Below are 54,414 nucleotides of genomic sequence, written 5' to 3'. Positions count from 1 at the left end.
CATCGACAGCGGCAGCCTGCAGGTCGCCCTGGAAACCGCCTACCAGATGGCCGTCAGCCGCTCCTGAGGCCGGTCGGCCATCGTTTAGCCCTGCCGGCCCGGCGCATCGCTGCTAAAATGGCGCCCTTTCGCATCCGCGCCTCCCGCCTTGGCCTGGGGCCCGCAGCCTGGAACCGTTCCCGATGTCCGAGCTTTACCAACACCGCGCGCGCAAGCGCTTCGGCCAGAACTTCCTGCACGATGCCGGGGTGATCCACCGCATCCTCCGTGCCATCCACGCCCGCGAAGGGCAGCGCCTGCTGGAGATCGGCCCCGGCCAGGGTGCCCTGACCGAAGGCCTGCTGGGCAGCGGCGCGCGCCTGGATGTAATCGAGCTGGACCAGGACCTGATACCCCTGTTGAAGCTGAAATTCGGCCTCGAGCCGCGTTTCAGCCTGCACCAGGGCGACGCGCTCAAGTTCGATTTCGCCTCGCTGGTGGAGAGCGACGAGAAGCTGCGAGTGGTCGGCAACCTGCCCTACAACATCTCCACGCCGCTGATCTTCCACCTGCTCGAGCACGCGCCGGTGATCGAGGACATGCACTTCATGCTGCAGAAGGAAGTGGTCGAGCGCCTGGCCGCCACCCCGGGCGGCGGCGACTGGGGCCGGCTGTCGATCATGGTCCAGTACCATTGCCGGGTGGAACACCTGTTCAACGTCGGCCCTGGTGCGTTCAACCCGCCGCCCAAGGTCGATTCGGCGATCGTCCGCCTCACCCCCTTCGCCGAGCCGCCGCATCCGGCACGCGATCCGAAACTGCTCGAGCGGGTGGTCCGCGAGGCCTTCAACCAGCGGCGCAAGACCCTGCGCAACACCCTCAAGCCCCTGTTGAGCGTCGAAGACATCGAAGCCGCCGCGGTCGATCCGACCCTGCGCCCGGAGCAGCTCGACCTGGCCGCGTTCGTCCGCCTGGCCAACCGGCTGGCCGAGCTGCAAGGCAATCGTTAGTCTGAAGGGACACCCGACAGGAATCAGGCAAGCCGTATGAGCGACACCCAGCATCAGGTCAACGTCCGGGTCGACACCCGCTATCTACCCGAGCAGTCCGCGCCGGAACAGAACCGTTTCGCCTTCGCCTACACGGTGACCATCGAGAACCGGGGCGAGGTACCGGCCCAGCTGCTGTCGCGCCACTGGATCATCACCGACGGCGACGGCCGCACCCAGGAAGTCCGCGGCGCCGGCGTGGTCGGCGAGCAACCGCTGATCGCCCCCGGCGCGCGTCACACCTACACCAGCGGCACGGTGCTGGCGACCCGGGTCGGCAGCATGCGCGGCAGCTACCAGATGCTCGGCAGCGACGGTGTCGCCTTCGACGCCGCGATCCCGGTGTTCCGCCTGGCCGTGCCGGGAGCGCTGCACTGATGACGGTCTATGCGGTCGGCGACCTGCAGGGTTGCCTGGAACCCCTGAAATGCCTGCTCGAACGTGTCGCCTTCGACCCGGCCAAGGACCGCCTGTGGCTGGTCGGCGACCTGGTCAATCGCGGGCCGCAGTCGCTGGAGACCCTGCGTTTCCTCTATGCCATGCGCGAGGCGGTGGTCAGCGTGCTGGGCAACCACGACCTGCACCTGCTGGCGGTGGCGCACAGGTCCGAGCGCCTGAAGAAGTCCGATACGCTGCGGGAAATCCTCGAGGCGCCCGATCGCGAAGCACTTCTCGACTGGCTGCGACGCCTGCCGTTGCTGCACTACGACGAACAACGCCAGGTCACCCTGGTGCACGCCGGCATCCCGCCGCAGTGGAGCCTGGAAAAAGCCCGCCTGCGCGCCGCCGAGGTCGAGGAGGCGCTGCGCGACGACCAGCGCCTGCCGCTGTTTCTCGAAGGCATGTACGGCAACGAACCGGCCAAATGGGACAAGAAGCTGCATGGCATCGAGCGCCTGCGGGTGATCACCAACTATTTCACGCGCATGCGCTTCTGCACCGAAGACGGCCGGCTCGACCTGAAGAGCAAGGAAGGCCTCGACACCGCGCCGCCCGGCTACGCCCCCTGGTTCAGCTTCGCCTCGCGCAAGACCCGCGGCGAGAAGATCATCTTCGGCCACTGGGCGGCCCTCGAAGGCCAGTGCGACGAGCCCGGGCTGTTCGCCCTGGATACCGGCTGCGTCTGGGGCGCGAAGATGACCCTGCTGAACGTAGACAGCGGCGAACGCCTGAGCTGCGACTGCGCCGGACAGCAGGCCTCGGCCAAGCCCGCCGGCCCACCGGCATGAACCCACGGCGTCCGCCGGACGCCCTGCACACAGGTATCCCGTCATGAGCGACACCTTCCAGCGCATCGCCCCCGAACAGGCTCGTCAACTCCGCGAAAACGGCGCCCAGGTGGTCGATATCCGCGACCCGCAGAGCTACGCCCTTGGCCATATCAGCGGCTCGCAGCACATCGACAACCACTCGGTGGTGGATTTCATCGCCGCCGCCGACCTCGATGCGCCGCTGGTGGTGGTCTGCTACCACGGCAACTCCAGCCAGAGCGCCGCCGCCTATTTCATCCAGCAGGGCTTCAGCGACGTCTACAGCCTCGACGGCGGCTTCGAGCTGTGGCGCAGCGTCTATCCCGCGGATACCAGCACCGGCGAGGCGGAGTAGGCCACCCCGCGGGCTGCCCCAAAAAAACTGTAACTTCTCTCGCCTTTCTTCCTTTACTCCGCCCAGAACGAACTATTCTTTTCCTCAGGCCATCCAAAACAGGGGAGAGCCGGCACACCGGCTTCCGGGCCATCGGCTGTGACCGTTAGGAGCGCTGGCGGAAAAGGGAAGCACCGTGCAGCGTCGGAGTCTGGGGGATTCTCGCCGGCCTGGCTGGCGGCCCTCCCGCACCCGCACGACCGATCCCGCGCCGGCTCATTGCATCGAGCGAGGAGACGTCATGAGCATTTTCAGTCACTTCCAGGAACGCTTCGAAGCGACCCGCCAAGAGGAGTATTCCCTCCAGGAATATCTCGATCTCTGCAAGCAAGACAAGACAGCCTACGCCTCCGCCGCCGAGCGCCTGCTGATGGCGATCGGCGAACCGGAGCTGCTGGACACCTCGGTGGACTCCAGGCTGTCGCGGATCTTCTCCAACAAGGTGATACGTCGCTACCCCGCGTTCGCCGACTTCCATGGCATGGAGGAATGCATCGACCAGATCGTCGCGTTCTTCCGCCATGCGGCCCAGGGCCTGGAAGAGAAGAAGCAGATCCTTTACCTGCTCGGCCCGGTCGGCGGCGGTAAATCCTCCCTGGCGGAAAAACTCAAGCAACTCATGGAGAAGGTGCCCTTCTACGCGATCAAGGGCTCGCCGGTCTTCGAATCGCCGCTGGGGCTGTTCAACCCGGACGAAGACGGCGCCATCCTCGAGGAGGACTACGGCATCCCAAGACGCTACCTGCGCTCAATCATGTCGCCCTGGGCGACCAAGCGTCTCAACGAGTTCGGCGGCGACATCAGCCAGTTCCGCGTGGTCAAGCTGTACCCCTCGATCCTCAACCAGATCGCCATCGCCAAGACCGAACCGGGCGACGAGAACAACCAGGACATCTCCGCACTGGTCGGCAAGGTGGATATCCGCAAGCTGGAGGAATTCCCGCAGAACGACGCCGACGCCTACAGCTATTCCGGCGCGCTCTGCCGGGCCAACCAGGGCCTGATGGAATTCGTCGAGATGTTCAAGGCCCCGATCAAGGTCCTGCACCCGCTGCTGACCGCCACCCAGGAAGGCAACTACAACAGCACCGAAGGCCTCGGCGCCCTGCCCTACAGCGGCATCATCCTGGCTCACTCCAACGAGTCGGAATGGCACAGCTTCCGCAACAACAAGAACAACGAGGCGTTCATCGACCGCATCTACATCGTCAAGGTGCCGTACTGCCTGCGCGTCGCCGATGAGATCAAGATCTACGACAAGCTGCTGATCAACAGCTCGCTGGCCCACGCCCACTGTGCGCCGGACACCCTGAAGATGCTCTCGCAGTTCTCCGTCCTGTCGCGACTGAAAGAGCCGGAAAACTCGAACATCTACTCCAAGATGCGGGTATATGACGGGGAAAACCTGAAAGATACCGATCCCAAGGCCAAGTCGATCCAGGAATACCGCGACTCGGCCGGGGTCGACGAAGGCATGGCCGGGCTTTCCACCCGCTTCGCCTTCAAGATCCTCTCCAAGGTATTCAACTTCGACCCGCACGAGGTAGCCGCCAACCCGGTGCACCTGCTCTACGTCCTCGAACAACAGATCGAGCAGGAACAGTTCCAGCCGGAAACCCGCGAGCGCTACCTGCGCTTCATCAAGGAATACCTGGCGCCGCGCTACGTCGAGTTCATCGGCAAGGAAATCCAGACGGCCTACCTGGAGTCCTACAGCGAATACGGTCAGAACATCTTCGACCGCTACGTGCTGTACGCCGACTTCTGGATCCAGGACCAGGAATACCGCGACCCGGAAACCGGCGAGATTCTCAACCGCGCCGCCCTCAACGAGGAACTGGAGAAGATCGAGAAACCGGCCGGCATCAGCAACCCGAAGGATTTCCGCAACGAGATCGTCAACTTCGTGCTGCGCGCCCGCGCCGGCAACAACGGCAAGAACCCGAGCTGGCTGTCCTACGAGAAGCTGCGCGTGGTGATCGAGAAGAAGATGTTCTCCAACACCGAAGACCTGCTGCCGGTCATCAGCTTCAACGCCAAGGCCAGCAAGGAGGACCAGCAGAAGCACAACGACTTCGTCAAACGCATGGTCGAGCGCGGCTACACCGAGAAGCAGGTCCGCCTGCTGTCGGAATGGTACCTGCGGGTTCGCAAGTCGCAGTAGTCTGCCATCGGTACGGTCGTTTCGGCCGTACCGGTCGCCGTCGCATTCGGACCTCGGCGCCTCCGCTCCGGCGGGGCGCCACAGGCCCTGAGGAGCATTCATGAGCTACGTCATCGACCGGCGTCTGAACGGCAAGAACAAGAGCACGGTGAACCGCCAGCGCTTCCTGAGGCGCTACCGTGAGCATATCAAGAAGGCCGTCGAGGAGGCCGTCAGCCGACGCTCCATCACCGACATGGAGCACGGCGAGCAGATCAGCATTCCCGGGCGCGATATCGACGAACCGGTGCTGCACCATGGCCGCGGCGGGCGGCAGACGGTGGTCCATCCGGGCAACAAGGAATTCACCGCCGGCGAACACATCGCCCGCCCCTCCGGCGGCGGCGGCGGTCGCGGCGGCGGCAAGGCCAGCAACAGCGGCGAGGGGATGGACGACTTCGTCTTTCAGATCACCCAGGAGGAATTCCTCGATTTCATGTTCGAGGACCTGGAACTGCCCAACCTGGTCAAGCGCCACATCACCGGCACCGATACCTTCAAGACCATCCGCGCCGGCATCAGCAACGACGGCAACCCGTCGCGCATCAATATCGTCCGCACCCTGCGCTCGGCCCATGCGCGGCGCATCGCGCTGTCCGGCGGCAGCCGGGCCAAGCTGCGCGCGGCGCTGAAGGAACTGGAGCGGATCAGGCGCGAAGAGCCGGACAACCTCGGCGATATCCAGGAACTCGAGCTGGAAATCGCCAAACTCCGCGCGCGCATCGACCGGGTGCCGTTCCTCGATACCTTCGATCTCAAGTACAACCTGCTGGTCAAGCAGCCCAACCCCACCTCCAAGGCAGTGATGTTCTGCCTGATGGACGTTTCCGGCTCGATGACCCAAGCGACCAAGGACATCGCCAAGCGCTTCTTCATCCTGCTCTACCTGTTCCTCAAGCGGAACTACGAGAAGATCGAGGTGGTGTTCATCCGCCACCACACCAGCGCCCGCGAGGTCGACGAGGAGGAGTTCTTCTACTCCCGCGAGACCGGCGGCACCATCGTCTCCAGCGCGCTGAAGATGATGCAGGAGATCATGGCCGAGCGTTATCCGACCCATGAGTGGAACATCTACGCCGCCCAGGCCTCGGACGGCGACAACTGGAACGACGACTCGCCGGTGTGCCGGGACATCCTGCTCAAGCAGATCATGCCGTTCGTCCAGTACTACACCTACGTCGAGATCACCCCGCGCGAACACCAGGCCCTGTGGTTCGAGTACGAGCGCGTGCGCGAGGCCTTCGAAGACAGCTTCGCCCAGCAGCAGATCGTGTCGGCGTCGGATATCTACCCGGTGTTCCGCGAGCTGTTCCAGAGGAGGCTCGTCGCATGAGCAAGCGCCAGCCCATCGCCACCGGCTCGGAATGGACCTTCGAGCTGATCCAGCAGTACGACCGGGAAATCAGCCGGATCGCCGAGCGTTACGCACTGGATACCTACCCGAACCAGATCGAGGTGATCACCGCCGAGCAGATGATGGACGCCTACGCCTCGGTGGGCATGCCGATCGGCTACAACCACTGGTCCTACGGCAAGCACTTCCTCAGCACGGAAAAGAACTACAAGCGCGGCCAGATGGGCCTGGCCTACGAGATCGTGATCAACTCCGACCCCTGCATCGCCTACCTGATGGAGGAAAACACCCAGTGCATGCAGGCGCTGGTGATCGCCCACGCCTGCTACGGGCACAACAGTTTCTTCAAGGGCAACTACCTGTTCCGCACCTGGACCGACGCCAGCTCGATCATCGATTACCTGGTGTTCGCCAAGCAGTACATCATGCAATGCGAGGAACGCTACGGGATCGACGCGGTGGAAGACCTGCTCGACTCCTGCCACGCCCTGATGAACTACGGCGTCGACCGCTACAAGCGTCCCTACCCGATCTCCGCCGAGGAAGAGCGGCAGCGACAGAAGGAGCGCGAGGAACTGATCCAGCGGCAGGTCAACGACCTCTGGCGGACCATCCCGCGCACCGGCGGCAAGGACAAGGAACAATCCACCGCGCGCTATCCGAGCGAACCGCAGGAGAACATCCTCTACTTCATCGAGAAGAACGCACCGCTGCTGGAGCCCTGGCAGCGCGAGGTGATCCGCATCGTGCGCAAGATCGCCCAGTACTTCTATCCACAGCGCCAGACCCAGGTGATGAACGAAGGCTGGGCCACCTTCTGGCACTACACCCTGCTCAACGACCTCTACGACGAAGGCCTGGTCAACGACGGCTTCATGATGGAGTTCCTGCAGTACCACACCAGCGTGGTCTTCCAGCCATCCTTCGACAGCCCCTACTACAGCGGCATCAACCCCTACGCCCTGGGCTTCGCCATGTACCGCGACATCCGCCGCATCTGCGAGGAGCCCACCGAGGAGGACCGCCGCTGGTTCCCGGACATCGCCGGCAGCGACTGGCTCGCCACGCTCAAGTTCGCCATGAAGAGCTTCAAGGACGAGAGCTTCATCCTGCAGTTCCTCTCGCCCAAGGTGATCCGCGACCTGAAGCTGTTCAGCATCCTCGACGACGACCAGAAGGATGACCTGCTGGTCGCCGCGATCCACGACGAGGCCGGCTACCGCACTATCCGCGAGACCCTGGCGGCGCAGTACAACCTCGGCAACCGCGAGCCGAACATCCAGATCTGGAACGTCGACCGCCGCGGCGATCGCTCGCTGACCCTGCGTCACCAGCAGTTCGACCGCCAGCCCCTGAGCGACTCCACCGCCGACGTGCTCAAGCACCTGCATCGCCTTTGGGGCTTCGACATCCACCTGGAGACCCTGCAGGGCGACCAGCTGATCCAGACCCACCACATGCCGCCCAAGGGTGTCAGCGAGGGCGAGGAAGGCTATCCGCGCCTGGACCTGATCATCCCGCCCATTTGATCGGTTGACGCCCGCCCCGGCCGCCGGACAGCATGCCGGCACGGTCGGGGCCGCCCCACACCAGAACAAGAAGCCGGCCGTCCAGGGAGCCGCCATGCGCCTGTTCGCCACCATCCTGCTCTGCCTTGCCCTCGGCGCCTGCGCCGACCATCCTCCCGGCGTCCGGCTGACGCATCCGGCCAGTGCCGAACTGCCCGGCCTGCAAGGCTTCCAGTTGATGCCGCCGGAGCGGGCGGTCGACGCCCTGCCCTACCGCAGCCGCTATCCGCTGATCAACGCAGAGCTGCGCCAGGGACTGGCGGCCCACGGCTACCACGAGAGCGCCACCCCGCAGTTCCGCGTCTACTACTGGCTGGCGCTGCGCGACGCAGCGCTGGAATTCCGCCCCGACCTTCCGCCTACGTCCAGCATGGGGCCCTACCTGGCGATCCACCGCCTGCGCGACGAAACCGGCACCCTGCGCGTACGCCTGGTCGACCTGGAAGAGCGCATTCTCTGGGAGGGCACCGCCAGCACCGGTCTCAGCCCGGCGAGGGCCAATCCGGAACAGCTCGAACGAGCGGTCGGCGCCCTGCTCCAGCAGCTTCCGCGCGCCCGCTAGAGCGCCCTGGGGTAGACTTCCGCCTAACACGCGGAGGTTTCCATGCAGATTTACAAGGTCGGCGGCGCGGTACGCGACCGTCTTCTCGGCCGCCCGGTCACCGATATCGACTGGGTGGTGGTCGGCGCCAGCAGCGAGGAAATGCTCGCCCGCGGCTATCGCCCGGTGGGCGCCGACTTCCCGGTCTTCCTCCACCCGCAGAGCGGCGAGGAGTACGCCTTGGCGCGCACCGAACGCAAGAGCGGACGCGGCTACGGCGGCTTCACCTTCCATGCCAGCCCCGACGTCACCCTGGAAGAAGACCTGACCCGCCGCGACCTGACCATCAACGCCATGGCCGAGGACGAACAGGGCCGGGTGATCGACCCCTACGGCGGCCAGGCCGACCTCGAGGCGCGCCTGCTGCGCCACGTGTCCCCGGCATTCGCCGAAGATCCCTTGCGCGTCCTGCGCGTCGCCCGCTTCGCCGCGCGCTACGCCGGCCTGGGCTTCCGTGTCGCCGCCGAGACCCTGGCGCTGATGCGCCAGCTGGCCGGGTCCGGGGAATTGCAGGCGCTGACCCCGGAGCGCAGCTGGAAGGAAATTTCCCGCGCCCTGATGGAACCCAACCCCGAGGTCTTCGTCCAGGTCCTGCACGATTGCGGCGCGCTGGCCGAACTGATGCCGGAAGTCGAGGCGCTGTTCGGCGTGCCGCAGCCGGCGGCGCACCACCCGGAAATCGATACCGGCGTCCATGTCCTGTCGGTCCTGCAGCAATGCGCCCGCCACCACCAGCCGCTGACCGTGCGCTGGGCCTGCCTGCTCCACGACCTGGGCAAGGGGCTCACCCGGGAAGCCGACTGGCCACGCCACATCGCCCACGAAACACGCGGCCTGCCGCTGATCGATGCGATCAACCGGCGCTTCAGGGTTCCGCGCGACTGCCAGGAGCTGGCGCGTCTGGTCGGCGAGTACCATACCCACGCCCATCGCGCCCTGGAGCTGCGGCCGACCACCCTGCTGGAGCTATTGCAGAGCTTCGACGTCTATCGTCGTCCGCAGCGCTTCGAGGAATTCGTCGCCGCCAGCGAGATGGACGCGCGCGGCCGCCACGGCCTGGAGCAGCGGGACTACCCGCAGGCCGCCTACCTGCTCGGCGCGGCGCAGGCCGCGCGGGCGGTCAGTGTGAAACCGCTGGTGGAAAAGGGCTTGAAGGGCGCGGAATTGGGCGAGGCGCTGAAGCGTGCGCGCCTCGCCGCGCTCAAGGCCTACAAGGAAGAGCGCGGAAAGGCCTGAAGCAGTGCCTCGGGGGTAAGAGCCCGGCCCCGCCATTCGAAGGGCGCCGGCCAGAGTTTCTGCGGGATCCGCGACTCGCGCCAGAGCTCTCCGAACGCCCGGCGCGCGAGCGGATGCTCCAGTTCCGGCGCCAGCTCGGCCAGCGGCCAGAGCACGAAGGCGTTCTTCAGCACTTCGGCGCGCGGCAGCACCAGGCCATCGAAGTCGCCGACCAGGTCGCCGTACAGCAGCACGTCGATATCCAGCGGCAGCCCCTTGCGCTCCGGCGCATAGCGGCCATTGTCGGCCTCGATGTGCTTGAGCCGCAGGCTCAGTTCGGCCAGCGGCAGATCGGTGCGGGCAGATACCACCAGGTTGAAGAACGGGCCGCTCCTGATCCCCACCGGCTCGCTCTCGAACACCGGCGAGCAACGCAGGTCATGGAGGAAGCCGGCCAGCGCGTCGAGGCCGGCATGCAGATGGCGCTCACGCTCGACATTGCTGCCGAGGCCGAGGTAGACCGGGATCAGCGACATCCGCGTTCGATCTCCACGCCAACCCCGCGGGCCGCCGGCACCGCGCCGGGCTTGGTGACGCGGATGCGCAGCCAGGGAATGCCGCGCTCGTCCATCAGCACCTCGGCGAGGCGCTCGGCAAAGGTTTCCACCAGTTGGAAATGCGACTCCCGGGCGAACTGCAGGACCCGCTCGGACAACGCCGCGTAGTCCAGCGCCAGGGCGATGTCGTCGCCGGCGGCCGCCGGACGGTTGTCCCAGCCCAGCGTCAGGTCCAGGCGCAGGCACTGACGGATGCCGCGCTCCCAGTCGTACACGCCGATGACGGTGTCGACCTCCAAGCCTTCGATAAAAACTCTGTCCACTTCGCTACCCGCTCCAAGGGATGCCACGACAAGCGTGCGCCGCCCCGTTAGAATCGAGGACATCCTCGTCCTCGGTGGAATCCATGGTCTGGCTACTGGCGATCCTCGCCTACCTGCTCGGTTCCCTCTCCTTCGCCGTCCTGCTCAGCCGCTGGTTCGGCACCCAGGACCCGCGCGCCAGCGGCTCCGGCAACCCCGGCGCGACCAACATGCTGCGCGTCGCCGGGAAGAAACTCGCCATCCTGACCTTGCTCGGCGACGTCGGCAAAGGCCTGTTGCCGGTGCTGGTCGCCCGCTGGCTGGGGCTCGGCGTGATGGAGGAGGCCTGGGTCGGCATCGCCGCCGTGATCGGCCACCTGTACCCGCTGTACTTCAACTTCCGCGGCGGCAAGGGCGTCGCCACCGCCGCCGGCATGCTCCTCGGCCTCTACCCGCCGGCCGTGCTGCTGGCCGCAGCCGCCTGGCTGCTGACCTTCAAGCTGTCGCGCACCAGTTCGCTCGCCTCGCTGGTCGCCACTCCGCTGACGCTCCCGCTGCTGGCCTGGCAACAACCCGGAGCGTTGCTGCCGATGACCGTGCTCACCGCGCTGATCGTCTGGCGGCACCGGGCCAACTTACGCGATCTGTTCGCCGGGCGCGAACGGCATTTCTAATCCATAAAAGGAAAAAACTTCACGCAGTCTGACCCAGGAGCTTCACCGACGCCTGCCTGGCTGCGACCTGGCGGCCACTCAGACCGCCGGCAGCGACTCCATCGGCCAGCGCGGCTGAACGCCGATCGCCGGGCCGTCGTGCTGGCCGGCGAGCAGGCGCTGGCAGCCGGCATAGGCGATCATCGCGCCATTGTCGGTGCAGAAGCGCGGGCGGGCGTAGAACACCTGCCCCTTCATCTCGCCGAGCATCTTCTCCAGGCCGCCGCGCAGCGCCTGGTTGGCACTGACCCCGCCGGCGATCACCAGGTTCTTCAGGCCGGTCTGTTTCAATGCGCGCCGGCATTTGATCACCAGGGTCTCGACCACCGCGGTCTGGAATGCCAGGGCGATATCGCAGCGAGTCTGCTCGCTGTCATCGCCGGCTTCCACGCAGCGCTGCCAGGTATTCAGGGAAAAGGTCTTGAGCCCGCTGAAGCTGAAGTCCAGGCCGGGCCGGTCGGTCATCGGCCGCGGGAACACGAAGCGGCCGGGCGTGCCGCGCTCGGCCAGGCGGGCGATCTCGGGGCCGCCGGGGTAACCCAGGCCGATCAGCTTGGCGGTCTTGTCGAAGGCTTCGCCAGCGGCATCGTCCACCGACTCGCCGAGCAACTGGTAGCGGCCGATGCCGTCCACCCGCACCAGCTGGGTGTGGCCGCCGGACACCAGCAAGGCGACGAACGGGAAGCGCGGCGGCTGCTCCTCCAGCATCGGCGCCAGCAGATGGCCTTCCATGTGATGCACGCCGACCGCCGGCACGCCCCAGGCGAACGCCATCGCCTGGGCGCAGGAGGCGCCCACCAGCAGCGCGCCGACCAGGCCTGGGCCGGCGGTGTAGGCGATCGCGTCGATGTCCGCCGGCTTGCAGCCGGACTCGTCGAGCACCTGGCGGATCAGCGGCAGCATGCGCTTGACGTGGTCGCGCGAGGCCAGCTCGGGCACGACGCCGCCGTAGACGCGATGGAGGTCGATCTGACTGAACAGCGCGTCGGCCAGCAGGCCGCGTTCGCTGTCGTAAAGGGCGACGCCGGTTTCGTCGCAGGACGTTTCCAGTCCCAGCACACGCATGGGCTTGAGCCTTAGAGCTTGGCAAATACGAAGCCGCGCATGATAATCGGCGGCTTTGCGCCAGACCAGTGTTTTTCGATCGGAGGCTTTGCATTCCTCCGGCCGAACCGTTAATATCCGCAACCCTTGAAAACCGACGTATCCGCGCCCACTTGCCGGAGTACGTTCAACCCCCGGTAATCAGTGAAGGTACGACCTGGATGCCAGCCGTCAAAGTAAAAGAGAACGAACCCTTCGACGTAGCCCTGCGTCGTTTCAAGCGCTCCTGCGAAAAAGCAGGTGTACTGGCTGAAGTTCGCAGCCGCGAGTTCTACGAGAAGCCCACTGCCGAGCGCAAGCGCAAGGCCGCTGCCGCAGTGAAGCGCCACGCGAAGAAAGTACAGCGCGAACAGCGCCGTCGCGAGCGCCTGTACTGATCCACCGACGCCTGCGCGTCAGTGATCATGCCCAGCCCGGCCCCGGCCGGGCTTTCGGCTTTCCGATATGAGCGAAATCAAGTCCCGCCTTCTCGACGCCGTCAAGGTCGCCATGCGCACCCAGGACAAGCCGCGTCTGACCACGTTGCGCTTGGCCCTAGCGGACATCAAGCGCGTCGAGGTCGACGAACGCATCGAGGTGGATGACGCCCGCGCCCTGCTGATCCTCGACCGGATGATCAAGCAGCGCCGCGACGCCCAGCGCCAATTCAGCGATGCCGGCCGCCAGGACCTCGCCGAGGTCGAGGCCGCCGAGATCCTCGTGCTCCAGGACTTCATGCCCAAGCCGCTGGACGACCACGAGATCGACGCCCTGATCGAGCGCAGCATCGTCGACAGCGGCGCCCAGGGCCCGCAGGACATGGGCAAGGCGATGAACCTCCTGCGCCCGCAGGTCCAGGGCCGGGTCGACATGGCGCAGGTCAGCCAGCGCCTGAAGGCGCGCCTCTCCTCCTGAACCACTGCGCCGGCCTGATCGGCCCGGCGATAATTGCTATGCTGCCGCTCTGCGCCCACGCGCCGTCGTTTTCGAGAACACCATGGCCGGCCTGATCCCGCAAAGCTTCATCGACGACCTGCTGAACCGCACCGACATCGTCGAGGTGGTGAGTTCGCGCATCCAGCTGAAGAAGACCGGCAAGAACTACAGCGCCTGCTGCCCGTTCCACAAGGAAAAGACCCCCTCGTTCACGGTCAGCCCGGACAAGCAGTTCTACTACTGCTTCGGCTGCGGCGCCGGCGGCAACGCGCTCGGCTTCGTCATGGACCACGACCAGCTGGAGTTTCCCCAGGCGGTCGAGGAACTGGCCAAACGCGCCGGCATGGACGTGCCACGCGAGGAGCGTGGCGGACGCGGACACACGCCGCGCCAGCCGAGCGACTCGCCGCTCTACCCGCTGCTCGCCGCCGCCGCCGAATTCTACAAGCAGGCTCTGAAAAGCCATCCCGCGCGCAAGGCCGCGGTGAACTACCTGAAGGGCCGCGGCCTGACCGGCGAAATCGCCCGCGACTTCGGCCTCGGCTTCGCCCCGCCCGGCTGGGACAACCTGCTCAAGCACCTGGGCGGCGACAATCTGCAGCTCAAGGCCATGCTCGATGCCGGCCTGCTGGTGGAGAACAGCGACAGCGGCAAGCGCTACGACCGCTTCCGCGACCGCGTGATGTTCCCGATCCGCGACAGCCGCGGGCGAATCATCGCTTTCGGCGGCCGGGTGCTCGGCGACGACAAGCCGAAGTACCTGAACTCTCCGGAGACCCCGGTCTTCCACAAGGGCCAGGAGCTCTACGGGCTCTACGAGGCCCGGCAGAAGAACCGCGACCTCGACGAGATCATGGTGGTCGAGGGCTACATGGACGTCATCGCCCTGGCCCAGCAAGGCATCCGCAACGCGGTGGCGACGCTCGGCACGGCGACCAGCGAGGAGCATATCAAGCGCCTGTTCCGCCTGGTGCCGAGCATCCTGTTCTGCTTCGACGGCGACCAGGCCGGCCGCAAGGCCGCCTGGCGCGCGCTGGAATCGGTACTGCCGAACCTGCAGGACGGCAAGCGCGTGCGCTTCCTGTTCCTCCCCGAAGGCGAGGACCCGGACAGCCTGGTACGCGCCGAGGGCGAGGACGCCTTCCGCGCGCGCATCACCCAGCAGGCCCAACCGCTGGCCGAGTACTTCTTCCAACAACTGATGGCGGAGGCCGACCCCGCCACGCTGGAGGGCAAGGCGCATCTGGCGACCCTTGCCGCGCCGTTGCTGGAAAAGATCCCCGGCAACAACCTCCGACAGCTTATGCGTCAGAAGCTGTCGGAAATTACCGGCCTCTCTGGCGAAAATATCGGGCAACTGGCGCAGCAGAGCCCGCCGCCCGCCATGGATCACGGGACGACTGGCGCCTTCGACGGCGACGACTATTTCGCCGCCAGCGCCTACTACGAGAACGAGCCCTCCCACGCACCGTTCGAGAGCGCGCCGGGCTACGCCGACGCGCAGCCGCGCAAGGCCTGGAACAAGGACAGGAAGCCCTGGGACGGCAAGAAATGGGATGGCCGGAAGAAATGGGACAAGGGCGGCCGCGGCGACTTCAAGGCGCCGCAGCGAACCCCGGTGAGCGTCGAGTCGACCACCCTCAACGCCCTGCGCACCCTGCTGCACCATCCGCAGTTGGCCTTGAAGGTCGACGACGCGGGCACGCTGGCCAGGGAGCAGGACACCTATGCCCAGTTGCTGGTGTCGCTGCTCGAGGCCCTGCAGAAGAACCCGCGGCAGAGCTCGATGCAGCTCATCGCGCGCTGGCACGGCACGCCCCAGGGCCGCCTGCTGCAAGCCCTGGGCGAGAAGGAATGGCTGATCGTCCAGGAGAACCTTGAAAAGCAGTTCTTCGACACCATTACTAAACTCTCCGAGAGCCAGCGGTTCGGCGAACGGGAGGAGCGTTTACGCAGCGTCATGCAGAAGAGCTACAGTGAATTGACCGATGAAGAGAAAGCCTTGCTCAGAGAGCACTACAGTCTTGCCGCTTCATCGCCTTCCCAGAGCTGAACTGGCGCCTCAGCCCAGGCATCAGGTATAATCCTCTGCTTATTTTTTGCCCGCCAAGACCTTCAGTGGATAGGGTGTTATGTCCGGAAAAGCGCAACAGCAATCTCGTCTGAAAGAGTTGATCGCCCGCGGTCGTGAGCAGGGTTACCTGACTTACGCGGAGGTCAACGACCACCTGCCGGAGGATATTTCCGATCCGGAACAGGTGGAAGACATCATCCGCATGATCAACGACATGGGGATCAACGTATTCGAGACAGCCCCGGATGCGGATGCCCTGTTGCTGGCCGAGGCGGATACCGACGAAGCCGCAGCGGAAGAAGCCGCAGCGGCCCTGGCCGCGGTGGAAAGCGACATCGGTCGCACCACCGACCCGGTGCGCATGTACATGCGCGAAATGGGTACCGTGGAACTGCTGACCCGCGAAGGCGAGATCGAAATCGCCAAGCGCATCGAGGAAGGCATCCGCGAAGTGATGAGCGCCATCGCCCAGTTCCCGGGCACGGTGGACAGCATCCTGGCCGACTACAACCGCATCGTCGCCGAGGGCGGACGCCTGTCCGACGTCCTCAGCGGCTACATCGATCCCGATGATGGCAGCCTGCCCGCCGAAGAGGTGGAGCCGGTCAACCTGAAGGACGATTCCGCCGACTCGAAAGAGAAGGACGATGAGGAAGAGGAAAGCGACGACAACAGCGATAGCGACGACGAAGGTGACGGCGGTCCGGACCCGGAAGAGGCCCGCCTGCGTTTCACCGCCGTTTCCGAACAGCTCGACAAGGCCAAGAAGGCCCTGAAGAAGCACGGTCGCGGCAGCAAGCAGGCCACCGCCGAGCTGACCGGCCTGGCCGAGCTGTTCATGCCGATCAAGCTGGTGCCCAAGCAGTTCGACGCCCTGGTCGCCCGCGTGCGCTCCGCCCTGGAAGGCGTTCGCGCCCAGGAACGCGCCATCATGCAGCTCTGCGTGCGTGACGCGCGCATGCCGCGAGCCGACTTCCTGCGCCTGTTCCCGAACCACGAGACCGACGAGAAGTGGGTCGACAGCGTTCTGAAGAGCAAGCCGAAGTACGCCGAGGCCATCGAGCGCCTGCGCGACGACATCCTGCGCAACCAGCAGAAGCTGGCGGCCCTGGAAAGCGAAGTCGAGCTGACCGTCGCCGAGATCAAGGAAATCAACCGCGCGATGTCGATCGGCGAAGCCAAGGCTCGCCGGGCGAAGAAGGAAATGGTCGAGGCCAACCTGCGCCTGGTCATCTCCATCGCCAAGAAGTACACCAACCGCGGCCTGCAGTTCCTCGACCTGATCCAGGAAGGCAACATCGGCCTGATGAAGGCGGTGGACAAGTTCGAATACCGTCGCGGCTACAAGTTCTCCACCTACGCCACCTGGTGGATCCGCCAGGCGATCACCCGTTCGATCGCCGACCAGGCACGCACCATCCGCATCCCGGTGCACATGATCGAGACGATCAACAAGCTCAACCGCATCTCCCGCCAGATGCTCCAGGAAATGGGCCGCGAGCCCACCCCGGAAGAGCTTGGCGAGCGCATGGACATGCCTGAGGACAAGATCCGCAAGGTACTGAAGATCGCCAAGGAGCCGATCTCCATGGAAACCCCGATCGGTGACGACGAAGACTCGCACCTGGGCGATTTCATCGAGGACTCCACCATGCAGTCGCCGATCGAGATGGCGACCAGCGAGAGCCTCAAGGAATCCACCCGCGAAGTGCTCGCCGGCCTCACCGCCCGGGAAGCCAAGGTGCTGCGCATGCGCTTCGGCATCGACATGAACACCGACCACACCCTCGAGGAAGTCGGCAAGCAGTTCGATGTGACCCGCGAGCGGATCCGCCAGATCGAAGCCAAGGCGCTGCGCAAGCTGCGCCACCCCTCGCGAAGCGAGCACCTGCGCTCCTTCCTCGACGAGTGACGAACGAACCCCCGGCCCGCAAAGCCGGGGGTTTTTCTTTGCCGCTCGTCTCGCCGTTCGGCGTCTACACTTCCGCTTATACCCCCCTCCATCGCGAGACCGCCTCATGCAGCGTCTGCAGGCCGTGCTCCTCCTGTGTCTGGCCTGCTGCTGGCCAGGGCTGGCCACCGCCCTCACGCTCTCGCCCGAGGAACGGGCCTGGCTGGCCGAACATCCGGAGCTCCGCCTGGGCATCGGCACCTCCTGGCCGCCCTTCGAATTCCGCGACGCCCAGGGCCATTACCAGGGACTGGCCGCCAACTACATCGCCCTGCTGCAAGAGCGCCTGCGGGTCAGCATGACGCCTGCGGAGCCAAGGAGCCGGGCACAGGTCCTCGAGCAGGCCCGGGCTGGCCGGCTCGACCTGCTGCCCGGCATCATGGCCACTCCGGAACGCCAGGAATACCTGACGTTCACCCGTCCCTACCTGGATTTCCCGATCATCATCCTGGCGCGCAAGAACGGGCCGCTGCCGAAACGGATCGACGAGCTCTACGGGCTCAAGGTCGCGGTGGTGGATCACTACGCCCCCCACGAGCTGCTGGTCGCCCGACACCCGGACCTCACCCTGCTGCCGCTGCCGTCGGTCGCCGCTGCCCTGCAGGCGCTGGCCACCGGCCAGGCCGACGCGTTCGTCGGCGACTTCGCCTCCAGCGTGTGGAACCTGCGCCAGCTCAAGCTCAGCGGCCTGGAGATCAGCGGCGAGACGCCCTACCGCTACCAACTGGCGATGGCCGTGCCGCGCGGCGAGCCGATCCTCGCCGGGATCATCGACAAGGTGTTCGCCGACCTCCGCGCCGAGGAAATCGATCGGCTCCAGGCGCCCTGGGTCGGCGGCCTGCTCGACCGGCGGCCGGCCTGGGGCGCGCTGGCCCGCTACGGCATTCCTGTCGCCCTGCTGATCCTGGTTTCGGTCGCCGTGCTGCTGGCCATGAACCGCCGCCTGCGCCGCGAGATAAGCCGGCGCCGCCAGCTGGAACAGGACCTGCGCGACAGCGAGGAGCACTACCGCGGCCTGGTGGAGAGCCTGAACGCCATCGCCTGGGAGATGCGCCTGACGGAAAACCGCTTCACCTATGTCTCGCCACATGCCGAGCGCCTGCTCGGCTATCCCCTGGCCGAGTGGCTGGAGCCAGGCTTCTGGCAACGCACCCTGCACCCCGACGACGCCGAACACGCCATCGACTACTGCCTGAGCGAAAGCCAGGCCGGCCGCGACCACAGTTTCGACTACCGGATGCTCGCCGCCGACGGCCGGGTGGTGTGGATCCGCGACCTGGTCACACTGATCGGGCAGGGCCAGGAGCTGCTCCTGCGCGGCCTGATGATCGACATCACCGAGACCAAGCACACCGAACAGGCCCTGCGCCTGTCCGAGCAGAAATTCGCCTCGGTGTTCCACCACTGCCCGGACATGGTGGTGCTGGCCAACGGCGCCGATGGCCGCTTCCTCGCGGTGAACAGCACCTTCGAGCAGCAGATCGGCATCGCCGCCACGGAGGCTCTCGGCAAGACCGCCACCGAACTGGGCATCTGGGGCGCCCCCGGGCTCGGCCCGCAGGTACTGGAAAAACTCGCCCAGGGCAACCTCGCCAACCTCGAGGTACCGCTGCGGCGCCGTGACGGCGATACCTTCAGTGCCCTGCTCAGCGCCCAGCACGTGACCCTCGACCAGCGCCCGGCGCTGGTGGTGGTGATCCGCGACATCACCCGCCTGCTGGAGACCCAGGAGCTGCTGCGGATCTCCGAGGAAAAATTCGCCAACGCCTTTCACGCCTCGCCCGACGGTCTGCTGATCAGCCGCCTGGAGGACGGCACGCTGATCGACGTCAACGAAGGCTTCAGCCGCCTCACCGGCTACCGCCGCGACGAAGTCACTTCGCGCTCGACCCTCGAACTCGGCCTGTGGGTCGACCCCGAGGACCGCAAGCGCCTGATGTCGCTGGTGCGCCACCATACCCTGACCCAGGGTTTCACCGCCCCCGTGCGGATCCGCAACGGCAGCGTCCGCCAATGCGAAATGTCCGCCCACCAGATCAGCATCGGCGGCGAGGACTGCGTGCTGACCATCGCCCGCGACGTCACCGAGCGCCAGCTCATGGAGGAAAAGCTGCAGCAGGCCGCCACCGTCTTCGAAAGCACCGCCGAAGGGGTGATGATTACCGATACCCGCCAGCGCATCACCGCGGTCAACCGCGCCTTCAGCGAGATCACCGGCTACAGCGAGCAGGAAGCCCTCGGCCAGTCGCCGCGCCTGCTCTCCTCCGGGCAGCACGACCGTGCCTTCTACCTGGCCATGTGGAACCAGTTGGAACGCGAGGGCCATTGGCAGGGCGAGATCTGGAACCGGCGCAAGACCGGCGAGCTGTATCCCGAGTGGCTGACCATCAGCGCGGTGCACAATCCGCAGGGCGAGATCACCCATTTCGTCGGGGTCTTCGCCGATATCTCCACCCTCAAGTACGCCCAGGCGCGGCTCGACTACCAGGCCCACCACGACCCGCTCACCGGCCTGCCCAACCGCCTGCTGTTCGAGCACCGCCTTGACCACGCCCTCGACGAGGCGCGCGAGGAAAGCCGTCCCGGTGCCGTGCTGTTCATCGATCTGGACCGCTTCAAGCACATCAACGACAGCCTCGGCCACCCCACCGGCGACCTGCTGCTCAAGGCCATCGCCGAGCGCCTGCGCGACCAGTTGCGCGATGTCGATACCGTAGCCCGGCTGGGCGGCGACGAATTCATCATCCTGCTCCCCGGCCTGCACCAGGAAAGCGATGCCGAGCATGTCGCACGCAAGCTGCTGAACGCTTTCACCGCGCCATTCCAGGCCGATGGCCATGAGTTCTTCGTCAGCGCCAGCATCGGCATCGCCCTGTTCCCCAAGGACGGCGACGACGCGCCGACCCTGGTGAAGAACGCCGACGCCGCCATGTACCGCGCCAAGTCCCGCGGGCGCAGCCGCATCGAGTACTACACCCGCGAGCTGACCTTCCTGGCCACCGAACGCATGGCCCTGGAAACCGAACTGCGTCGCGCCCTCGAACGCGACGAACTGCTGCTCTACTACCAGCCCAAGCTGAGCCTGGAAAGCGGCCTGCTGGTCGGCGCCGAAGCGCTGGTGCGCTGGCACCACCCCTTGTTCGGGGAAATTTCCCCGGAACGCTTCATCCCCCTCGCCGAGGATTGCGGACTGATCCTGCCCCTCGGCGACTGGGTGCTGGAACATGCCTGCCAGCAGATGGGCGACTGGCAGAAGCTTCACGCACCGTTCGGCCCGCTGTCGGTAAACCTCGCCGGCGCCCAGCTCGGCCAGCCGCAACTGATCGAGCGCCTCCGCCAGTTGCTGGCACAGTCCGGCCTGGAGCCCTCGCGGCTGCAACTGGAGATCACCGAAAGCTTCATCATGAACCAGACCGAGGAAGCCCTCGGCGTGCTCCGCGGCCTCAAGGATCTCGGCGTACAACTGGCGATCGACGACTTCGGCACCGGCTACTCCTCGCTCAGCTACCTCAAGCGCCTGCCGCTGGATATCCTGAAGATCGACAAGTCGTTCATCCGCGGCCTTCCCGACGACCCCCACGACGCCGCCATCACCCGCGCCATCATCGCCCTCGGCCGCAGCATGCAGCTCACGGTGATCGCCGAAGGGGTGGAAACCGAGGGCCAGCAGAGCTTCCTCACCCACGAAGGCTGCGAGCAGATCCAGGGCTTCGTCCTCAGTCCGCCGCTGCCCGCCGAGCTGTTCGCCAGCAAATTCCTCAAACCGCGCCAGCCGATTGGCGCTCCCCGCGAAGCGCCGGTATAATCCGCCGACCTTCTGGGGGCCTATAGCTCAGTCGGTTAGAGCAGAGGACTCATAATCCTTTGGTCCACGGTTCGAGTCCGTGTGGGCCCACCACCTTCAAAGCCGCGCACTGCGCGGCTTCAAGCTTTTTGGTCTATCCCGGACCGAGTTGTCCTCCAGCGACTAGCTGTCTCCCCTCACCGCGTTTTCGAGCTTGGTCAGCTCACGATCCTTCGAATGCGTTAGCCAAACGTCTGCATGAACGGAACGGTACATTGCCTGGTTGCCGCGACCACATGCGGGGCCTGCTCGCACAGCTCAGCTGAGCGGGCCAACACCCGCTCCAGTGTTTGCAACTGCTCGCAGGTCACTTCTTTTGGCCGAGCTACATCGCAGACCTGGACGAACTCCAGCAGCCCCTGCCGCGAGGTAAAGAGGGACTTGTTGCCTACGAGATCCAGTGCCAGTACATCTTCCGGGATATAAGCCGTGGTGTTGACGATGTCGTAGGCCGGTGCCAGGCGCAATTCGCAGCTGCGCTGGCGGCAGGTTTCCGGCACCGGCCGATAGGTCTCTACGGTTGCACCGGCAAGCCGTGCTCTAGGTCACAGGCTTCGGTGTCAATCGCCCCCCGCTGCGCGATCAATTGCAGGATGTCGGCGGCAGCATCGCAAGTTTCGGCGAAGGCGAACTGGCGCTGGCGGAGCGGAATCCGATGGACATGGCGGCCCTGCTCGCAGCCTGGCCGTGGGAAGGCGCGCTTATCAGGAAACTTCCGAAGTGCGGACGATATCGACTCCATCGCCAACGCGGTAACTTCGAAGTACCTAAACCTTCATGAAACTGCAACTTCCAACTCTACCGACAGCTCTGGAAGTACATCCTCAGTATTTTCCAAGCCCCTAGCCAAAGTCTGGATCGTTTCGTCACAGGAAACGCTGTAGCACCTATTCCAGAGCGCTTCGAACAATCGATAAAAATAAAATCCAAATAATCAGACACAGTTCAAAAACAACTAGAACAGATAGTTTCTCCACCTTTCCCAACATGCTCCCCTCGCCTTGACTCGTTCGACGCAACGGGTCGTCCGCGCGTATTCCCGGCACTGCCCGAGGCGCATTCCCTGTTCGACGTGATACCCGGCGCCCCATAACAATCCGCGCGCCTTTCGCGGGCCAACAGCGCCAGAAGTGAGCCTGTCCACCACTGCATATCCCTCACGGCAAGGAGAGAACATGAGTCGCTCACCCACGACACGCCAACGTGCGCTACTGGCCGGCGTCTGCCTGGCGGGCGCGCTGTCCGCCCAGGCGGCCACCCAGGAAGAGATCCTCGACGCGGCGCTGGTCAGCGGAGACTCCTCGCAATTGACCGACAGCCACCTGGTCGCCCTGCGCCTGCAACGGCAGATCGAAGGCATTCGCCAGAGCCGCACGCAACTGCTCGACGGTCTCTACCAGGACCTCAGCCAGGCCTACGATCCCGGTGCTTCCAGCCAGTGGATCGTGCCGGCCAACCCGGACAGCACGCTGCCCTTCCTGGTCGGCGACAAGGAACGCGTGCTGGCCAGCCTGAGCCTGGAAGCAGGCGGTCGCGGCCTGGCCTACGGGAGCAACGTACTCACGCAACTGGGCGGGACCAATGCCGCCCATGCGCCGCTACTGAAACGGGCGGTGCAGTGGCTGGTGAATGGCAATCCGGACGTGGCCACGGCCCCGGAATTCAAGATCAGCGTGGTCGGGGTGGACAAGACCTCCACCCTCAACGGCCTGAAGAGCGCCGGCCTGCAACCGGCGGACGCCGCCTGCAACGCGCTGACCGATGCCAGCTGCGCCAGCTCCAGCAAGCTGCTGGTGCTCGGCAACGGTGCCAGCGCCGGCAACCTGAGCAGCACAGTGCGCGCACGCCTACAGGCCGGCCTGCCGATCCTCTTCGTGCATACCAGCGGCTGGGGCCAGAACGCCACCGGCCAGCAGATCCTCGCCGGACTGGGCTTGCAGGAAGGCCCTTACGGCGGCAACTACTGGGACAATGACAAGGTGCCAGGTAGCCGGACCCGGGCACGCTCGGTTGAGCTGGCCAGCGCCTACGGCCAGGACCCGGCGCTGCTGCAGCAGATCGTCGACGGCAGCTGGCGCACGGACTACGACTGGTCGAAGTGCACGACCTTCGTCGGCCGCACCAGCTGCGACGACGTGCCGGGGCTGAACGACTTCAGCAAGCGCGTGGACGTGTTGAAAGGCGCCTTCGACAGCTACAACCAGAAGGCCCAGAACCTCTTCGCCGTGCCCGGCACCACCTCGCTGCGGCTCTGGCTGCTGTGGGCCGACGCGGTGCGGCAGAACGTCCGCTACCCCATGGACAAGGCTGCCGACGCGGCGCGCTTCCAGGAAGCCTTCGTCGCCGACGCCATCGTCGGCTACGTGCGCGAGGCCGGCGCGGCGCAGAAGGAGCTGGGCAGCTACGCCGGCCAGCGCCAGCAGTCGATGCCGGTATCGAGCAGCGAAGAAACCCTGACCCTTACCCTGCCGTCGGCCCAGGGTTCCACCGCCATCGGACGCATGGCGGCACCGGGCAAGCGCCTGAGCATCCGCGTCGAGGATGCCGGCCAGGCCAGCCTGGCGGTCGGCCTGAACACCCAGCGCACCGGTTCCACACGACTGTGGAACAGCCGCCAGTACGACCGCCCGCGCTTCCTCAAGAGCCCGGACATCAAGCTCCCGACGAGCCAGCCGGTGGTCCTGGTGTCGCCCTATGGCGGCCTGCTGCAACTGGTCTACAGCGGCGCCACGCCGGGGCAGACGGTGACCGTCAAGGTATCCGGCGCGGCCAGCCAGCCATTCCTCGACATCAAGCCGGGCGAGGACAACAGCCAGGCCATCGCCGACTTCATCCAGGCGCTGGATGCCGACCAGGCCGACTGGCTCGAGATCCGCAGCGGCTCGGTGGAGGTCCACGCCAAGGTGGAGAAGGTCCGCGGCTCGATCGACAACGACTACGGCGGCGATATCCAGCGCTTCATCCGCGAGCTGAACGAGGTGTTCATCGACGACGCCTACACCCTGGCCGGCTTCGCCATTCCCAACCAGGCGAAGACTCCGGCAATCCAGCAGGAATGCGCGGCGCGCGGCTGGGATTGCGACAGCGAGGCCCTGCACAAGCTGCCTGGCACCCAGCACATCAACGTCGACCAGTACGCCCAGTGCGGCGGCGGTTGCAGCGGCAACCCCTACGACCAGACCTGGGGCCTGAACCCGCGCGGCTGGGGCGAAAGCCACGAACTGGGGCACAACCTGCAGGTGAACCGGTTGAAGGTCTATGGCGGCCGCTCGGGCGAGGTGTCGAACCAGATATTCCCGCTGCACAAGGATTGGCGGGTGCTCCGCGAGTTCGGGCAGAACCTGGAGGATACCCGGGTCAACTACCGCAACGCCTACAACCTGATCGTCGCCGGGCGCGCCGAGGCGGACCCGCTGGAAGGCGTGTACAAGCGCCTGTGGAACGACCCGGGTACCTACTCGCTGAACGGCGAGCGAATGGCCTTCTATACCCAGTGGGTGCACTACTGGGCCGACCTGAAGAACGATCCGCTGCAGGGTTGGGATATCTGGACCCTGCTCTACCTGCACCAGCGCCAGGTGGACAAGGCCAACTGGGACGCCAGCAGGGCCGCCCTCGGCTACGGCACCTATGCGCAGCGCCCGGGCAACAGCGGCGATGCCAGCAGCACCGACGGCAACGACAACCTGCTGGTCGGCCTGTCCTGGCTGACCCAGCGCGACCAGCGCCCGACCTTCGCGCTCTGGGGCATCCGCACCTCGGCGGCGGCCCAGGCACAGGTGGCGGCCTATGGCTTCACCGAGCAGCCGGCGTTCTTCTATGCCAACAACCGAACCAACGAGCACGCCACGGTGAAACGCCTGGACATGAGCCAGGGCTCGCCGGCGTGGCCGTTTCCCTGAGCCGTAGATAAAGGGGGGCTGGCGCGGCGCGGTGGAGCTGGCTCCGTGCCAGGCCTCGCGCCGCTTTCTTCCTTAAGGGAGAGGGGTTCGGCCGTGCCCGCGAGCAATGCCGTGCCTCAGGTATACAAGACCGAAATCCCATTCCCACCCTACCTGCCCTCCACCTGCGCAATAATGAGCCCCTTTCCACCAGCAAGGACCGCTCATGACCGACCGCCTCCCCTGCCGCGCCTGCGGCCACCTCATCCTCCCGGTCACGGCGGCGAGGAACGACGGACTGTGCATGCCCTGCCAGGGCGGCTATCGGCAGAACATCGAGGACGGCAAGCGCTTCCACGAGCAACGCCGACGTTACCTGGAGAGCCCCCGGGCGCTGTACTGGAGCGCGCTGGTGACGCGCGTCCACGACGACGGCGCGGGATTCGCCGGGCTTTCGCCGGCCGAACAGACCTACTTCGCGGTAAGCGTACTCAGCGGCGAAGTGCACAACGGCGGCTTCGACCAGTACTTCGGCAATTCCTCCGGCGACCAGTACCCGGCGGCGTGCGCCGGCCTGCGGGAGTTACAGGCAGAGGAGGCGCTGGCCCTGCTGGAGCGGGCCGCCACGCTGCTGTTCGGCAACGGGCCGGTGCCAGGCTCCCAGGCCGAACGCCAGCTGCGCATGCCGACCTGGGCCGAGGATCCCGACCGCGACTGCGAAGCCGCCCTGGATGCGCTGGACACGCGCTTCTACGCCCTGGCCGACGCGCTTGACGAACGCCTGCTGGCCCATGCCCGCCGTCATGCGTTGTTCGCCCAGGACGAAACCGATGAAGCCTGAGTTGGATGCCCTCGAAGCCTGGCTCGGACGCCCGTTGCCGGCCGCTTTCGTCGCCGCTCTGGAGCAGCACGGCGGTCGTCTCGTCGAGCCGGGCCTGCTGCTCTATGCCGCCGACGAGTTGCTGGAACGCAACCGGACCTTCGAGACCGATCTCTATTGCCCCGGCTACCTGGCCATCGGCGACGACAGCGGCGGCCGCGCCGTGATGATGGCGCTGGACGACCACCGGCAGGCGCTGTTCCTGGTCGATCAGGGCGCGCTGACGCCGGACTGCTTCGAACCCCTGGCACCCAGCCTGGCGGCCTGGCTGGAAGCCGGGCCCTGTCTGCCCGAATGACGGAGAAACGCTCATGATTCCTTTCGGCCTCAGCCCCGAACAATTCCGCGAGCGCTACCGTCGCGACCTGCAGCGCGCCGCGCCGGGCGTGATCCAGCGCCTGCGCGAACTGCTCCACCAAACGCTCGAGGAAGGGGTGCGCGACGGCGAGGTCCAGCTGTTCCTCGGCGAGGACGGCCGCGACACACCGGACGCTTGGTTGTACCTGCGCGGCGCCAGCAACCGGGTGGATGCCAGCGACCCGCGTCTGTTTCCCGGCAAGGCGCTGGACCTGGCGCTCGACCTGGGACCGCTTGCCGATTTCGACGAGGCCTATTTCGCCGCCGGCTTCGGCGGCGTCGACCTGCTCGCCGATACGGCGAAAACCTGGTTCGCCGAGTGCTGGTGGAAGGCCGGCGGCTGGGCCTGGCCGGTCCCGCTGTGGCTGCATGTGCATGACGGCTTCGGCGACGGCCGCGCCATCGCCCTCACCGAACACTGCTGAGCAGGAGACCGCGCATGGAACTGATCCGCAACCTGGACGAGGCGAACATGGGCGAAGTGTACTGGCGCCTGTACCGGCGCTATATCAGCCTGTTCATCGAGAACGAGGCCGACGACGCCTACGCCTGGCGCTGCGCCCGCGCCCTCGACGAACTGGACGACGCCGTGGTCGAGCGGCTTTGTGCCGCCAGCCTGCGCTACCGCGCCGCGCGCCTGGAGCGGCTGGGCGAGCCTGCGGAGGAAGTCGCGCCGGCGCGCGCGGTGCTGGCACGGGTCGAGCCGGGCGAGCTGATCGTACCCGACCCGGAACACGGCGACGAACCGGTGATCCACCTGTCGCTGAACTGCGAATGGGATCGCGAACACGGCATGGAATGGATCGTCAGGGGCGGCGAGGTGCTCTATGTCGGCCCCTTCCACGGCGAAGACCCGTGGCGGGACTTCACCGCGAAGGAGCCATGGAACTACGCCTGAGCAGGAGCCTCAACGCTTGGCGATGATGTACACCGCGTGAACGATGCCCGGGATGTAGCCGAGCAGGGTGAGCAGGATGTTCAGCCAGAAGGCGCCGCCGAAGCCGACTTGCAGGAATACGCCCAGCGGCGGCAGGAGGATGGCGATGAGGATGCGGATCAGGTCCATGCACGGAACTCCTTGGTCCAGGGATCGATACGATATCCGGCGTATGAGCCGGCGTTCTTTCGCGTCACCCTATGACTGACTCCCGACGATCGCGCAGGGTTCAACCGCAACGGCACTCGCCGTTCGCCGCGCGCGGCAGTACGCTTGCGCCTACGCTCATGCGAGCGGTCGTCCCGCAAGGAATCTTCATGTCCGACCTGTCCCCGCGCCCCGCCTTCTGGCCGTACCTGCCGGGCTACGCCCTGCTGCTGCTCTCGGTGCTGCTCTGCGCCAGCGGCAGCTACCGTTTCGTCACGCCGCTGCCGCTGGCCGACGGTGCCGACCTGGTCTACCTCAGCCAGGGCCTGGCCCTTCTGCCACTGGGCACCGGGCTGGTGGGCCTGCTCGCCGGCTTTCTCCTGCACGTGCGCGGGCGCTGGCTCGGCGCCCTGCTGAGCCTGCTGCCGACGGCGCTGATCTGCGCCTGGAACCTGTACAACTACGCGGCGCACGGCGACGAGGCCCTGTCGCCGAGCTTCGCCCGATACGCCCAGGCATTGCTCGGCACGCTGTTGCTCGGCGGCGTGCTGGGCCTGATCGACCTGCTCCACCGCAGACCCTCGGCGTTGCTGCGCCGGGGCCTGCTGGTGCTCGGCTGGCTGGCGCTGGCGGGCTGGCTGGCGCTGCTGTTCTACCTGCAGCGCCTGTACGGTCTCACTTTTTGAACTGGTCGTAGGCTTCCAGCGCGCGCAGCGAATAGACGTAGGCGGCGCCAGCATTCAGGGAGATGGCGGTGGCCAGGGTCTGGGCGATTTCCGCCTCGCTGGCGCCGGCCTTCAGCGCGGCCTCGGTGTGTACGCCGATGCAACCGTCGCAACGGGTGGTGATGGCCACGGCGATGGAAATCAGTTCGCGGGTCTTGGCGTCCAGCGCACCCTCGGCGCTGGCTTCCTCCAGCGCGCCGTAGGCGGCGAGCATCTTCGGGTGTTGCTTGCCCAGGGCACCGAAGGCTTTTTTCACGGCGGGGACGAACTCGGTCCAGTTGTTCAGCATGGTGATATTCTCCGTGGCTTTCGCGCCGGGAGTGGCGCGTCGGGTTACCAGTCTCGACCAGTCTGGCCCGCGGCGCCTGCCCATGCGTCTCTACTTTCGACCTGATCGGCTCATCCCATGGACCCACTCGACCGGCTCATCCAGCTCGCCAACCTGCAGGGCCGTCTCGACCAGCGCTGCCAGCTGCAAGGCAGCTGGGCGCTGGAGCATCCGCAGGCGGTGCCCGGCGAGGCGACCTTCCATATCGTCATGGCCGGCACCTGCCACTGCGAATTCCTCGACGGCAGTCGCCTCGACCTGCACCCCGGCGACCTGATCCTGTTGCCGCGCGGCACCCCGCACCTGCTGCGCAGCGACAGCCCGGCGCACCCCTGCGAACCCACGGTCGAGCGCCAGGGCAGCATTCCGCTGTACCAGTTGAACGGCCCCGGCGAAGCCCTCGACATGCTCTGCGGCAGCTACCGCTATCACGCCGGTGCCAGCCTGTTCGGCGCTCTTCCCGAGCGCCTGCTGGTGCACATGGACGAATCGACCCAGCAGCCCCTGCGCGCGCTGATCGCCCTGATGCGCCAGGAGGCCGAGAGCACCCGCAGCGGCGCCCGCTCGATCATCGACGCGCTGGCCACCGCGCTGTTCGCCCTGACCCTGCGCGCCTACCTGGATCGCCAGCCGCTCGGCGACGGCCTGTTCGGCCTGCTCGGCGATGCCCGTCTGGGAAGGGCCCTGCAGGTCATGCTGGAGTGTCCGGAGCAAGCCTGGACCGTGGAACGACTGGCGCAACAGGCGGCGATGTCGCGGGCCAGTTTCGTCCGCGCCTTCTCCGCCCTGGCCGGCACCTCGCCATGGAGCCTGCTGACCCGGATCCGCATGGAAAAGGCCCGCGGCCTGCTGCGACAGACACAGATGAGCCTGCTGGATATCGCCGCCGAGACCGGCTACCAGTCGGAGGCGGCGTTCTCGCGCAACTTCCGCCAGGCCTTCGGCGAATCGCCCGGCCGCTTCCGCCGCCAGGCCGACGCTTCTCGCTGAAAGCGCTACCGACGCATATTTACGCGAGCCGGCGCTATGCGATACGCATGATTTTCGCAACATCCTGTACGAAATCACGGACAGTCCGGCTACACTATGCTTTCCCGGCAAGGAGGCGCGGGGGTACTTGTCGCGGCACCCACTCTCCCGCTTTACCAGTACGCCCAGGAGGCAAACATGGAATGGTTTCTGAAATGCGTGAAGGAACACTACTTCGACTTCAACGGGCGTGCCCGTCGCAAGGAATACTGGATGTTCACCCTGGTGAACATCATCATCTCCGTCGCGCTGAGCGTCGTGCTCGGCCTGATCAGTGAAAAACTCCTGCCGATCGCCAACCTCTACTCGCTCGCCGTGCTGCTGCCGGCCCTGGGCGTGACTGCCCGCCGCCTGCACGACATCAACAAGAGCGGCTGGTGGATGCTGATCGCGCTGATCCCGATCGTCGGCCTGTACCTGATCTACCTGCTGGCCAAGGACAGCGACGCCGGCCAGAACCAGTACGGCCAGAACCCGAAAGGCATCGCCTGATTCCTTCCCGCCGGGCCGCACGGCCCGGCGTTCTCCCCTCCCGGTTTTCCTTCCCGCCCCTGCCCGGGGTTAGAATGCCTCGCTCCCACTCCGGCGCCCTGCGCCCACGCCCGCAGCGAGGTAGCCCATGCCCCACCCCATCGACGCACTGATTTCCGATTGCGACGGCGTCCTGGTCGACAGCGAGGTCATCGCCGAACGCGTGATGTACGAGGCGCTCAGCGCCTACGCGCCGCTGGACGAGTTGCAGCGCCTGCTGGAAGGCACCTTCGGCCTGACCAGCCGCGACATCCTCGATCGGGTCGAGAAGCACTTCGGCCTGCGCATCCCCGACAGCTTCAACCGCGAGGTGCGCCAGCGCAGCGAGGAGATGGTCGCCCAGGTCCAGCCCATCCCCGGCGCCCGCGACGCCCTGCTGGCCCTCGACCTGCCCGTCGCGGTGGCTTCCAACAGCCGCCGCCATAGCCTGGAGCGCTCGCTGGCGCGCGCCGGGCTCAGCGAACTGATCGGCGAGCGCCTGGCCAGCGCCGACATGGTCGCCCTGCCCAAGCCGGCGCCGGACGTCTACCTGTACGCCGCCAGCCTGCTCGGCGTCGCGCCCGAGCGCTGCCTGGTGGTGGAAGACAGCAGCACCGGCACCCGCGCCGCGCTCGCCGCGGGGATGCGGGTGATCGGCTTCGTCGGCGCCGGACACATTCCCGCCGGGCATGCCGATGTACTGCGCGAGCTGGGCGCCATCGCCATCGTCGAGCACATGCGCGAACTGCCGGAGACCGTGGCGCGCCTGCGCCGCGAGAGCCGTGTGGCGCTGGGAACGCCGTAACCGGGCGTCAGAGACTCTTCCAGGTCAGGTACACCCGCAAGTCGAACTCCAACTGGTGATAGTCCGGCAGCATGTACTGGCAGAGCTGGTAGAACGCCTTGTTGTGCTCGCTTTCCTTCAGGTGGGCGAGTTCGTGGACGACGATCATCCGCAGGAACTCCGGGGCGGCATCCTTGAACAGCGAGGCCACGCGGATTTCCTTCTTCGCCTTGAGCCTGCCGCCCTGCACCCGCGAGATCGCGGTGTGCAGGCCGAGGGCGCGCTGGACCACGTCGAGCTTGTTGTCGTAGAGCACCTTGTCCAGGCCCGGCGCATTGCGCAGGTGTTCCTGCTTGAGGTCCATGGTGAAGGCGTAGAGCGCCTTATCGCTCTGCACATCGTGACGCCCCGGGTAGCGCCGCTCGAGGTACTCGCCCAGGCGGTTCTCGGCGATCAGTTGGCGGACCTGGTCCTGCAGCGACGCGGGGTAGGCCTGGAGATACTTGAGCGGGGTCATGCGCGGGTCCGGCGGTTCGCGGAAAACGCCCAGTGTACCGCGTCGGGAGCTCCGGCGGCCGGCCGCCGCTTCGGGTAAGATGCGCGCCGTTTCCGATGAGCGGGGTGGGACAGTGGCAAGTACAGATGTGCTGATCGTTGGCGCCGGCGCGGCCGGGCTGATGTGCGCGATGACGGCGGCCGGACGCGGGCGCCGCGTGCGGGTGCTCGACCACGCCAACAAGGCCGGCAAGAAGATCCTCATGTCCGGCGGCGGGCGCTGCAATTTCACCAACCTGTACACCGAGCCGGCCAACTTCCTTTCGCGCAACCCGCACTTCTGCAAGTCGGCGCTGGCCCGCTACACCCAGTGGGACTTCATCGGCCTGGTGGCCAAGCACCAGGTGCCGTACCACGAGAAGAAACTCGGCCAGCTGTTTTGCGACAACAAGTCCAGCGACATCCTCGAGATGCTCCTGCGCGAATGCGCCGAGGCCGGCGCGGAAATCCTGCTGGACACCTCGATCGAGGAGATCGCCCGCGACGACGCCGGCTACCGCTTGCGTACCAGCGCCGGCGAGATGCGCTGCGAGTCGCTGGTGATCGCCAGCGGCGGCCTGTCGATCCCGACCCTCGGCGCCAGCGGTTTCGGCTACCAGGTGGCGCGCCAGTTCGGCCATGAGGTGCTGCCGACCCGCGCCGGGCTGGTGCCGTTCACCATCACCGACCAGTTGAAGGAGCTGTGCGCCGAGCTTTCCGGCACCTCGGTGGATTGCCGGGTGAGCTGCAACGGCCAGGCGTTCCGCGAGAACCTGCTGTTCACCCACCGCGGCCTCAGCGGCCCGGCGATGTTGCAGATTTCCTCCTACTGGCAACCGGGCGATACCCTGGAGATCGACCTGCTGCCGGACCACGACGCCGGCGAATGGCTGGCGCAGCAACAGCGCGAACGTCCCAACAGCGAGCTGAAGACTTTGCTCGCCGAGCTGTTCACCAAGAAGCTCGCCGGCCTGCTGGCCGACCGCTGGTTCGTCTCCAAGCCGATGAAGCAGTACACCCCGGCCGAGCTGGCGGGTATCGCCGGGCAACTTTCGGCCTGGCGGGTCACGCCCTCGGGCACCGAGGGCTACCGCACCGCCGAAGTGACCCTGGGCGGGGTGAGCACCGACGAAGTGTCGTCGAAGACCATGGAGTCGCAGCGCTCGCCGGGGCTGTATTTCGTCGGCGAAGTACTGGACGTCAGCGGCCACCTCGGTGGCTTCAACTTCCAGTGGGCCTGGGCCTCGGGCTACGCGGCGGGGCAGTACGCCTAGCGCGCCTCGGCCAGATAGGCCTCGGTGCGATAGGGCAGCGCTACCTGCTCCTTCCCCTTGAGCGCCGGGTGGCTGGCGACCAGCTCGCGCAATTGCGTCGCCACGGCGTTCTTTTCCGTCTCCGCCAAGGCGGCGATGAAGCTCACCGAAAGGAAGCGCGAGACGATCACCTGCTCCGGCGGGCCGACATGCTCATGGACGAAGGTGGACAGTCGCAGCGGTCCGAAGGGCGCCCGCTCGAACGGCCGACGCCAGTCGCCCTTGTAGAAGCGCGGCGCATCGCCTTCGTAGGGGGTGATGATGCGGGTGATCTCGGCGACCCAGTCCAGCGACTCGTCACGCACGTTCCACACCAGCCCCAGCCTGCCTTCCGCCGTCAGCACCCGGCGCATTTCCTCCAGCGCCTCTTCGCTGGCGAACCAGTGGAAGGCCTGCGCGCACACCAGGGCGTCGGCGAAGCCGTTGGCCAGCGGAATCGACTGGGCGCTACCGGCCAGCGCCCGGACCTGCGGCAAGGCTTCGGTGAGCTGGGCGCGCATCGCATCCACCGGCTCCACCGCGACCACCCGCGCGCCGGTATGGGCCAGCAGGCGGGTGAACTTGCCGGTGCCGGCGCCGAGGTCCACCGCGACGGTCTGCGGACGCAGGCCAAGGGCATCGCGCAGCCAGCCGGAGAGCGCTTCCGGGTACTCGGGCCGACCCTCGGCGTAACGCCGGGCCTCGGCGCTGAAACCTTGCTGGGCGGCGGTATGTACGGACGACATGGCAGGCCTCCTGGGCGGCAGGGAAAGCCCGGGTATAGCACAGCGGACTTTTCCCGAGGCATCCGACGAACGGCCACGCGCCTTGAGCGGCGTGGCTTGCAGCCATTGGTCAGGGGCTTCGGGCGGATCGCCGGGCAGGGGTTATTGTCGATCCGGAGCCCCGTCCGACGACCAGGGGGAAACGTTTCCGGCATGCGCCGGTGTCCCCCCGTCATAACAAGGAGTCAGCCATGAACAACGAAGTCAGCGCCATCCGCCAACTGATCGAGGACTGGCGAACCGCCGTGCGCGCCAGCGACGTGCCGCGCATCGTCTCGTACTACGCGGAGGACATCGTCGCCTTCGACGCCATCCTGCAATTGCAATTCAAGGGGCGCGACGCCTACCAGAAGCACTGGCAGGCCTGCACCGAGATGTGCAAGGGGCCGATGACCTTCGATATCGCCGAACTGCAGATCCATGCCGACCCGCAGGTCGCCTTCGCCCACTACCTCTGCCACTGCGGCGGCACCGGCCCGGACGGCCAGCCGCACTCCTCGTGGATGCGGGTCAGCGCCGGCTACCGCAAGCAGGATGGCCAGTGGAGGGTGGTCCACGAGCATTTCTCGGCGCCGTTCGACATGGACGGCAAGGCGCTGTTCGACCTGCAGCCTTGAATCAGCGTCGCGCGGCGGTCGCCGCCGGATCGACGCAGCGTTTCACCGCGCGCGGGCTGAGCAGCGAGCAAGGCTTGCCGGCCAGGTAGCTGCGGTAGACCTTCAGCAGCGTCGCCTGGCTGTAGCGGCAGCCCTTGCCGCTCCTGCGCAGGCAGGGGCTCGCGAATTCGAAGCGGCCGTGGACCGGCTCGGCCAGTTGGATGCGCAACGCCGGCCAGGTGGAGCGCGGCGGCGCCGGCGGGGTTTCCAGCCGGCGACCGTCGCGCACCACCAGTTCGCCGCCGGCCTCTGCATAGTCGAAGACGAACAGCAGGGTGCGCGAAGTCTTGGTCGTGCAGTCGCTGCGCGCCAGGCAGTCCTGCGGATCGGCGGGATCGCGCGCCACGCTCGGCGCCGGGGCTTCGACGGCATCGCGGGACGGCGCGTGCAGGCCGGCGCAACCGGCCAGCAGCAGGAAGGGCAGGAGCAGGATCCAGCGGCGCATGGGATTTTCCTTCGGCCGGATGTGCAAGAGCCCCGACCAGCGGGGCTCCCGTTCGAACGAAGGCGCTTAGTTGACCTTCGGATCCAGCTCGCCGCGGGCGTAGCGCTGGAACATGCCTTCCAGGGAGATCGGCTTGATCCTGGAAGCGTTGCCGGCGGTGCCGAAGGCTTCGTAGCGGGCGATACAGATGTCGCGCATGGCCTCGACGGTCTTGGCGAAGTATTTGCGCGGGTCGAACTCGCTCGGGTTCTGCGCCAGGAAGCGGCGGATGGCACCGGTGGAAGCCAGGCGCAGGTCGGTGTCGATGTTCACCTTGCGCACGCCGTACTTGATGCCCTCGACGATTTCCTCGACCGGCACGCCGTAGGTCTCTTTGATCTCGCCGCCGTACTCGTTGATGATCGCCAGCCAGTCCTGCGGTACCGAGGAAGAGCCGTGCATCACCAGGTGGGTGTCCGGGATGCGCGCGTGGATTTCCTTGATGCGCTGGATCGACAGGGTGTCCCCGGTCGGCGGCTTGGTGAACTTGTAGGCGCCGTGGCTGGTGCCGATGGCGATGGCCAGGGCGTCGACCTTGGTCTTCTTCACGAAGTCGGCGGCTTCTTCCGGGTCGGTCAGCAACTGGCTGTGGTCCAGCACGCCTTCCGCGCCAACGCCGTCTTCCTCGCCAGCCATGCCGGTTTCCAGGGAACCCAGGCAGCCCAGCTCGCCTTCCACGGACACGCCGCAGGCATGGGCGAACGCCACGGTCTGCTGGGTCACGCGGACGTTGTAGTCGTAGTCGGCAGGGGTCTTGCCGTCTTCACGCAGGGAGCCGTCCATCATCACCGAGCTGAAGCCCAGCTGGATGGAGCGCTGGCAGACGTCGGGACTGGTGCCGTGGTCCTGGTGCATGACCACCGGGATGTGCGGGAATTCTTCGATCGCGGCGAGGATCAGGTGGCGCAGGAAGGGTGCGCCGGCATATTTGCGAGCACCGGCGGAAGCCTGGACGATCACGGGCGAATCGGTCTTGTCGGCCGCTTCCATGATGGCGCGCATCTGCTCGAGGTTGTTGACGTTGAAGGCCGGCACGCCGTAGCCGAATTCGGCGGCGTGATCCAGCATCTGGCGCATGCTGATGAGTGCCATGGTTCTCGTATCTCCCAATCGCGGGGTCGTTCAGTGATTCAGAAGCCTGCCGCAGGGGCAGGCCCGGTTCAAGTTCCTTGCGAGGAGCGGTCGCGGCGCCGCGCCCCTGCCGGCGCTGCTCAGCGCGCCTTGCAACCGCGACCGATGAGGTCGTCGGTTTCGACCCAGTACACCAGGCCTTCGTCGTTCTCCAGGTGGAAGCCCAGGCGTCCGTCGCTATAGAAAGCGCCGACGGCCGCAGGTTCCTGCTCCAGATGGTGGACCACGTCGTCCTCGTCCTTCAGGCGCAGGTCGACGATGTTCCTGCTGCCGTCGATGTAGCGCCACTCGATCACCGCCTTGCTGTCGCAGGTCCAGCGGGTCCAGTCCCTGCCGCCCGGCTTGCCGGAGGAGCCGGAGCAGCCGGCCAGCAGGGCCGCGGCGGCGAGGCCGCCGAACAGGGCGAAACGCGGGTAGTTCATGTTGCATCCTCCATCCGTGCGCAAGGCACCGCCGCGCCTCGCCGGGCCGCAAGCGGCTCGCGCGGCGGCCGCCTGGCCTCGCCTGCCACGGGAAAGGCGCAATGCTACTGCGTACGCCGCCGAATCCCCAGCCCTTTCCGTAGAAACTGGCGGAAAACGATTACGGGCATTCCACCGGCTTCTGTCCGGCGGTCGGGTCGCCGCTGCTCTGCTGCTCGACCCGCTGGCGATTCTGCTCGGTCGGCACCATCACGTCCGGCGGGCTGATCACCTCGCAGGTGCTCGGGCGTCGGCCGCCATCGCCGCCACAGGCGGCCAGGCCCAGGCAGAACAGCAGGAGCGGCAGGGTCAGGGTTCGCATGGGGCACCTCCTTTTTTCGTCGTCCTCAAGGGTGTGACCCCCGAGGACGGCGAATGGTTTGCCCCGTCTGCGTCAGCCCTTGGCGCGCTGCTCCAGGATTTCCACGGCCGGCAGGACCTTGCCCTCGACGAACTCGAGGAACGCGCCGCCACCGGTGGAAATATAGGAGATCCGCTCGGCGATGCCGTACTTGTCGATCGCCGCCAGGGTATCGCCGCCGCCGGCGATGGAGAATGCCGCGCTGTCGGCGATGGCGTTGGCCAGGGTACGGGTGCCCTCGCCGAACTGGTCGAACTCGAACACCCCGACCGGACCGTTCCACAGGATGGTCTTCGAGGTCTTCAGCAGGTCGGCGAACTGCGCGGCGGTCTGCGGGCCGATGTCGAGAATCATGTCGTCGTCGGCGACCTCGGCGATGGCCTTGACGGTCGCCACGGCGCTCTCGGCGAACTCCTTGGCCACCACCACGTCCACCGGCAGCGGCACCTTGACCTTGGCGGCGATGGCCTTGGCGGTCTCGACCAGGTCGGCCTCGTACAGCGACTTGCCGACCTTGTGACCGGCCGCGGCAAGGAAGGTGTTGGCGATGCCTCCGCCGACGATCAACTGGTCGCAGATGCCGGCCAGGCTGTTCAGCACGTCGAGCTTGGTGGACACCTTGGAGCCGGCGACGATCGCCGCCATCGGCCGCGCCGGGTTGCCCAGGGCCTTGCCCAGCGCGTCCAGCTCGGCGGCCAGCAGCGGGCCGGCGGCGGCCACCTTGGCGAACCTGGCCACGCCGTGGGTGGAACCCTCGGCACGGTGGGCGGTGCCGAAGGCATCCATCACGAACACGTCGCACAGCGCGGCGTACTTTTGCGCCAGCTCGTCGGCGTTTTTCTTCTCGCCCTTGTTGAAGCGCACGTTCTCGAACAGCACCAGGTCGCCCGCCTTGACCTCGACGCCGTCGAGGTAGTCGGCCAGCAACGGCACTTCGCGGCCCAGGGCCCGGGACAGGTACTCGGCCACCGGCTTCAGGCTGTTTTCGGCGGAGAACTCGCCCTCGCTCGGACGGCCCAGGTGCGAGCAGACCATCACCGCCGCGCCCTTCTCCAGGGCCAGCCTGATGGTCGGCAGGGCGGCCTTGATCCGTGCATCGCTCTGCACCTGGCCGTCCTTCACCGGAACGTTGAGGTCCTCGCGGATCAGCACGCGCTTACCTTTGAGGTCGAGGTCAGTCATCTTCAACACGGTCATGACAATCAGTCCTTGGGTACTTGTTGATCAGGCACGGCGGCGCGCAGGTAGTGTCCGGCGACGTCGAGCATACGGTTGGCGAATCCCCATTCGTTGTCGAACCAGGCCAGCAGGTTGACCAGGCGGGGCCCGGAAACGCGGGTCTGGCTGCCATCGACGATGGCCGAATGGGGGTCGTGGTTGAAATCGCAACTGGCGTGCGGCAGCTCGGTATAGGCCAGCAGGCCGCGCAGCGGGCCGCTGTCGGCGGCCTCGCGGAGCACCCGGTTGATCTCGGCGGCGGAGGTGTCGCGGGAAGTCTGCAGGGTGATGTCCAGCGCCGAGACGTTCACCGTGGGCACGCGTATGGCTTTGGCCTGGATGCGTCCGGCAAGTTCCGGCAACAGACGCTCGATGCCGCGCGCCAGACCGGTGGACACCGGGATCACCGACTGGAACGCCGAACGGGTACGGCGCAGGTCCTCGTGATGGTAGGCATCGATCACCGGCTGGTCGTTCATCGCCGAGTGGATGGTGGTGATCGACACGTATTCCAGGCCGATCGCCTCGTTCAGCAGCTTGAGCAGCGGCACCCCGCAATTGGTCGTGCAGGAGGCGTTGGAGACCAGCGTCTCGCGGCCGCTGAGGTCCTGCTGGTTGACCCCGTAGACGATGGTGGCGTCGATGTCCGCCTCGCTCGCCATCGGCTGCGAGAACAGCACCCGCGGCGCGCCGGCGCGCAGGAAGCGCTCGGCCTGGGCGCGGTTGGTGTACTGGCCGGAACACTCCAGCACCAGGTCGACCCGCAGCGCCTGCCAGTCGATGGCTTCCGGGGTGGGGCTGCGCAACACCTTCACGCAGTCGCCGTTGATGTGCAGGCAGTCGCCATCGACCCTCACCTCGCCGGGAAAACGGCCGTGGGTGGAGTCGAAGCGGGTCAGGTACTCGACGCTGGCCTGGTCGGCCAGGTCGTTCAGCGCGACGATCTCGAAGCCCAGTTGTTCCGGGCGCTCGTGCAGCGCGCGCAGGACGCAGCGGCCGATACGGCCATAGCCATTGAGCGCGACGCGGAAAGGCGGGGTGGACATCGGCAGGGGTAGCTCCGGCAAGAGGCCAGGGAAAGGCGCCAATTATGCGGGGGATGGGCTCGCGTGGGAACCGTCGGCATCCCGTCCCGCGCGGGCTGCACCGCGATGAGGCCCCCCGCCCGGCAGCTGAAACGATTCATGCGACGCACGGCTGGCGTCACCGCGCTCCGCTGTGCAAGGCTCGCCGCAACCCCCGACCGCCAGGAGCGCCAGATGCCTCGCTTCGCCGCCAACCTCAGCATGCTCTATCCCCAGCACGACTTCCTCGAGCGCTTCGCCGCCGCTGCCGCGGACGGCTTCGAGGGCGTGGAGTACCTGTTCCCCTATGCCTATCCTGCGGCCGAACTGAAGGCCCGGCTGGACCATCACGGCCTGCGCCAGGTGCTGTTCAATGCCGCGCCCGGCGACTGGGACAAGGGCGAGCGCGGCCTGGCCAGCCTGCCGGGGCGCGAAGCCGAATTCCGCCGCGCCATCGCCCAGGCCATCGACTACGCCCAGGTCCTCGGCAATCGCCATATCCATGTGATGGCCGGGCTGCTGCCGGCCGGCGCCGAGCGTATCCGCCATCGCGAGACCTACCTCGACAACCTCGCCCATGCCGCCCGCGAGGCCGCCGGCGCCGGGCTGACGGTGCTCATCGAACCGATCAACAACCGCGACATGCCGGGCTTCTTCCTCACCCGCCAGGACGACGCCCAGGCCATCTGCCGCGAGGTCGGCGCGGACAACCTGAAAGTGCAGTTCGACTGCTACCACTGCCAGATCGTCGAGGGCGACCTGGCCACCACCCTGCGCCGCGACATCGGCAATGTCGGCCATGTCCAGATCGCCGGGGTGCCCGACCGCCACGAGCCGGATGGCGACAACGAAGTGAATTATCCCTACCTGTTCGAGCTGCTCGACCGGCTCGGCTACCGGGGCTGGATCGGCTGCGAGTACCGCCCGCGCGGCGACACCTCGGCGGGCCTGGAATGGCTGCGGCGCTGGCGCGCTACTCGACGCGACGGATGATCGGCTCCAGCGCGTCCAGGCGGTCGTGGGCGGCCAGCCAGTCGCGCACTTCCGCGCACCACTGCTCTTCCTTCAGCACCGCGCGGGCATGGGTCAGCACGCGCGGCCAGGGACGGTCGTCGAACAGGCGCAGCAGCACCTCGTTCAGTTGCTCGCCGCTCAGCGGCCGGCGGCCGCGGCGCACCGGCGCGTCGACCCGCTGCGCCAGCGATTGCAGCACCCGCTCGCGCTGCGCCGTATCCACCGGCATCGGCTGCTCGTCGTAGGCGCAGAGCACCAGGATCTCCGGCGCGACGTTCTCCAGCAGGCCAGCGCGCAACCGGCAATGGCCGTCGAGGATCACGCAGGCGTCCAGGCAGTTCAGGCGCAGCGCCAGCACCGGCGGCAGCTCGCCTTCGCGGGCCTTCTTGCGCCACCACTTGACCCGCCCCTCGTCGTCCTCGACCCGGCGCAGGGCGATCAGCGCATCGTTGTCGCGCCCCCACCAGTCGAGCCACTGCACCCAGTCGTCGTCGAGAACCTTCTCCAGGCTGTGGAAGCGCCAGTCCGGCAACAGTGCGTCGCGCCCTACGCTGCGGTAGCGCCAGCGCTCCAGCACCCGCTCGCGCGGATCGTGGCTCTGCGACGGCTGCCAGGCGGGCGCCTGCTCGGCGAGCGACAGGCGCAGCAACCAGCGCCCGGCCTCCAGGCAACTGCCCGGGCTGGCGCGCAGGGCCTCGACGAAATGCCGGCTCCAGGCCTTGTAGCGGGCCTCGCCGCGCAGGCCGCGCAACGATTCCAGGGTTGGCGAGTCGATGGGCGGCACGCTGGCCTGTTCCGGGCTCGCCACGGCCAGGCTCTTCACCAGCCAGATGCCGTCGTGGCACGGCAACTGGGTGCCCCAGAGCAGCGGCTGATCGCCACGCACCAGGCGGATGCGGCCCTGGCCGCCGGATTGCAGGTGAACGCAAGAGGGCGCCCGATGGGCGCCCTCCACCTGGACCGCGAGGCCCAGCCATTCGCCATTGGCGGGGCTTTCGAGGTCCCGCCAGTAGAGCCTGTGCATCAGTCTTCCAGCAGTTCCTCGGCCACCGCCAGGACGTTGTCCAGGGTGAAGCCGAAGTGCTCGAACAGCGCCGGGGCCGGCGCCGACTCGCCGAAGCTGGTCATGCCGATGATGCGCCCGTCGAGACCGACGTACTTGTACCAGTAGTCGGCATGGGCGGCCTCGATGGCGATGCGCGCGCCGACTTCCACCGGCAACACGGACTGCTTGTAGGACTCGTCCTGCTGCTCGTAGACGCTGGTGCACGGCATCGACACCACGCGGACCTTGCGGCCCTGCTCGCTGAGCTTGTCGTAGGCCTGCACGGCCAGGCCGACTTCCGAACCGGTGGCGATCAGGATCAGTTCCGGCTCGCCGGCGCAGTCCTTCAGTACGTAGCCGCCGCGCGCGATGTCGGTCACCTGGGCGACGTCGCGCGCCTGATGCGGCAGGTTCTGGCGGGAGAAGATCAGCGCGGACGGACCGTCGGCACGCTCGATGGCATGCTTCCAGGCCACCGCCGACTCGACCGCATCGGCCGGGCGCCAGGTGTCCAGGTTCGGGGTCAGGCGCAGGCTGGCCAGTTGCTCGATCGGCTGGTGGGTCGGGCCGTCCTCGCCGAGGCCGATGGAGTCATGGGTGAACACGTAGAGCACGCGCTGCTTCATCAGGGCGGACATGCGCACGGCGTTGCGCGCGTACTCCATGAAGATCAGGAAGGTCGCGCCGTAGGGAATGAAACCGCCGTGCAGGGCGACGCCGTTCATGATCGCGCTCATGCCGAACTCGCGCACGCCGTAGAACACGTAGTTGCCGGCGGCGTCGTCGGCGCTGACGCCCTTGCAGCCCTTCCACAGGGTCAGGTTGGAGCCGGCCAGGTCGGCGGAACCGCCGAGCAGCTCCGGCAGCAGCGGGCCGAAGGCGTTCAGCGCGTTCTGGCTGGCCTTGCGGCTGGCGATGGTCTCGCCCTTGTTGGCGACATCGGCGACGTAGGCAGCGGCCTTCTCGGCGAAGTCGGCCGGCAGCTCGCCCTTCAGGCGGCGCAGCAGTTCGGCGGCCAGTTCCGGATGGGCGGCCTGGTAGGCGGCGAAACGCTTGTTCCACTCGGCTTCCTGGGCGGCGCCGGTTTCCCTGGCGTCCCACTCGGCGTAGATCTGCGCCGGGATCTCGAACGGACCGTGCTCCCAGCCCAGCGCGGCGCGGGTCGCGGCGATCTCGTCGGCGCCCAGCGGCGCGCCGTGGCACTCTTCCTTGCCCTGCTTGTTCGGCGAGCCGAAGCCGATCACGGTCTTGCAGCAGATCAGGGTCGGCTGGTCGCTCTTGCGCGCGGTATCGATGGCGGTCTTGATCTCGTCGGCGTCATGCCCGTCGACATTGCGGATCACCTGCCAGCCGTAGGCCTCGAAGCGCTTCGGGGTGTCGTCGGTGAACCAGCCGTGGACCTCGCCGTCGATGGAGATGCCGTTGTCGTCGTAGAAGGCGATCAGCTTGTTCAGGCGCAGGGTGCCGGCCAGCGAGGCGACCTCATGGGAAATGCCTTCCATCATGCAACCGTCGCCGAGGAAGGCGTAGGTGTAGTGGTCGACCACCGCGTGGCCGTCGCGGTTGAACTGGGCGGCCAGGACCTTCTCCGCCAGCGCCATGCCCACGGCATTGGCGATGCCCTGGCCGAGCGGACCGGTGGTGGTCTCGACGCCGGCGGTGTAGCCGTACTCCGGGTGACCCGGGGTGCGCGAGTTGAGCTGGCGGAAGTTCTTCAGGTCCTCGATGCCGAGGTCGTACCCGGTGAGGTGCAGCAGGGAGTAGATCAGCATCGAGCCGTGGCCGTTGGACAGCACGAAGCGGTCGCGGTTGGCCCACTGCGGGTTGCTCGGGTTGTGCTGCATGTAGTCGCGCCAGAGGACCTCGGCGATATCGGCCATGCCCATCGGGGCGCCCGGGTGGCCGCTGTTGGCTTTCTGCACGGCATCCATGCTCAGTGCACGGATGGCATTGGCTCGCTCACGACGGCTGGGCATCGCAATTCTCCTACGGGGGTTGCTGGTCGAGGACCAGGAGTGAAAAAAAGGGCGCCATTTTCGCCCACCGAAGGCCCAGGGGGCAATGACAGATCGGCAGGGGGACAGTATGTCGCTGCCGACCGGTTTTGCCAGAAGCCTGGCGCAGGCCGATTGCAATTGCGCGACGGCCACCCGTCATCAATATCAAAAATTTTTGATACAGGCATTGCCGGGGTCCGGACCCGGTACTAGACTGCGCCTCCATGAGCCTTCGCGTGCCTTCGATACGACCAGACGACTACGACCCGCTCGCCGCGCTGTGCAAGGCCGCTGGCGACTCGCTGCGGCTGAACGTGCTGCGCGCCCTGGCCAACGATTCGTTCGGCGTGCTGGAGCTGGCGCAGATCTTCGCCATCGGCCAGTCGGGCATGAGCCACCATCTCAAGGTGCTGGCCCAGGCCGGGCTGGTGGCGACGCGCCGCGAGGGCAACGCGATCTTCTACCGGCGCTCGCTGCCGCTGGTCGAACGCACCGGCGGCGCGCTGCATGCGGCGCTGCTGGAGGAAGTGGACGAACGGGTACTACCCGACGACGTGCGGGCGCGCATCGATGCCGTACACGCCCAGCGCGCGGCGGTCAGCCAGGATTTCTTCGCCCGCGCGGCGGACAAGTTCCAGGCGCAGCAGGACCTGATCGCAGGACTGCCGCAATACCGTGAGAGCGTGTTGGCCTTGCTCGACGCACTGGCCTTCGCCCCCGGCGCCACGGCGCTGGAGGTCGGCCCGGGGGACGGCGGGTTCCTGCCGGAACTCGCCAGGCGTTTCCGCCAGGTCACGGCGCTGGACAACAGCGCGGCGATGCTGGAGCTGGCGCGCCAGCGCTGCAAGGAAGAAGGATTGGGCAACGTCCGCCTGGAATTGGCCGATGCCCTGCAGGACTCCGCCGAACCGGCCGATTGCGTGGTGCTGAACATGGTCCTGCACCACTTCGCCGCGCCGGCGGAGGCGCTGAAACAGTTGGCCCGCCTGGTCCATCCGGGCGGCAGCCTGCTGGTGACGGACTTGTGCCGGCACGACCAGGGCTGGGCCAGGGAGGCCTGCGGCGACCTCTGGTTGGGTTTCGAACAGGAGGACCTGGCCCAGTGGGCCGACGCCGCGGGGCTCACGCCCGGCGAGAGTCTTTACATTGGTTTACGCAATGGCTTCCAGATCCAGGTCCGGCACTTCGCCAGGGATGCATCCGAAAGCCGCCTCACCCACCGGTAATGTAGGAACCGATTGATGAGCGAATATTCCGTTTTCACCTCCGAGTCCGTGTCCGAAGGCCATCCGGACAAGATCGCGGACCAGATCTCCGACGCGGTGCTGGACGCCATCATCGCCAAGGACAAGTACGCTCGCGTGGCATGCGAGACCCTGGTCAAGACCGGCGTGGCGATCATCGCCGGTGAAGTCACCACCTCCGCCTGGGTCGACCTGGAAGAGCTGGTGCGCAAGGTCATCATCGATATCGGCTACGACAGCTCCGACGTCGGCTTCGATGGCGCCACCTGCGGCGTGCTGAACATCATCGGCAAGCAGTCGGTGGACATCAACCAGGGCGTCGACCGGGCCAAGCCGGAAGACCAGGGCGCCGGCGACCAGGGCCTGATGTTCGGCTACGCCAGCAACGAGACCGACGTGCTGATGCCGGCGCCGATCTGCTTCTCCCACCGCCTGGTCGAGCGCCAGGCCGAGGCGCGCAAGTCCGGCCTGCTGCCTTGGCTGCGCCCGGACGCCAAGTCCCAGGTGACCTGCCGCTACGAAGGCGGCAAGGTGGTCGGCATCGACGCGGTGGTGCTGTCCACCCAGCACAACCCGGAGGTCTCCTATAACGACCTGCGCGACGGCGTGATGGAGCTGATCATCAAGCAGGTGCTGCCGGCCGAGCTGCTGCACAAGGACACCCAGTTCCACATCAACCCGACCGGCAACTTCGTGATCGGCGGCCCGGTCGGCGACTGCGGCCTGACCGGGCGCAAGATCATCGTCGACTCCTACGGCGGCATGGCCCGCCACGGCGGCGGCGCGTTCTCCGGCAAGGACCCGTCCAAGGTCGACCGCTCCGCCGCCTACGCCGGCCGCTACGTGGCGAAGAACATCGTCGCCGCCGGCCTCGCCGAGCGTTGCGAGATCCAGGTTTCCTACGCCATCGGCGTGGCCCAGCCGACCTCGATCTCGATCAACACCTTCGGCACCGGCAAGGTCAGCGACGAGAAGATCGTGCAACTGGTCCGCGAGCACTTCGACCTGCGCCCGTACGCGATCACCAAGATGCTCGACCTGCTCCACCCGATGTACCAGCCGACCGCGGCCTACGGCCACTTCGGCCGTCATCCGTTCGAGCTGACCGTGGACGGCGATACCTTCACCGCGTTCACCTGGGAGAAGACCGACAAGGCCGCTCTCCTGCGCGACGCCGCTGGTCTGTAAGCGACCGCACGATGAAAGAAGCCCCGCTTCGGCGGGGCTTTTTCGTTTCCGGCAGGCTCAGCGCATGCGGAAGGCTTCCTGGTGGAACAGCCGCAGCGGCATGCCCTGCCGGCGCAGATCGCGGCGCAGGCTGTCGGCCAGCCCCTGCGGACCGCAGAACCAGACGCTCGGCCAGCGTCCTTCGGCGCTCTTCAGCACGCCCAGTTGCGCCGCCTGCGGCTTGCCCTGCTCGTCGCTATAGCGGATGTGCAGGGTCACGCTGGGCAGGTGTTCGCAAAGCTCGCGCAAGCGCCCGGCGAACAGCGCTTCCTGGGAATTGCGCACGCAATAGTGCAGTTCCACCGATGGCGCGCTTTCCGGCGCGGCCTGCAGCGACTCCAGCCAGGCGATGAACGGCGTCACGCCGATCCCGGCGGCGACCCAGACCTGCCGCCCGGCCAGGCCACGGCGGAAATCGAAGCAGCCGTATGGCCCCTCCACCTCGACCCTGGCGCCGACGTCCAGGTTGGCCTGCAGGCGCCGGGTGTAGTCGCCCAACGCCTTGATGCTGAAACGCACCTCGCCGCAGCCGTGGTCGGCGCTGGCGATGGTGAACGGATGGGCGCCCTCCAGGCGGTCGCAGGTGAGGAAGGCGAACTGCCCGGCTCTGTGCGACCAGTCGCCCTGCAGCCGGCAGGTCACCTCGAGCAGGCTTTCGCCACGCCGCTCGACGGCGGTGACCACACCCGCATGACGGCGCGCGCGCCCGATCCGTCCGCTCAAGGACAGCAGTGCACAGGCCGAACCGAGCAAGGCGCACGCCGCCACCAGCCAGCCGGCCGGCTGGCTCCAGTAGCTGGCCGGAGCGAGCACCACGGAATGGAAGGCCAGCACCAGGTAGACCAATGCCAATGCCTTGTGCACATGGCGCCAGAGGTGGTACGGGAAACGCTGCCAGAGGGTGATCAGCAGCATCCCGCCGAGAATCCACGCCGACCATTCGCCGAGGTCCTTGGCCGAACCGCGGAACACATCGAGGAAGGTTTCCACCCGGGGCCCCTTGGCCGGCTTGGCGACGATGCTCGCCAGCAAGGGACCGCCCAGCTCCAGCAGGTAATGCAACAGGCCGAGGACGATGGCCAGGATGCCCGCCCACTTGTGCAGGCGGTACATGCGGTCGAGCCCGTCCAGCGGCTTCTCCAACCAGGTCGGGCGCACCGCCAGCAGCATGATCAACGACATCAGGGCGAAGGACGCTACCCCGGTAAGCAGGATCGCCTGCTTGCGCACCACCCAGATATCCAGGCTCGCCGGCGGATCGATGGCCAGCGTCAGGCCCCAGGCCGCCAGCGCGGCGGCAAGGACTCCCCACAGCAGTTTCATAGGCACAACTCCTGAACAGAACGCGCGAATCACTGGCCTGAACCCTGCGCGCCCAGTCTTAATTGTCCCTTAACTTAGTGAGGGAATTGACGTAAGCGGCGAAGCTTTCCCGCAGCGCAATGACCTGCGTCAATCGTTGCCGGCCTTCAACCCCGGGAGGTGCGGCGCTATGCTGGGCCGCCGCGTCCACCGCCGAGCCGTGCCATGAAGATCCGCCTGCTGTCCGACCTGCATCACGAACATTTCGATGGCCGTCGCCAGTTGCCGGAGGTGGAGGCGGACGTGGTGGTGCTGGCCGGCGATATCCACAGCCACCTGGAAGGCCTGCACTGGGCCCGCGAGACCTTCGCCGACAGTGAGATCGTCTATGTCGCCGGCAACCATGAGTTCTACTCTTCGGAAATGACCGACCTGACCCAGGCGATGCGCAATATCGCCCGTGCGCTGGAGATCCACTTCCTGGAAAACGACGAAGCACGGATCGGCCCGGCGCGCTTCCTCGGCGCCACCCTGTGGACCGATTTCCAGCTCCACGGCACGGCCGGCTATGCGCCCGCCCATGAACTGGCCCTGCAATCGATGCCGGACTTCAGTTGCATCGACTGGTTCGGCGGCGACTTCACCCCCGAGCAGAGCATCGCCCTGCACCGCGCCTCGCGCGACTGGCTCGCCGAACAGCTGGCGCGACCCCACGACGGCCCGACCCTGGTGGTCAGCCACCACGCGCCCAGTGCACGGTCGATTCCGCCGCAGTTCGTCGACAGTCCGCTGTCGCCAGCCTTCGCTTCCAACCTCGACGAACTGGTGGCGCAGGCCGACTACTGGCTGCACGGACACGTCCATGACGCCCTCGACTACCGCATCGGCGAGGCACGGGTGCTGGCCAATCCGGGCGGCTATCCCCACGAGAAAGGCGGGTTCCGTCCGGAGTTCGTCTTCGAGGTCTGAGCCTCAGCGCGGCAACTGGCTGAAGAAGCGCCAGATTTCCGCTGGCGCGTCCAGTTCCGGGTCGCTCTTGCCGAGGATCCGCGGGAAGCGATAGTCCGGCTGCGCCAGCACGTGGCCGCCACCATGCACGCTGAGCAGTTCCACCGGCGGATGGCCGTCTTCCTGCCAGCGCTGGCGCTCGGTCCAGACCGGGCCGGGACGGGTCAGCGGCGCCACGTCAGGCTGCGCGGCGAGGCCGTTCAGGCCGGCCCACCAGCGTGCCGAGTCGAGGGTCGAGCGTACCGCGCCACGGTCGCCGAAGCCGAACAGGCTGACCTTGCCGCCGAGATAGGGATTGATCGGATCACGCGTGCCGTTGATCAGCAACACCGCGGTCGGCCGCTCGAGCGGCCGGCAGGCATCGTTCTCCATGGTCGGCAGGCTCGCCGCCACCGCTGCGATTGCCGCCGGCAACCCCGGCGCTTCGGCGGCCAGGCGGAAAGCCATCTGGCCGCCATTGGAGTAGCCGGTCACATATACCCGCTGCGGATCGACACGGTATTCCTGGGCCAGCCGCGCAACCAGCGCGCGGAGGAAAGCCACGTCGTCGACGTCACGCAGCCGCGCCGAGTAGCTGGCGGCCTTGCGGCAGTCGTTCCAGTGGCCCTCGAAGCCGTCCGGGTAGGCCACCAGGAAGCCTTCTTGCGCCGCCAGTCGATCGAAGCCGTAGCCGCTGATGCGGCGCATCTGCGCGCCATCGCCCCGGGAGCCATGCAGCACCACCAGCAACGGCGCGCCTTCGGGCACGCCCGGCGGCACGTAGAGCAAGTAATGCCGGCGCAGACCCGCGACCTTCAGGCTCGAATCCTCGCTATAGCCGGCCAGCGCGGGAGTGCGCAGGGTCTCGTCCTGCAGCCACCACCAGGCGCCGGCGAGCAGTGCCAGGACCAGCAGCAGGATCAGCGTGCGAACCAGGCGGATCAACGTGCGCATCGCGGTTCTCCGTTCTCGGCCTCTGCGGACAACATTAGGCCGGGTTGCCGACGAACGCGCGGAATCCGGTCCTTCTTCAGAGACCCCGGGACACCGGACTTTGCTCCCGGACAACCACATCCATGCCGATTGCTGGCACACTTGCGCCTTTGCCGCGCCGGCTGCCATCCGCACCCCGCGCCTGCCAGGAGGCCCGACCGAGCCGCCGCCCGGCAGTCGCGCCGGCCGTTCGATCAAGGAGACCCGTCATGTCCATTCGTCCTTCATTGCCGCTGGCCGGCCTGCTGCTCGCCGTGTCCCTGCCGCTGTTCGCCGCCCAGCCGGGCGCCAAGGGCGGCGCCCCGCTCACCGGCTGCGCCGCCAAGCAGGCCGCGATCGAGGCGAAGCTGGAAACCGCCCGCTCGTTCGCCAACGAAGGCCAAGTGGCCGGCCTGGAAAAGGCCCTCGCCGAGGTCAAGGCGCATTGCACCGAAGCCGGCCTGCTGCGCGAGAACAAGCAGAAGGTGATCGACAGCGAGCGCGAGGTCAGCGAACGCGAGAAGGACCTGCGCAAGGCCATGGGCAAGGGCGATCCGGAGAAGATCGAGAAGCGCAAGGCCAAGCTGGCCGAGGCCCGCGCCGAACTGGAAGAGGCCAAGAAAGGCCTGGAACAGGCCCAGGCGCAGTAGGACACAGGTGCCGCCCACCGCCCTGCGCCTCGCCCCTTCCACGTAGGGCGGATAACGCCCACGGCGTTATCCGCCGGGCATTGCCCCTTGCGCGCGGGCGATGCCCGGTTCGGCCTCAGAGCGCGCGGAATTTCTTGTGGCAGGCTTCGCAGGCGTCTTCCACCGCGGCGAAGTCCTTGCGCACCCCGTCCGGGGTTGGGGTGGCCTGGCGGGTGTTGTCCTGCAGGCGGTTCATCGCGTCGATGAACACCTGGGTGGCACCCTTGAATTCCTGCTGGCGCTGCCAGACCTCGTCCTTGGCGCGGGTGTCCTCGCCCTCCTCGCCGGCCTTGGGACTGGGGAAGTACTGCCAGGGCTGGTCGGCCAGTTCGTGCAGCTTCGCCGAACCGGCGCGGAATTTCTCGGCGTCGAAGGGCAGGCGTCCGCGGAGCATCCCGCCCATGTCCTCGCTGGTCCGTAGCATTTCCTTGAAGATCGCCTGGCGCTTGGCCTCGGGCGAATTGGGATCCATACGGTGACAGCCGCTCAGGGCGACGCCGGCCAGCAGCACGACGAGCAGGGACTTCAGCTTCATGGCAAGGCTCTTTTTTCAGGGTCGATCACGGAAGCGGCGGATTATCCGCCGCGACCGCCGATTGATCCAGAGCCGCGCGCCCGCACTGCGGCCATAGGCCGCAGCGGGCTGCTCAGGCGGAAACCACGAAGAAGGCGGCGATGAGCAGCATGCCGGCGAACCAGACCAGCGAGCGCAGCGGCCCCCAGTCGGCGAGGTAGCAGATGACATAGAGCAGGCGACTGGTGATCCAGGCAATGGCCAGGCTATCCAGGGTCGCCTGCGAAGCGTTGCCGACCAGATGGGCGATGATCACCGCCGCGGCGAACGCCGGGGTCACCTCGAAAGCGTTCAACTGGGCATTGTTGGCACGCCGGCGAAAGCCTGCGAGCGAACCTAGGAACGCCCGTGGATCGGCGTTGGCCCGAGCGCCATAGCCCTCCCCGCCGAACTTGGCGATGGAGGTACAGACGTAAGGCAGGAAGATCGCGATCAGCACGCACCAGAAGGCGATGGTCATGGCAGCTCCTCGTCGTAATGGAACTGCAACTCAAGCTGGTGCCGCCGGTTCTGTAAAGGACCGGCTCACAGCTTCATCAGCAGCATTCCGGCCAGCACCAGGCCGCAGGCCAGCAGGCGCGGCAGGCCGAACGGCTCCTTGAGGAAGCGCATGCCGAACAGCACCGCCAGCAGCACGCTGGTCTCACGCAGCGCCGCCGCCTCGGCGATCGAGCCCAGCTGCATGGCCCATAGCACCAGGCCGTAGCTGGCCAGCACGCAGACCCCGACCGCCAGGCCGAGCTTCCATTCCAGCGCCCAGAAGCGCACGAAGGCGCGGGTTCGCGCGCCAGCGGCGAGCAGCGGGAACGGCAGGCCGGAAAGCAGCGTCAGCCAGACCAGGTAGTCCAGCGCCAGTGGCCAGCGCTTCAGCGCATTGCCGTCGCTCCAGGTGTAGCCGCCGATGCACAGGCCGATCAGCAGCACCACCGGCAGGGTCCGCCAGGGCAGGCGCGAGCCGCCGCCGCCCCAGAGCAGGCAGAGCATGCCGAAGGGGATCAGCAGGATGCCGAGGATCTGCCGGCCGCCGAGCTGCTCGCCGCCGAATGCCAGGGTCAGGCCGAGCACCACCAGCGGCGACAGCCCGCGCATCAGCGGATAGACCAGGCCCAGGTCGCCGACCTTGTAGGCCTCGATCAGCAGCACCCGGTAGAGCAACTGCAGGACGGTGGCGCCGAGCAGCCAGGGCCAGACCTCGGCCGGCGGCAGGCTGACGAAGGGCAACAGGAGGACGGCGCAGAGCACCCCGACCACGTCCATGCAGGCCACCACCAGCAGGCGATCGCTGCTGAACTTGACCAGGGTGTTCCAGGTGGCGTGGAGGACGGCGGCGCACAGCACCAGGCTGGTGGCGAGCATGATCGGCCTTATTGGTATAGACCAACACAGTCTATCCCGCCGGCGCCTCTAAATGCTCGCCCCGTTGCGGCGTTTTTTCCTGAAAGCTCCTAGGAAAGCGGAGAAACACGCAGCAGACATTGTCAGGCCAACGGCTTAATCTTCGGACAATCCTGATGGACTACCATCGGCCAGCGCCGCACAGTGCCGGCCCGGCCTCCCTTTCAACGACACAGGAATCCCTGCCTTGAGCGCTCTTCTCAAGCCCTTCGACAATCGCTTGTTCTGGCCCGCGGTCGCCGTCGGCGGCCTGCTGATCCTCGCCTTCGTCCTCTATCTCCAGCATGTGCGCGGTTTCGCGCCCTGCTCGCTGTGCATCTTCATTCGCCTGGACGTGCTCGGCCTGGTGTTCGCCGGGATCGTCGGCAGCCTCGCCCCGCGCTCGCGGTTCGCCGGTGGCGTCGCTGCGCTGGGCATGCTCGCCGCCAGCCTGGGCGGGATCTATCACGCCTGGTCGCTGGTCGCGGAAGAGAAACTCGCCGCCCAGGGCATGGGCAGTTGCAAGATGTTCATGGGCTTCCCCGAATGGATACCGCTGGATACCTGGCTGCCGCAGGTCTTCCAGCCCGAGGGGTTGTGCGGCGAGGTGGTCTGGACCCTGCTCGGCCAGTCGATGGCGGTCTGGTCGCTGGCGCTGTTCGTGTTCTGCCTGCTGGCCCTGGCGGCCAAGCTGGTGCTCGGCCGCCGCACCGCCTGACACTGCCGATATCCGTGCCGGCACAAGGAACGTGCTGGCCATTGGCTGGTCTACAATCGAGCTTTCTCAACCCGGATGAGTAACACCATGCCTCGATTCCTCAGAAACGCCCTCCTCCCCTTCCTCGCCCTGCTGCTCAGCGGCTGCGGCTACAACGCCATGCAAGCCGGCGACGAACAGGTGAAAGCCGCCTGGTCGGAAGTGCTGAACCAGTATCAGCGGCGCGCCGACCTGGTACCCAACCTGGTCAGCACGGTGAAGGGCTATGCCTCCCACGAGGCGTCGGTGCTGACCCAGGTCACCGAGGCCCGGGCCAAGGTCGGCAGCGTGCAACTGAACGCCGACCAGCTGGACGACGAACAGGCCGTGCAGCGCTTCCAGAAGGCCCAGGGTGAACTGAGCTCGGCGCTCTCGCGTCTGCTGGTGGTCACCGAGAACTACCCGCAGCTGAAGGCCGACGGCCTGTTCAAGGACCTGCTGACCCAGCTGGAAGGCACCGAGAACCGCATCACCGTGGCCCGTGGCCGCTACGTCAAGTCGGTGCAGGAATACAACGTGCTGCTGCGCCAGTTCCCCGGCGTGATCACCGCCAAGCTGTTCGGCTACAAGCCCAAGGCGAACTTCAGCGTGGAAAACGAAGCGGCGATCTCCACCGCGCCGAAGGTCGACTTCGGCAATCCGCAACCGGCGCAGTAAGCCATGCGCCGGCTGCTACTGGCTGCCGGGCTGCTGCTCGCCAGCCTGGTCGCCTGGGCCGATGTGCCGCCGATACCCGCGCTGACGGCGCGGGTCACCGACCTCACCGCGACCCTTTCCGGCGATCAGCGCCAGCACCTGGAGCAACAGCTCGCCGCCCTGGAAACCAAGAGCGGCGCGCAGGTCGCGGTGCTGCTGGTCCCGACCACCGGCGACGAGTCCATCGAGGAGTACGCGGTGCGCACCTTCGAGAAATGGAAGCTGGGCCAGAAGAAGGTCGACGACGGCGTCCTGCTGCTGGTGGCGAAGAACGACCGCACCCTGCGCATCGAGGTCGGCTACGGCCTGGAAGGTGCCATCACCGACGTCCAGGCAGGACGGATCATCAGCGAGCAGATCACCCCGCAGTTCCGCCAGGGCAACTTCTATGGCGGCATCCAGGCCGGCGTGGATAGCCTGGTACAGCTGATCGATGCCGAGAAGAACCCGGATAGCGCTGCCAGCGCTCCCCTCGACGCCTTGCCGGCGATTCCCGAGGCCACGCCGCCGCGGGCGCTGCCGAAGCCGATCGAAGAAGGATCGATGTATGACAGCACCCCGGCGCAGCCGAAGAAGAAGAGCGGCCTGAGCGGACAGCTCTGGGACAACCCGGTATATCTCGGCGTCTATGTGGCGGTGCTGCTCGCCGTGGCCCTGCTCGGCCGCCTGCTGCCACTGCAGTGGATGCGCCGGCGCAGCATCGGCCGCTTCCTGCTCTGCAGCGCAGCGGTCGCCGGCCTGGCCTGGCTGTTGAGCATGGGCCTGTGGCAGAACGTCGACCGCGCGGCGGACGACAGTCTCGGCGTGCTGGCACCGACCCTGTTCATCTACGCCCTGTTCCTGCTTCCCGGCGAAGTGCTGATGGCCATCCTCAGCGCCATCCTCAGCAGCCGTGGCGGCGGCGGTGGGGGCGGCGGCAGCGGCGGTGGCGGCATCTTCCGCGGCGGTGGCGGTTCCAGCGGCGGCGGCGGCGCTTCCGGGCGCTGGTGACAGGAAAGCCCGGGGCTCGTGCCCCGGGCTTTTTTCATGGGGCGGACCTGTCGCTGACGGCGGAACCGTTCGCGGCGCAAAGGCCTCTGCGCTCTCCCCGGCCCCTTCCCGCCCGCGGGAACGGACACAGCGGATAGCTCGTCGGGCCTCAGGCGTACACCCACAACACCCGCACCGGCGCCTGGCTGCGGTTGGCATAGCGACTGCGCATGCGGCTGGGAAGCTGGAAGCCGTCGCCCGCGCGCAGGCGCAGTTCCTCGTCCTCCAGCCACAGGGTCAGCTCGCCCTCGAGCACGTAGCCGCCCTGCTCCGAGCTGTCCAGCAGGTCGCGTTCGCCGCTGTCGGCGCCTGGCTCCAGGCAGGTCTCGAGCATGAAGAAGGCGCCGCCCAGGCGCGGCGACACCAGGTTGTCGCTGGCGCCGCGGGCGTAGGCCAGGGTCCGGCGCTCGTCCGGACGGGTCACCCAGGGCGAGGCCTGGGTCTTCGGCGAGCAGAAGAAATAGGTCGCCGGCACCCCGAGCACCTGGCTGATCGCTACCAGATCGTCCACCGCCGGCCGCGACAGGCCGCGCTCGACCTGGGAAACGAAGCCCACCGAGCGGCGGATGCCGTCGGCCAGCGCCTGCAGGGTCATGCCCTTGCGCTTGCGCAGTTCGCGCACCAGGCTGGCGATCTGCGCCAGGTCGTCGGCTACCTCGGTCATTTCGGCTCCAGGCCCCTCTCAGAACAGGTCGCGCAAACGGTAATACGCTTTGCCCAGGGCTTCCAGCGGCGCGGCGAAGCGCTGGCCGCCGGGAAACTTCGGATTGCGCAGGCGCTGGTACAGCGCCAGGGTCTCGTCGTCGCCGAGCAACGCGTCGCTGACCGCCCTGGCCGCCGCCAGGCTCGGCAGCACGCCATGCCCGGAAT

General features: G+C 66.9%; 57 protein-coding genes, 1 tRNA gene and 1 pseudogene (2 of these 59 cut by a window edge). 36 read left to right on the top strand and 23 right to left on the bottom strand.

The window, feature by feature from the left end; all coding sequences use genetic code 11:
- The 10 genes from pdxA to B7D75_RS02945 all read left to right on the top strand — a co-directional run.
- Positions 1-67, top strand: partial view of a 4-hydroxythreonine-4-phosphate dehydrogenase PdxA gene (gene pdxA, locus B7D75_RS02990; RefSeq protein WP_107113728.1) — the final stretch only. Its footprint begins 920 nt before the window's first position; the window shows 67 of its 987 coding nt (coding positions 921-987); the start codon falls outside the window, past its left edge; it ends in the stop codon at positions 65-67.
- A gap of 115 nt (positions 68-182) precedes the next feature.
- Entirely contained in the window at positions 183-989 is an 807-nt protein-coding gene (gene rsmA, locus B7D75_RS02985) for a 16S rRNA (adenine(1518)-N(6)/adenine(1519)-N(6))-dimethyltransferase RsmA (RefSeq protein WP_012074176.1), read from the top strand.
- 36 nt (positions 990-1,025) lie between these two features.
- Positions 1,026-1,406: a Co2+/Mg2+ efflux protein ApaG gene (apaG, locus tag B7D75_RS02980; RefSeq protein ID WP_043098917.1), complete on the top strand. Its 381-nt coding sequence runs from the start codon at positions 1,026-1,028 to the stop codon at positions 1,404-1,406.
- A complete protein-coding gene (locus B7D75_RS02975) occupies positions 1,406-2,257 on the top strand; it encodes a symmetrical bis(5'-nucleosyl)-tetraphosphatase (protein ID WP_012074174.1) in 852 nt (283 codons plus the stop codon). Before apaG ends, B7D75_RS02975 begins: the two co-directional genes overlap by 1 nt.
- A 43-nt stretch (positions 2,258-2,300) precedes the next feature.
- A complete protein-coding gene (gene glpE, locus B7D75_RS02970) occupies positions 2,301-2,633 on the top strand; it encodes a thiosulfate sulfurtransferase GlpE (protein WP_043098919.1) in 333 nt (110 codons plus the stop codon).
- A gap of 280 nt (positions 2,634-2,913) precedes the next feature.
- Positions 2,914-4,836 (top strand): PrkA family serine protein kinase, encoded by a 1,923-nt coding sequence (locus tag B7D75_RS02965; RefSeq protein ID WP_034079690.1) that lies wholly within the window; start codon positions 2,914-2,916, stop codon positions 4,834-4,836.
- A 100-nt stretch (positions 4,837-4,936) separates the two neighbouring features.
- Positions 4,937-6,208 (top strand): YeaH/YhbH family protein, encoded by a 1,272-nt coding sequence (locus tag B7D75_RS02960; RefSeq protein WP_012074171.1) that lies wholly within the window; start codon positions 4,937-4,939, stop codon positions 6,206-6,208.
- Positions 6,205-7,758 carry a SpoVR family protein gene (locus B7D75_RS02955; protein ID WP_012074170.1) on the top strand — a complete coding sequence of 518 codons (1,554 nt, stop codon included), beginning with the start codon at positions 6,205-6,207 and terminating at the stop codon, positions 7,756-7,758. The genes B7D75_RS02960 and B7D75_RS02955 overlap by 4 nt, the downstream gene beginning before the upstream one ends.
- Before the next feature lie 94 nt (positions 7,759-7,852).
- On the top strand, positions 7,853-8,359 hold the full coding sequence (locus tag B7D75_RS02950; RefSeq protein ID WP_012074169.1) for a DUF4136 domain-containing protein: 507 nt from the start codon (positions 7,853-7,855) through the stop codon (positions 8,357-8,359).
- A gap of 42 nt (positions 8,360-8,401) precedes the next feature.
- Positions 8,402-9,634 carry a multifunctional CCA addition/repair protein gene (locus B7D75_RS02945; RefSeq protein WP_012074168.1) on the top strand — a complete coding sequence of 411 codons (1,233 nt, stop codon included), beginning with the start codon at positions 8,402-8,404 and terminating at the stop codon, positions 9,632-9,634.
- Here B7D75_RS02945 and folK read toward each other — a convergent pair.
- A complete protein-coding gene (gene folK, locus B7D75_RS02940) occupies positions 9,607-10,149 on the bottom strand; it encodes a 2-amino-4-hydroxy-6-hydroxymethyldihydropteridine diphosphokinase (protein ID WP_003149639.1) in 543 nt (180 codons plus the stop codon). The two genes, B7D75_RS02945 and folK, sit on opposite strands and share 28 nt — an antisense overlap.
- Positions 10,140-10,493 carry a dihydroneopterin aldolase gene (gene folB, locus B7D75_RS02935; protein WP_003149641.1) on the bottom strand — a complete coding sequence of 118 codons (354 nt, stop codon included), beginning with the start codon at positions 10,491-10,493 and terminating at the stop codon, positions 10,140-10,142. The genes folK and folB overlap by 10 nt, the downstream gene beginning before the upstream one ends.
- Before the next feature lie 83 nt (positions 10,494-10,576).
- On the opposite strand from folB, the gene plsY reads away from it, so the two are divergent.
- Positions 10,577-11,146 carry a glycerol-3-phosphate 1-O-acyltransferase PlsY gene (gene plsY, locus B7D75_RS02930; protein ID WP_012074167.1) on the top strand — a complete coding sequence of 190 codons (570 nt, stop codon included), beginning with the start codon at positions 10,577-10,579 and terminating at the stop codon, positions 11,144-11,146.
- A 78-nt stretch (positions 11,147-11,224) separates the two neighbouring features.
- Here the strand turns inward: plsY and tsaD are convergent, their stop codons facing one another.
- A complete protein-coding gene (tsaD, locus tag B7D75_RS02925; RefSeq protein WP_034079688.1) occupies positions 11,225-12,250 on the bottom strand; it encodes a tRNA (adenosine(37)-N6)-threonylcarbamoyltransferase complex transferase subunit TsaD in 1,026 nt (341 codons plus the stop codon).
- 200 nt (positions 12,251-12,450) lie between these two features.
- Here tsaD and rpsU point away from each other — a divergent pair, with 200 nt between their 5' ends.
- From rpsU to B7D75_RS02895, 6 genes are all read left to right on the top strand, one after another.
- Entirely contained in the window at positions 12,451-12,666 is a 216-nt protein-coding gene (gene rpsU / locus B7D75_RS02920) for a 30S ribosomal protein S21 (RefSeq protein WP_003085057.1), read from the top strand.
- Positions 12,667-12,733: 67 nt separating this feature from the next.
- Positions 12,734-13,183 carry a GatB/YqeY domain-containing protein gene (locus B7D75_RS02915; protein WP_034035056.1) on the top strand — a complete coding sequence of 150 codons (450 nt, stop codon included), beginning with the start codon at positions 12,734-12,736 and terminating at the stop codon, positions 13,181-13,183.
- 82 nt (positions 13,184-13,265) lie between these two features.
- On the top strand, positions 13,266-15,257 hold the full coding sequence (gene dnaG / locus B7D75_RS02910; RefSeq protein WP_012074165.1) for a DNA primase: 1,992 nt from the start codon (positions 13,266-13,268) through the stop codon (positions 15,255-15,257).
- 79 nt (positions 15,258-15,336) lie between these two features.
- Positions 15,337-17,190, top strand: a complete 1,854-nt coding sequence (gene rpoD / locus B7D75_RS02905; protein WP_012074163.1) for an RNA polymerase sigma factor RpoD — start codon at positions 15,337-15,339, stop codon at positions 17,188-17,190.
- Between the two features lie 106 nt (positions 17,191-17,296).
- On the top strand, positions 17,297-21,034 hold the full coding sequence (locus B7D75_RS02900; RefSeq protein ID WP_107113727.1) for a bifunctional diguanylate cyclase/phosphodiesterase: 3,738 nt from the start codon (positions 17,297-17,299) through the stop codon (positions 21,032-21,034).
- 16 nt (positions 21,035-21,050) lie between these two features.
- A tRNA-Ile gene (locus B7D75_RS02895) sits at positions 21,051-21,127 on the top strand.
- Positions 21,128-21,255: 128 nt separating this feature from the next.
- Here the strand turns inward: B7D75_RS02895 and B7D75_RS02890 are convergent.
- A pseudogene (locus tag B7D75_RS02890) lies at positions 21,256-21,543 on the bottom strand (type II toxin-antitoxin system HipA family toxin); the annotation flags it as partial.
- A 660-nt stretch (positions 21,544-22,203) separates the two neighbouring features.
- Here B7D75_RS02890 and B7D75_RS02875 point away from each other — a divergent pair.
- From B7D75_RS02875 to B7D75_RS02855, 5 genes are all read left to right on the top strand, one after another.
- Positions 22,204-24,975: an ImpA family metalloprotease gene (locus B7D75_RS02875; protein ID WP_107113724.1), complete on the top strand. Its 2,772-nt coding sequence runs from the start codon at positions 22,204-22,206 to the stop codon at positions 24,973-24,975.
- A 205-nt stretch (positions 24,976-25,180) separates the two neighbouring features.
- A complete protein-coding gene (locus B7D75_RS02870; RefSeq protein ID WP_058130091.1) occupies positions 25,181-25,795 on the top strand; it encodes a DMP19 family protein in 615 nt (204 codons plus the stop codon).
- Positions 25,785-26,132 (top strand): SMI1/KNR4 family protein, encoded by a 348-nt coding sequence (locus tag B7D75_RS02865; protein WP_043098936.1) that lies wholly within the window; start codon positions 25,785-25,787, stop codon positions 26,130-26,132. The genes B7D75_RS02870 and B7D75_RS02865 overlap by 11 nt, the downstream gene beginning before the upstream one ends.
- A 13-nt stretch (positions 26,133-26,145) precedes the next feature.
- Positions 26,146-26,616 carry a hypothetical protein gene (locus tag B7D75_RS02860; protein ID WP_107113723.1) on the top strand — a complete coding sequence of 157 codons (471 nt, stop codon included), beginning with the start codon at positions 26,146-26,148 and terminating at the stop codon, positions 26,614-26,616.
- Positions 26,617-26,630: 14 nt separating this feature from the next.
- The gene (locus B7D75_RS02855) at positions 26,631-27,089 is read left to right on the top strand and encodes a DUF6985 domain-containing protein (RefSeq protein ID WP_012074116.1); all 459 of its coding nucleotides are present in this window, start codon (positions 26,631-26,633) and stop codon (positions 27,087-27,089) included.
- Between the two features lie 9 nt (positions 27,090-27,098).
- Here the strand turns inward: B7D75_RS02855 and B7D75_RS02850 are convergent, their stop codons facing one another.
- The gene (locus B7D75_RS02850; RefSeq protein WP_003084988.1) at positions 27,099-27,257 is read right to left on the bottom strand and encodes a YqaE/Pmp3 family membrane protein; all 159 of its coding nucleotides are present in this window, start codon (positions 27,255-27,257) and stop codon (positions 27,099-27,101) included.
- Positions 27,258-27,445: 188 nt separating this feature from the next.
- Between B7D75_RS02850 and B7D75_RS02845 the strand changes: the two genes are divergently transcribed.
- Complete coding sequence (locus B7D75_RS02845; RefSeq protein WP_012074115.1) at positions 27,446-27,961, top strand: hypothetical protein; 516 nt, start codon at positions 27,446-27,448, stop codon at positions 27,959-27,961.
- Here B7D75_RS02845 and B7D75_RS02840 read toward each other — a convergent pair.
- Positions 27,951-28,289 (bottom strand): carboxymuconolactone decarboxylase family protein, encoded by a 339-nt coding sequence (locus B7D75_RS02840; protein WP_003084980.1) that lies wholly within the window; start codon positions 28,287-28,289, stop codon positions 27,951-27,953. The genes B7D75_RS02845 and B7D75_RS02840 overlap by 11 nt on opposite strands.
- A gap of 117 nt (positions 28,290-28,406) precedes the next feature.
- Here B7D75_RS02840 and B7D75_RS02835 point away from each other — a divergent pair, with 117 nt between their 5' ends.
- The 3 genes from B7D75_RS02835 to B7D75_RS02825 all read left to right on the top strand — a co-directional run bounded on the left by B7D75_RS02835 (position 28,407) and on the right by B7D75_RS02825 (position 30,672).
- Positions 28,407-29,318, top strand: a complete 912-nt coding sequence (locus B7D75_RS02835) for a cupin domain-containing protein (protein WP_053816591.1) — start codon at positions 28,407-28,409, stop codon at positions 29,316-29,318.
- Between the two features lie 177 nt (positions 29,319-29,495).
- The gene (locus tag B7D75_RS02830; RefSeq protein ID WP_003084974.1) at positions 29,496-29,849 is read left to right on the top strand and encodes a DUF805 domain-containing protein; all 354 of its coding nucleotides are present in this window, start codon (positions 29,496-29,498) and stop codon (positions 29,847-29,849) included.
- Positions 29,850-29,976: 127 nt separating this feature from the next.
- Positions 29,977-30,672 carry an HAD family hydrolase gene (locus B7D75_RS02825; protein ID WP_003155176.1) on the top strand — a complete coding sequence of 232 codons (696 nt, stop codon included), beginning with the start codon at positions 29,977-29,979 and terminating at the stop codon, positions 30,670-30,672.
- A 7-nt stretch (positions 30,673-30,679) separates the two neighbouring features.
- Here the strand turns inward: B7D75_RS02825 and B7D75_RS02820 are convergent, their stop codons facing one another.
- Entirely contained in the window at positions 30,680-31,168 is a 489-nt protein-coding gene (locus B7D75_RS02820; RefSeq protein ID WP_043098943.1) for a M48 metallopeptidase family protein, read from the bottom strand.
- Between the two features lie 112 nt (positions 31,169-31,280).
- Between B7D75_RS02820 and B7D75_RS02815 the strand changes: the two genes are divergently transcribed.
- A complete protein-coding gene (locus tag B7D75_RS02815; RefSeq protein WP_043098944.1) occupies positions 31,281-32,459 on the top strand; it encodes a BaiN/RdsA family NAD(P)/FAD-dependent oxidoreductase in 1,179 nt (392 codons plus the stop codon).
- On the opposite strand, the gene B7D75_RS02810 is transcribed toward B7D75_RS02815, so the two are convergent.
- On the bottom strand, positions 32,456-33,223 hold the full coding sequence (locus B7D75_RS02810; protein ID WP_034079672.1) for a class I SAM-dependent methyltransferase: 768 nt from the start codon (positions 33,221-33,223) through the stop codon (positions 32,456-32,458). The two genes, B7D75_RS02815 and B7D75_RS02810, sit on opposite strands and share 4 nt — an antisense overlap.
- Positions 33,224-33,453: 230 nt before the next feature.
- Here B7D75_RS02810 and B7D75_RS02805 point away from each other — a divergent pair, with 230 nt between their 5' ends.
- Positions 33,454-33,879, top strand: a complete 426-nt coding sequence (locus B7D75_RS02805) for a YybH family protein (RefSeq protein WP_043098946.1) — start codon at positions 33,454-33,456, stop codon at positions 33,877-33,879.
- Position 33,880: 1 nt separating this feature from the next.
- On the opposite strand, the gene B7D75_RS02800 is transcribed toward B7D75_RS02805, so the two are convergent.
- The 6 genes from B7D75_RS02800 to epd all read right to left on the bottom strand — a co-directional run bounded on the left by B7D75_RS02800 (position 33,881) and on the right by epd (position 38,619).
- On the bottom strand, positions 33,881-34,363 hold the full coding sequence (locus tag B7D75_RS02800; protein WP_107113722.1) for a hypothetical protein: 483 nt from the start codon (positions 34,361-34,363) through the stop codon (positions 33,881-33,883).
- Between the two features lie 66 nt (positions 34,364-34,429).
- On the bottom strand, positions 34,430-35,494 hold the full coding sequence (fba, locus tag B7D75_RS02795; RefSeq protein WP_003155167.1) for a class II fructose-bisphosphate aldolase: 1,065 nt from the start codon (positions 35,492-35,494) through the stop codon (positions 34,430-34,432).
- Positions 35,495-35,613: 119 nt separating this feature from the next.
- Positions 35,614-35,955, bottom strand: a complete 342-nt coding sequence (locus tag B7D75_RS02790; RefSeq protein WP_034079670.1) for an MliC family protein — start codon at positions 35,953-35,955, stop codon at positions 35,614-35,616.
- A 160-nt stretch (positions 35,956-36,115) separates the two neighbouring features.
- Complete coding sequence (locus tag B7D75_RS02785; protein WP_034079669.1) at positions 36,116-36,316, bottom strand: hypothetical protein; 201 nt, start codon at positions 36,314-36,316, stop codon at positions 36,116-36,118.
- 72 nt (positions 36,317-36,388) lie between these two features.
- Positions 36,389-37,552 carry a phosphoglycerate kinase gene (locus tag B7D75_RS02780; RefSeq protein ID WP_053813294.1) on the bottom strand — a complete coding sequence of 388 codons (1,164 nt, stop codon included), beginning with the start codon at positions 37,550-37,552 and terminating at the stop codon, positions 36,389-36,391.
- 5 nt (positions 37,553-37,557) lie between these two features.
- Positions 37,558-38,619 (bottom strand): erythrose-4-phosphate dehydrogenase, encoded by a 1,062-nt coding sequence (gene epd, locus B7D75_RS02775; protein ID WP_053813293.1) that lies wholly within the window; start codon positions 38,617-38,619, stop codon positions 37,558-37,560.
- Between the two features lie 213 nt (positions 38,620-38,832).
- Here epd and otnI point away from each other — a divergent pair, with 213 nt between their 5' ends.
- Entirely contained in the window at positions 38,833-39,630 is a 798-nt protein-coding gene (otnI, locus tag B7D75_RS02770) for a 2-oxo-tetronate isomerase (protein WP_012074105.1), read from the top strand.
- Here the strand turns inward: otnI and B7D75_RS02765 are convergent.
- Positions 39,611-40,675 (bottom strand): hypothetical protein, encoded by a 1,065-nt coding sequence (locus B7D75_RS02765; protein WP_012074104.1) that lies wholly within the window; start codon positions 40,673-40,675, stop codon positions 39,611-39,613. The two genes, otnI and B7D75_RS02765, sit on opposite strands and share 20 nt — an antisense overlap.
- A complete protein-coding gene (gene tkt / locus B7D75_RS02760) occupies positions 40,675-42,672 on the bottom strand; it encodes a transketolase (protein ID WP_033999542.1) in 1,998 nt (665 codons plus the stop codon). The genes B7D75_RS02765 and tkt overlap by 1 nt, the downstream gene beginning before the upstream one ends.
- 245 nt (positions 42,673-42,917) lie before the next feature.
- On the opposite strand from tkt, the gene B7D75_RS02755 reads away from it, so the two are divergent.
- The gene (locus B7D75_RS02755; RefSeq protein WP_023443089.1) at positions 42,918-43,919 is read left to right on the top strand and encodes an ArsR/SmtB family transcription factor; all 1,002 of its coding nucleotides are present in this window, start codon (positions 42,918-42,920) and stop codon (positions 43,917-43,919) included.
- A 15-nt stretch (positions 43,920-43,934) separates the two neighbouring features.
- A complete protein-coding gene (metK, locus tag B7D75_RS02750; RefSeq protein ID WP_003084948.1) occupies positions 43,935-45,125 on the top strand; it encodes a methionine adenosyltransferase in 1,191 nt (396 codons plus the stop codon).
- 57 nt (positions 45,126-45,182) lie between these two features.
- On the opposite strand, the gene B7D75_RS02745 is transcribed toward metK, so the two are convergent.
- Positions 45,183-46,487 (bottom strand): ferredoxin reductase family protein, encoded by a 1,305-nt coding sequence (locus B7D75_RS02745; RefSeq protein ID WP_107113721.1) that lies wholly within the window; start codon positions 46,485-46,487, stop codon positions 45,183-45,185.
- Between the two features lie 204 nt (positions 46,488-46,691).
- On the opposite strand from B7D75_RS02745, the gene B7D75_RS02740 reads away from it, so the two are divergent.
- The gene (locus tag B7D75_RS02740; protein ID WP_034079664.1) at positions 46,692-47,435 is read left to right on the top strand and encodes a metallophosphoesterase; all 744 of its coding nucleotides are present in this window, start codon (positions 46,692-46,694) and stop codon (positions 47,433-47,435) included.
- Between the two features lie 3 nt (positions 47,436-47,438).
- Here B7D75_RS02740 and B7D75_RS02735 read toward each other — a convergent pair whose 3' ends face one another.
- Positions 47,439-48,407 (bottom strand): extracellular catalytic domain type 1 short-chain-length polyhydroxyalkanoate depolymerase, encoded by a 969-nt coding sequence (locus tag B7D75_RS02735; protein ID WP_033999546.1) that lies wholly within the window; start codon positions 48,405-48,407, stop codon positions 47,439-47,441.
- Between the two features lie 248 nt (positions 48,408-48,655).
- Here B7D75_RS02735 and B7D75_RS02730 point away from each other — a divergent pair, with 248 nt between their 5' ends.
- Positions 48,656-49,075: a DUF1090 domain-containing protein gene (locus B7D75_RS02730; protein WP_012074099.1), complete on the top strand. Its 420-nt coding sequence runs from the start codon at positions 48,656-48,658 to the stop codon at positions 49,073-49,075.
- Positions 49,076-49,190: 115 nt separating this feature from the next.
- On the opposite strand, the gene B7D75_RS02725 is transcribed toward B7D75_RS02730, so the two are convergent.
- From B7D75_RS02725 to B7D75_RS02715, 3 genes are all read right to left on the bottom strand, one after another.
- Entirely contained in the window at positions 49,191-49,649 is a 459-nt protein-coding gene (locus B7D75_RS02725; protein WP_003157090.1) for a c-type cytochrome, read from the bottom strand.
- Between the two features lie 112 nt (positions 49,650-49,761).
- Positions 49,762-50,148: an MAPEG family protein gene (locus tag B7D75_RS02720; RefSeq protein WP_003157091.1), complete on the bottom strand. Its 387-nt coding sequence runs from the start codon at positions 50,146-50,148 to the stop codon at positions 49,762-49,764.
- Positions 50,149-50,213: 65 nt separating this feature from the next.
- On the bottom strand, positions 50,214-51,044 hold the full coding sequence (locus tag B7D75_RS02715; protein ID WP_003157092.1) for a DMT family transporter: 831 nt from the start codon (positions 51,042-51,044) through the stop codon (positions 50,214-50,216).
- A gap of 226 nt (positions 51,045-51,270) precedes the next feature.
- On the opposite strand from B7D75_RS02715, the gene B7D75_RS02710 reads away from it, so the two are divergent.
- From B7D75_RS02710 to B7D75_RS02700, 3 genes are all read left to right on the top strand, one after another.
- Positions 51,271-51,780: a disulfide bond formation protein B gene (locus B7D75_RS02710; RefSeq protein ID WP_033999551.1), complete on the top strand. Its 510-nt coding sequence runs from the start codon at positions 51,271-51,273 to the stop codon at positions 51,778-51,780.
- A gap of 87 nt (positions 51,781-51,867) precedes the next feature.
- Entirely contained in the window at positions 51,868-52,476 is a 609-nt protein-coding gene (locus B7D75_RS02705) for a LemA family protein (RefSeq protein ID WP_003157094.1), read from the top strand.
- A gap of 3 nt (positions 52,477-52,479) precedes the next feature.
- Entirely contained in the window at positions 52,480-53,505 is a 1,026-nt protein-coding gene (locus B7D75_RS02700) for a TPM domain-containing protein (protein WP_043098959.1), read from the top strand.
- 148 nt (positions 53,506-53,653) lie between these two features.
- On the opposite strand, the gene B7D75_RS02695 is transcribed toward B7D75_RS02700, so the two are convergent.
- Positions 53,654-54,208 (bottom strand): helix-turn-helix domain-containing protein, encoded by a 555-nt coding sequence (locus B7D75_RS02695; RefSeq protein ID WP_012074097.1) that lies wholly within the window; start codon positions 54,206-54,208, stop codon positions 53,654-53,656.
- Positions 54,209-54,226: 18 nt separating this feature from the next.
- Positions 54,227-54,414: the final stretch of an NAD(P)/FAD-dependent oxidoreductase gene (locus B7D75_RS02690; protein WP_003157096.1), read on the bottom strand. It continues 1,102 nt past the right edge of the window; only the last 188 of its 1,290 coding nucleotides appear in the window; its start codon lies off the right edge, out of view — the gene reads right to left on this strand; its stop codon occupies positions 54,227-54,229.

The sequence above is a fragment of the Pseudomonas paraeruginosa genome (assembly GCF_003025345.2).
Classification (GTDB): domain Bacteria; phylum Pseudomonadota; class Gammaproteobacteria; order Pseudomonadales; family Pseudomonadaceae; genus Pseudomonas; species Pseudomonas paraeruginosa.
Note: the sequence above shows the minus strand (reverse complement) of the source record. Positions and strands in the feature narration are given on the sequence as shown.

Excerpts from the sequence above, each read along its gene's own strand:
- B7D75_RS02870 (WP_058130091.1), top strand. The coding sequence starts at position 25,181 with ATGACCGACCGCCTCCCCTGCCGCGCCTGCGGCCACCTCATCCTCCCG.
- B7D75_RS02945 (WP_012074168.1), top strand. The coding sequence starts at position 8,402 with ATGCAGATTTACAAGGTCGGCGGCGCGGTACGCGACCGTCTTCTCGGC.
- B7D75_RS02960 (WP_012074171.1), top strand. The coding sequence starts at position 4,937 with ATGAGCTACGTCATCGACCGGCGTCTGAACGGCAAGAACAAGAGCACG.
- B7D75_RS02915 (WP_034035056.1), top strand. The coding sequence starts at position 12,734 with ATGAGCGAAATCAAGTCCCGCCTTCTCGACGCCGTCAAGGTCGCCATG.
- glpE (WP_043098919.1), top strand. The coding sequence starts at position 2,301 with ATGAGCGACACCTTCCAGCGCATCGCCCCCGAACAGGCTCGTCAACTC.
- B7D75_RS02705 (WP_003157094.1), top strand. The coding sequence starts at position 51,868 with ATGCCTCGATTCCTCAGAAACGCCCTCCTCCCCTTCCTCGCCCTGCTG.
- fba (WP_003155167.1), bottom strand. The coding sequence starts at position 35,494 with ATGGCACTCATCAGCATGCGCCAGATGCTGGATCACGCCGCCGAATTC.
- epd (WP_053813293.1), bottom strand. The coding sequence starts at position 38,619 with ATGTCCACCCCGCCTTTCCGCGTCGCGCTCAATGGCTATGGCCGTATC.
- rsmA (WP_012074176.1), top strand. The coding sequence starts at position 183 with ATGTCCGAGCTTTACCAACACCGCGCGCGCAAGCGCTTCGGCCAGAAC.
- B7D75_RS02955 (WP_012074170.1), top strand. The coding sequence starts at position 6,205 with ATGAGCAAGCGCCAGCCCATCGCCACCGGCTCGGAATGGACCTTCGAG.
- B7D75_RS02965 (WP_034079690.1), top strand. The coding sequence starts at position 2,914 with ATGAGCATTTTCAGTCACTTCCAGGAACGCTTCGAAGCGACCCGCCAA.
- B7D75_RS02780 (WP_053813294.1), bottom strand. The coding sequence starts at position 37,552 with ATGACCGTGTTGAAGATGACTGACCTCGACCTCAAAGGTAAGCGCGTG.
- B7D75_RS02790 (WP_034079670.1), bottom strand. The coding sequence starts at position 35,955 with ATGAACTACCCGCGTTTCGCCCTGTTCGGCGGCCTCGCCGCCGCGGCC.
- B7D75_RS02825 (WP_003155176.1), top strand. The coding sequence starts at position 29,977 with ATGCCCCACCCCATCGACGCACTGATTTCCGATTGCGACGGCGTCCTG.
- metK (WP_003084948.1), top strand. The coding sequence starts at position 43,935 with ATGAGCGAATATTCCGTTTTCACCTCCGAGTCCGTGTCCGAAGGCCAT.
- B7D75_RS02725 (WP_003157090.1), bottom strand. The coding sequence starts at position 49,649 with ATGAAGCTGAAGTCCCTGCTCGTCGTGCTGCTGGCCGGCGTCGCCCTG.
- B7D75_RS02740 (WP_034079664.1), top strand. The coding sequence starts at position 46,692 with ATGAAGATCCGCCTGCTGTCCGACCTGCATCACGAACATTTCGATGGC.
- B7D75_RS02845 (WP_012074115.1), top strand. The coding sequence starts at position 27,446 with ATGTCCGACCTGTCCCCGCGCCCCGCCTTCTGGCCGTACCTGCCGGGC.
- otnI (WP_012074105.1), top strand. The coding sequence starts at position 38,833 with ATGCCTCGCTTCGCCGCCAACCTCAGCATGCTCTATCCCCAGCACGAC.
- B7D75_RS02830 (WP_003084974.1), top strand. The coding sequence starts at position 29,496 with ATGGAATGGTTTCTGAAATGCGTGAAGGAACACTACTTCGACTTCAAC.
- B7D75_RS02865 (WP_043098936.1), top strand. The coding sequence starts at position 25,785 with ATGAAGCCTGAGTTGGATGCCCTCGAAGCCTGGCTCGGACGCCCGTTG.
- B7D75_RS02745 (WP_107113721.1), bottom strand. The coding sequence starts at position 46,487 with ATGAAACTGCTGTGGGGAGTCCTTGCCGCCGCGCTGGCGGCCTGGGGC.
- B7D75_RS02730 (WP_012074099.1), top strand. The coding sequence starts at position 48,656 with ATGTCCATTCGTCCTTCATTGCCGCTGGCCGGCCTGCTGCTCGCCGTG.
- B7D75_RS02700 (WP_043098959.1), top strand. The coding sequence starts at position 52,480 with ATGCGCCGGCTGCTACTGGCTGCCGGGCTGCTGCTCGCCAGCCTGGTC.
- folK (WP_003149639.1), bottom strand. The coding sequence starts at position 10,149 with ATGTCGCTGATCCCGGTCTACCTCGGCCTCGGCAGCAATGTCGAGCGT.
- B7D75_RS02950 (WP_012074169.1), top strand. The coding sequence starts at position 7,853 with ATGCGCCTGTTCGCCACCATCCTGCTCTGCCTTGCCCTCGGCGCCTGC.
- B7D75_RS02715 (WP_003157092.1), bottom strand. The coding sequence starts at position 51,044 with ATGCTCGCCACCAGCCTGGTGCTGTGCGCCGCCGTCCTCCACGCCACC.
- B7D75_RS02695 (WP_012074097.1), bottom strand. The coding sequence starts at position 54,208 with ATGACCGAGGTAGCCGACGACCTGGCGCAGATCGCCAGCCTGGTGCGC.
- tkt (WP_033999542.1), bottom strand. The coding sequence starts at position 42,672 with ATGCCCAGCCGTCGTGAGCGAGCCAATGCCATCCGTGCACTGAGCATG.
- B7D75_RS02855 (WP_012074116.1), top strand. The coding sequence starts at position 26,631 with ATGGAACTGATCCGCAACCTGGACGAGGCGAACATGGGCGAAGTGTAC.
- B7D75_RS02800 (WP_107113722.1), bottom strand. The coding sequence starts at position 34,363 with ATGCGCCGCTGGATCCTGCTCCTGCCCTTCCTGCTGCTGGCCGGTTGC.
- rpoD (WP_012074163.1), top strand. The coding sequence starts at position 15,337 with ATGTCCGGAAAAGCGCAACAGCAATCTCGTCTGAAAGAGTTGATCGCC.
- plsY (WP_012074167.1), top strand. The coding sequence starts at position 10,577 with ATGGTCTGGCTACTGGCGATCCTCGCCTACCTGCTCGGTTCCCTCTCC.
- B7D75_RS02765 (WP_012074104.1), bottom strand. The coding sequence starts at position 40,675 with ATGCACAGGCTCTACTGGCGGGACCTCGAAAGCCCCGCCAATGGCGAA.
- B7D75_RS02840 (WP_003084980.1), bottom strand. The coding sequence starts at position 28,289 with ATGCTGAACAACTGGACCGAGTTCGTCCCCGCCGTGAAAAAAGCCTTC.
- B7D75_RS02835 (WP_053816591.1), top strand. The coding sequence starts at position 28,407 with ATGGACCCACTCGACCGGCTCATCCAGCTCGCCAACCTGCAGGGCCGT.
- B7D75_RS02720 (WP_003157091.1), bottom strand. The coding sequence starts at position 50,148 with ATGACCATCGCCTTCTGGTGCGTGCTGATCGCGATCTTCCTGCCTTAC.
- B7D75_RS02820 (WP_043098943.1), bottom strand. The coding sequence starts at position 31,168 with ATGACCCCGCTCAAGTATCTCCAGGCCTACCCCGCGTCGCTGCAGGAC.
- B7D75_RS02735 (WP_033999546.1), bottom strand. The coding sequence starts at position 48,407 with ATGCGCACGTTGATCCGCCTGGTTCGCACGCTGATCCTGCTGCTGGTC.
- B7D75_RS02785 (WP_034079669.1), bottom strand. The coding sequence starts at position 36,316 with ATGCGAACCCTGACCCTGCCGCTCCTGCTGTTCTGCCTGGGCCTGGCC.
- dnaG (WP_012074165.1), top strand. The coding sequence starts at position 13,266 with ATGGCCGGCCTGATCCCGCAAAGCTTCATCGACGACCTGCTGAACCGC.
- B7D75_RS02975 (WP_012074174.1), top strand. The coding sequence starts at position 1,406 with ATGACGGTCTATGCGGTCGGCGACCTGCAGGGTTGCCTGGAACCCCTG.
- B7D75_RS02805 (WP_043098946.1), top strand. The coding sequence starts at position 33,454 with ATGAACAACGAAGTCAGCGCCATCCGCCAACTGATCGAGGACTGGCGA.
- B7D75_RS02810 (WP_034079672.1), bottom strand. The coding sequence starts at position 33,223 with ATGTCGTCCGTACATACCGCCGCCCAGCAAGGTTTCAGCGCCGAGGCC.
- B7D75_RS02900 (WP_107113727.1), top strand. The coding sequence starts at position 17,297 with ATGCAGCGTCTGCAGGCCGTGCTCCTCCTGTGTCTGGCCTGCTGCTGG.
- rpsU (WP_003085057.1), top strand. The coding sequence starts at position 12,451 with ATGCCAGCCGTCAAAGTAAAAGAGAACGAACCCTTCGACGTAGCCCTG.
- B7D75_RS02755 (WP_023443089.1), top strand. The coding sequence starts at position 42,918 with ATGAGCCTTCGCGTGCCTTCGATACGACCAGACGACTACGACCCGCTC.
- B7D75_RS02850 (WP_003084988.1), bottom strand. The coding sequence starts at position 27,257 with ATGGACCTGATCCGCATCCTCATCGCCATCCTCCTGCCGCCGCTGGGC.
- tsaD (WP_034079688.1), bottom strand. The coding sequence starts at position 12,250 with ATGCGTGTGCTGGGACTGGAAACGTCCTGCGACGAAACCGGCGTCGCC.
- apaG (WP_043098917.1), top strand. The coding sequence starts at position 1,026 with ATGAGCGACACCCAGCATCAGGTCAACGTCCGGGTCGACACCCGCTAT.
- B7D75_RS02860 (WP_107113723.1), top strand. The coding sequence starts at position 26,146 with ATGATTCCTTTCGGCCTCAGCCCCGAACAATTCCGCGAGCGCTACCGT.